Source organism: Candidatus Pantoea floridensis (assembly GCF_900215435.1).
GTDB classification, from domain to species: Bacteria; Pseudomonadota; Gammaproteobacteria; order Enterobacterales; family Enterobacteriaceae; genus Pantoea; species Pantoea floridensis.
Genome location: NZ_OCMY01000001.1, coordinates 1,610,983 through 1,668,653, shown reverse-complemented (window position 1 = coordinate 1,668,653; position 57,671 = coordinate 1,610,983). Strand labels below are relative to the sequence as shown.

Sequence of the window (57,671 nt, the reverse complement as noted above, 5' to 3'; positions counted from 1 at the left end):
CATCAACAGCTCCATGCTGAAGATGGGGCGCGAAAAGCTGCGTAATCTCGGCGTCTCGGGCAACGTCAGCTATGTGCAGGCTAACGCCGAAGCGCTGCCTTTCCCGGATAACTATTTCGATTGCATTACCATCTCGTTCGGTTTGCGTAACGTCACCGAAAAAGAGAAAGCGCTGGCGTCGATGTTCCGCGTGCTGAAGCCGGGCGGACGCCTGCTGGTGCTGGAATTCTCCAAGCCGCTACTGGAGCCGCTGAGCAAAGCTTACGACACCTATTCATTCCATATTCTGCCGCGTATTGGTCAGCTGGTGGCGCAAGATGCCGAGAGCTATCGTTATCTGGCGGAGTCAATACGTATGCATCCCGATCAGGAAACCCTGAAAGCGATGATGAACGATGCGGGGTTTGAAAATACCACCTACTTCAATATGACTGGCGGTATTGTCGCGCTGCATCGCGGATTTAAATTCTAATCCATCATGACTTTAACTCCTCTTATTACCGGCGGTCTTGAGACCGCCCTGAACCGTGTTCTCTACCGCGATCGCAGCCTTAAAGCCGCGCGTCAGCGTCTGGCAGGTAAAGTGTTGCTGCTGCGCCTGCAAGAGCTCGATTTTCCCTTAGTGCTGGTGTTTAGCGAATCACAGCTTGATGTGTTGAGTGATTGGCAGGACAGCGGCGACTGCGCGGTGAGCCTGCGTCTCAGCACCTTGCCGAAACTGCGCGACCGCCAGCAACTCACCGGTTTAATCCGTAGCGGTGAATTGGACGTGGAAGGTGATTTGCAGGTGGTGCAGCAGTTCTCTGCGCTGATGGATCTTGCCGAGCTTGACCCGGCAGAATATCTTGCGCCGTGGATGGGTGATATTGCTGCGCAGGGCATTAGCCAGGCCGCACGCCAGGCGTTGAAATTTGTGCAGCAGCAGGTGACCCGCCGTCAGGATTATCTTGGCCAGGCGCTAACCGAAGAGTGGCGCGTCGCGCCGGGTGCACTGGAGTTGGCATGGTTCTGCGAGGAAGTGGAAGCGATGGAACGTTCGCTCAATGCGTTTGAAACGCGTTTGGCACAGCTGGAGGCGAAATGACGCTGGGAGAAATTCGGCGCTTATACTTCATCATCAAGATCTTTCTTACTTACGGCCTTGATGAACTGATTCCCCGCATGCGCTTCACGCTGCTTTTACGCTTGTGGCGGCGCTGCATTTTCTGGATCCCTAATCAACACAAAGACGCTTCCGCTGGCGTGCGTATCCGTTTAGCGATGGAGCAGCTTGGTCCGGTGTGGATCAAATTTGGTCAGATGCTTTCCACGCGGCGCGATCTGTTCCCACCGGCGATTGCCGATGAGCTGGCAGTGTTGCAAGACCGTGTGGCGCCTTTTGATGGCGTTAAAGCGAAGCAGCAGATTGAAAAGTCGATTGGCGGACCGGTAGAAACCTGGTTTGACGATTTCGACATCAAACCGCTGGCGTCCGCCTCCATCGCGCAGGTACATACGGCAACGTTGAAATCCAATGGTCGTGACGTGGTGATCAAAGTGATTCGTCCCGATATCCTGCCGGTGATCCGAGCGGATATGCGCTTGATTTATCGTCTGGCGCGATGGGTACCGCGTTTACTGCCAGATGGGCGTCGTTTACGCCCGGTAGAAGTGGTGCGAGACTATGAAAAAACCTTGATTGATGAGCTGAATTTGCTACGTGAGGCGGCGAACGCCATCCAACTGCGGCGTAACTTCGATCAAAGCCGCATGCTGTATGTACCGGAAGTGTTTTCCGATTACTGCAGCGAATCGATGATGGTGATGGAGCGCATTTACGGTATTCCCATCTCAGATATCGCTACGCTGGAGCAGCACGGCGTCAATATGAAGCTGCTGGCAGAGCGCGGCGTGCAGGTGTTCTTCACCCAGGTATTCCGCGACAGTTTCTTCCATGCCGACATGCATCCTGGCAATATTTTCGTCAGCTATGACCACCCGGAAGATCCGCAGTACATCGGCATTGACTGTGGCATCGTTGGCTCGCTAAACAAGGAAGATAAGCGCTATCTGGCAGAGAATTTCATTGCCTTCTTTAATCGCGATTATCGCAAAGTGGCTGAGCTACACGTTGATTCCGGCTGGGTGCCGCCCGATACCAATGTGGAAGACTTCGAATTCGCCATTCGTACCGTATGTGAACCGATTTTCGAAAAGCCGCTGGCCGAGATCTCCTTCGGGCATGTGCTGCTAAACCTGTTTAATACGGCGCGTCGCTTTAATATGGAAGTGCAGCCGCAGCTGGTGCTACTGCAGAAAACGCTGCTTTATGTCGAAGGGATTGGCCGCCAGCTCTATCCTCAGCTCGATCTGTGGAAAACGGCCAAGCCGTTCCTCGAGGATTGGATCAAAGACCAGATTGGGATTCCGGCGATCCTGCGGGCGGTGAAAGAGAAGGCGCCGTACTGGGCGGAAAAATTGCCAGAACTGCCGGAACTTTTTTACGACAGCATGCGCCAGCACAAATTATTGAAGCACAGTGTCGATAAACTCGTCACCGATTTAAATGCACAGCGAACGCGCAATCATCAGGCGCGCTACCTCTTCGGTGTAGGCGCTACACTGTTATTAAGTGGCACCGCCGTGCTGTTAAGTCGACCGGACTGGGATTTCTTTCCCGCGCTATTAATGGCCGCAGGCATCGTCACCTGGCTTATCGGCTGGCGCAAGACAAACTGATTGTCTGCCTGGTGCAAATCGCGTAATGTCGCAAGCTTAAGCCCGAAATCATACGGGCTTTCTGTGCGTTACAATCAACAGTTTTTCACAGAATATTAGAGGCATATCTCATGGGCGGTATCAGTATTTGGCAATTGTTAATCATTGCCGTCATTGTTGTACTTCTGTTCGGTACCAATAAACTTCGCAACCTGGGTTCGGATTTGGGATCTTCCATTCGCGGCTTCAAAAAAGCCATGGGTGACGAAGACGATAAAAAGGATCAACCGAAAGAGCAGGACGCTGACTTCAACGCCAAAACTCTGGCAGACAAACAGCAAACCTCGGCGACTAAAGACGACGCCCGGAACGACAAGCAGGTATAACTGTGTTCGACATTGGTTTTAGTGAACTGGTATTGGTGTTCGTTATCGGGCTAATTGTGCTTGGCCCGCAGCGCTTACCGGTTGCGGTGAAAACTGTCGTTGGCTGGATCAGAGCCATTCGCTCGCTGGCGGCGAATGTACAAAATGAACTGGCGCAGGAGCTGAAACTGCAGGAGCTGCAGGACAGCCTGAAAAAGGTAGAAGAGGCGGGCCGCGGCACGCTGTCGCCGGAGCTGAAAGAGTCGATGGAAGAACTGCGGAAAACCGCTGACTCCATGAAGCGCTCCGTGCAACAGAGCATCGATCTCGAAAAAGAGGAAGATGAAGCGAACACCATTCATCAGACCCGGCCAGCAGCAGAGGCTGCCCAGCCAGTGACTTCACCGCCTGTCACGCCCGCTGCAGCGGAGCATCAAACCAGTGCACCTGCGCAGGCTCCGCAGCAGCCACATGACGTATCCCCTGTAGCGGAAACTCACTCCGTCGCCAGTGCCCCACAAAGCACCGCGAAGACTTCTCTCGTAAAAGATGAACCATAAACATGGCCGTTGAAGATACCCAACCGCTCATTAGCCATCTGATTGAGCTGCGCAAGCGTTTGTTGAACTGCATCATCGCTGTTTTAGTCATCTTTCTGTGTCTGGTCTACTTTGCGAATGATATTTACCATCTGGTAGCGTCACCGCTGATTAGCCAGATGCCTGCCGGGGCGAGCATGATCGCCACCGATGTTGCATCGCCGTTCTTTACCCCTATCAAGCTCACGATCATTGTCTCGGTATTTTTGGCCGTGCCGGTGATTCTGTATCAGGTATGGGCGTTTGTGGCGCCAGCGCTGTATCGTCACGAGCGTAAACTGGTGATGCCGCTGCTATTCTCCAGTACGCTGCTGTTCTATGTCGGCGTGGCGTTCGCTTACTTCATCGTGTTCCCGCTGGCGTTTGGCTTCTTTGCCAAAACCGCGCCGCAGGGCGTGACTATCGCGACGGATATTACTAACTACCTCGACTTCGTTATGACGATCTTCATGGCGTTTGGCGTGGCGTTTGAGGTGCCGATTGCAATTGTGCTGCTATGCTGGACGGGCATCACCTCGCCGGAAGATCTGAAAAAGAAACGTCCTTACATTTTGGTTGGCGCGTTCGTTGTTGGGATGTTGCTCACACCGCCAGACGTTTTCTCCCAAACTTTGCTCGCTATTCCGATGTACTGCCTGTTTGAAGTCGGCGTATTCTTCTCCCGTTATTATGTGGGGAAAGGGCGTCACGCTTCGGATGAGGAACACAATACCGAATCCTGATGTCCTTAATGCAGGGCACCCGCTAGCGAGCGGGAAGAGAAAGCATCTAAACCGCCCATTGGGCGGTTTTTTTATTGGGGAGAAAACATGTTTGATATCGGTGTAAACCTGACCAGCACGCAATTCGCAAAAGATCGCGAGCAGGTTGTGAAACGTGCGCGCGAAGCAGGCGTCACCGGCCTGTTAATTACTGGCACCAATGCGCTGGAGAGTCAGCAGGCACGCCAGCTAGCAGCATTACATGCTGGTTATTGCTGGTCGACAGCGGGCGTCCATCCGCATCACGCCAGCGAATGGTCGGCGGAGACGGCGAATACCTTGCGCCGCCTCGCGGAGAGCGAACAAGTCGTCGCCATCGGCGAATGTGGACTGGATTTCAATCGCAATTTCTCGGCACACGATCAGCAAGAGTATGCTTTTGATGCGCAGCTGGCGTTGGCCGCTGAGCTGCAGCTGCCCGTTTTTTTGCATTGCCGCGAAGCACACGAGCGTTTTGTTGCCGTGCTTGAGCCGTGGTTGCCAAAACTGGCGGGTGCGGTGGTGCACTGTTTTACCGGCACGCGCGATGAGCTGCAGTCTTGTCTGGCGCTGGGACTTTCTGTAGGCATTACCGGCTGGGTGTGCGACGAACGTCGCGGTATGGAACTGCGTGAACTGCTGCCGTTGATTCCGGCCGAGCGACTGTTGCTGGAAACGGATGCGCCCTATTTACTGCCGCGCGATATGCATCCAAGGCCGACTTCGCGTCGCAACGAGCCGTGCTTCCTGCCGCACATTGTGCAGCAAGTAGCAAACTGGCGCGGTGAAGAGGCAGTAGCGCTGGGCGCGCAGGTCAATCTCAACGCGCGCCAGCTGTTTAAATTGGCTTAAAGTTTACGGAACTGCTTGTTATCCACGCTGCGCATCACCTGTTTATTCAGCATGTTTAGCAGCAGCACCGAACGCGTTTCACCATCCGGCTCGGCAAAAATGGCGCGCAGCCCTTCGAAAGTGCCATCGGTGATGATCACTTCATCACCGCTCTGCGGCGTTTCTGGATCGAGTACGATCTGCGGCGTATCGGTTTGCAGCGCTTCGATCACATTATGCGATACGGTCGCCGGCATGGTGCCGAAGCGTACGAAATGGCTGACACCGCGCGTGCTGCTGATGGTGGTGGTGTGAATCGCTTCGGGATCAAACTCGATAAACAAATAGTTGGGGAACAGCGGTTCACTCACGGTAGTGCGTTTACCGCGCACAATCTTCTCCAGAGCGATCATCGGGCTAAGGCAATTCACCGCTTGCCGCTCAAGATGCTCTTTCGCGCGCAACAGTTGTCCACGTTTACAATAGAGTAAGTACCAGGATTCCATAACTGCTCCCAAATAATGGACGCTAAGAATATCAAAGCTGCTGTCAGAGTTATAGCGCATCGGCCGAGGGAAACGGCATGCTGAAAAAAATTTCACTGCGAATCTTCTGATTGATACGTCTTTGTCACTGTTTCTTGCAAGAAAATTGACGGCCGACAACCATCTGTATCAGACTCCTTCTCCATCTTACGATTGAAATGGAGTGGCTGATGGAACTGTTCCTGTTAAGTAATGGCAAAGTGGCTGACGATGCGCCGCTGTTGAGTTACGCCCACCCGCAACTGCACGCGATGATCGCCCAGCGTGGAATCACATCCGCGGTATTGGTGCCCTACGCGATTATTCGTGGCGATCATGCGCAGCGAGCCCAGGATTTATCAGATTCATTAGGTATTGAAGTGCGTACGGTGCACGAGTTTACCTCGCCCGTTGCGGCGATTGAGCAAGCTGAGCTGATTTTGGTGAGCGGTGGAAATACCTGGTTCCTCAATCAAATGCTGCATGAGCACGGCCTGATCGTCGCGATTCAACGCGCGGTGCGTGAGCGTGATGTGCCGTACATCGGCTGGAGCGCCGGATGCAACGTAGCAACGCCTTCAATCAGAACCACCAATGATATGCCAGTGCGCAGCAGTGTGGTGCTTCCGGCACTTGGTCTGTTCCCGGTGCAGATCAATCCGCATTATCTGGATGCGCACGTCAGCGGTCATATGGGCGAAACGCGCGATGAGCGCTTGGCTGAATTCTGCGCCGTTAACCCGCATGAATCGGTGATTGCGCTGCGCGAAGCCAGCTTCCTGCACGTGAGTGAAAATCGTCTGCGTTACTACAGCGCACGCGGTGAAGACTTCAAAGTGTTCCGCCACGGCGAACCGACTGCGGCATATCATGATGTGCTGGCGATACAGTCGCTGGTGCCGTTTTCCTGTCAGCCAGCCTGACGCACTTCTGACTCAGAAACCTCAACATGCTAGCGTGAAACACACCTATAATAGCGCTTCACTCTGGCCGGAAAGCTAAAGCCGCATGAAATATCAGGATTTACGAGACTTCCTCTCGCTGCTGGAACAGCGTGGCGAGTTAAAGCGCATCACTCAGGAGATCGATCCTGAACTGGAGATGACGGAAATTGCCGATCGCACCCTGCGTGCCGGCGGCCCGGCGTTACTGTTCGAGAACCCAAAAGGGTACGACATGCCAGTGCTGTGCAATCTGTTTGGTACCCCGAAGCGCGTGGCGATGGGCATGGGCCAGGAAGAGGTCAGTGCGCTGCGTGAGGTGGGTAAACTGCTGGCGTTCCTGAAAGAGCCGGAGCCGCCAAAAGGCTTCCGCGATCTCTTCGATAAAATGCCGCAGTTCAAGCAAGTATTGAATATGCCCACCAAGCGCCTGCGCAACGCGCCGTGTCAGGAAGAGATTTTTAGCGGTGATGAAGTCGATCTATCGCGTATTCCTGTGATGAAATGCTGGCCGGGCGATGCCGCGCCGCTGATCACCTGGGGATTGACCGTCACGCGCGGCCCGCACAAAGAGCGGCAAAACCTCGGTATCTATCGCCAGCAGGTGATCGGTAAGAATCGCGTGATTATGCGCTGGCTGTCGCATCGCGGCGGCGCGCTGGATTTCCAGGAGTGGTGCAAAGCGCATCCGGGTGAGCGTTTTCCGGTATCGGTAGCGCTTGGCGCCGATCCTGCCACCATTCTCGGCGCGGTCACGCCGGTGCCTGATACGCTCTCTGAATATGCCTTTGCCGGTTTGCTGCGTGGCAACAAAACAGAAGTGGTAAAGTGCATCTCGAACGAACTTGAAGTGCCTGCGAGCGCAGAAATCGTGCTGGAAGGCTATATCGAGCCAGGAGACATGGCGCCGGAAGGGCCGTACGGCGATCACACGGGATACTACAATGAAGTAGATAGTTTCCCGGTGTTTACCGTGACGCACGTAACGCAACGTCGCAACCCGATTTATCATTCAACCTACACCGGGCGTCCACCGGATGAACCGGCGGTGCTGGGCGTCGCGCTGAATGAAGTGCTGGTGCCGATTTTGATCAAACAGTTCCCGGAGATTGTGGATTTCTATCTCCCGCCAGAAGGGTGTTCTTATCGCCTTGCCGTGGTGACGATTAAAAAACAGTATGCCGGTCACGCCAAACGCGTGATGTTCGGCGTGTGGTCTTTCCTGCGCCAGTTCATGTACACCAAGTTTGTGATTGTATGTGATGACGACGTTAACGCACGTGACTGGAACGATGTGATTTGGGCGATTACCACGCGCATGGATCCGGCACGCGATACGGTGCTGGTTGAGAATACGCCGATCGACTATCTCGACTTTGCCTCACCGGTTTCCGGTTTGGGCTCGAAGATGGGACTCGATGCCACTAATAAGTGGCCGGGCGAAACCACACGCGAATGGGGCACGCCGATTGTCAAAGATCCGGCCGTTACGGCGCGTATTGACGCCATTTGGGATGAATTAGCAATCTTTGCCGAGCCGCCGCAGCGCTAAAAGCGGCAGACCAACCAGACCCGAAGAAAAAGGGAACGCATGACAACGTTAAGCTGCAAAGTAACTTCGGTTGAAGCGATTACGGATACGGTTTTCCGCGTCCGTTTGATTCCGGCCGCGGATTTTAGCTTCCGCGCCGGACAATATCTGATGGTAGTGATGGATGAGCGCGATAAGCGCCCGTTTTCTCTGGCGTCCACGCCGATGGAAAAAGACATCATTGAACTGCACATCGGCGCATCCGATCTCAACCTCTACGCGATGGCGGTGATGGATCGCATTAAAAACGATCGTCAGATTACGGTAGATATGCCGCATGGCGATGCCTGGCTGCGTGAAGAGAGCGATCGTCCAATCATTCTGATCGCCGGTGGCACTGGCTTCTCCTACGCGCGTTCTATTCTGCTGACCACGTTGGCACAAAAGCCCGATCGTGAGATTGCGATTTACTGGGGCGGTCGTGAGCTGATGCACCTGTACGATTTGGATGAGCTGAATGCGCTGGCGGTGAAGCATCCGAACCTGAAAGTGATTCCGGTGGTTGAGCAACCGGCGGACGATTGGGTAGGGCGCAGTGGTACGGTGCTGACGGCGGTGATGCAGGATTACGCTTCACTCAGCGAGCACGACATTTACATTGCCGGTCGTTTTGAGATGGCGAAGATTGCGCGGGAGCGTTTCTGCGCTGAGCGCGGCGCGCTGGAAGCACAGATGTTCGGCGATGCGTTTGCGTTTATCTGACAGACAAAAAAGCCCGCCCGAGAGGGCGGGAACACGTGCAATGGTTAACGTATTAAACCCGTTCGAATACCGTTGCGATGCCCTGGCCTAAGCCAATGCACATGGTCGCCAGACCAAATTGTGCATCGCGACGTTCCATCAGATTCAGCAGCGTGGTACTGATACGCGCACCGGAGCATCCCAGTGGATGACCGAGCGCAATCGCGCCGCCATTTAAATTCACCTTCTCATCCAACTGTTCCAGCAAGCCCATGTCCTTGATGCACGGCAGCGCCTGGGCGGCAAAGGCCTCGTTGAACTCGAACAAGTCGATATCCTGCACGCTTAAACCCGCACGCTTCAGCGCCAGCTTACTGGCGGGAACCGGTCCGTAGCCCATAATCGACGGATCGCAGCCGACGACCGCCATGCTGCGAATACGTGCGCGCTGCGTTAAGCCGAGTTCGCGCGCGCGGCTTTCGCTCATCATCAACATGGCGGCGGCGCCATCGGAGAGCGCCGATGAGCTACCTGCGGTGACGGTGCCATTCACCGGATCGAATGCCGGACGCAACGAGGCTAATCCCTCCAGGCTGGTCTCTTCGCGAATCACTTCATCGGTTTCATAACGCTTCAACACGCCATCGGCATCGTGGCCGTAGGTTGGCACGATTTCGCGCTTAAAGTCACCGCGCTGAGTGGCTGCCCATGCGCGCTGGTGTGAACGCAGGGCAAATGCGTCTTGCTGTTCGCGCGTGATGTGATGCATGCGCGCCAGCATTTCAGCAGTTAAACCCATCATGCCTGCCGCTTTTGCCACCGTGCGACCAAGGCCTGGATGGAAATCCACGCCGTGGCTCATTGGCACGTGGCCCATATGTTCTACACCACCAATCAAGCAAGCGTGCGCATCGCCCACCATGATCGCTCGGGCCGCATCGTGCAGCGCCTGCATCGACGAACCACACAGGCGGTTGACGGTGCTGGCAGGTACACGATGGGGGATCTCCGCCAGCAGCGCAGCGTTACGTGCAATGTTGAAACCTTGTTCCAGCGTCTGCTGTACGCAGCCCCAGATAATATCGTCCAGCGCGGCGGGATCGACCGACGGATTACGGCTTAGCAGCTCGCGCATTAAATGCGCCGAAAGATCTTCCGCGCGAACCTGGCGAAATGCACCGCCTTTGGAGCGGCCCATCGGCGTGCGTACCGCATCAACAATCACCACTTTTTCCATTTTTATTACCTCAGGCACTTTGCAGCGCCGCTTCGTCAATTGGTTGCACCGCGGGATACCAGCTCTGATGCTGATGGGCTTTTTGCAACAGCAGCTCCGGCAGCGCATACAGCGGGCCTAGAGCGGCATAACGCTTAGCCTGATCGACGACGTTGCTGTTGCCGAGCGTATCCATGTAGCGGAATGCGCCGCCGCGGAAAGGTGGGAAGCCGAGGCCATAAACCAGCGCCATGTCGGCTTCCGCCGGCGAGGCGATGATCTTCTCTTCAAGGCAGCGCACGACTTCATTGAGCATTGGTAGCATCATGCGGTTAGCAATCTCTTCATCGCTAAACACGCGGGTTGGCTGGCTGATGGGTGCCAACAGCGCATCCACTGCCGCATCGGCTTTCTTCTGTGCTTTGCCTTTTTTGTCCTGCTCCCAGCGGTAAAAACCCTGGCCGTTTTTCTGACCATAGCGTTTGGCTTCGAACAGCACATCAATGGCGTCGCGATAATCTTTCTGCATACGTGACGGGAAACCTTGCGCCATCACTTGCTGGGCATGGTGCGCGGTATCAATACCGACCACATCCAATAACCAGGCCGGGCCCATCGGCCAGCCGAACTGTTTTTCCATCACTTTGTCGATCTGGCGGAAATCCGCTCCGTCGCGCAGTAGCAGACTGAAAGCCGCGAAGTAGGGGAACAGCACACGGTTCACAAAGAAACCCGGGCAGTCGTTGACCACAATCGGCGTTTTGCCCATCTTGCTGGCCCAGGCCACCACTTTGCTGATGGTCGCTTCCGAGGTTTGCTCGCCGCGAATCACTTCTACCAGCGGCATCCGTGGTACCGGATTGAAGAAGTGCATGCCGCAGAAGTTTTCCGGGCGTTGCAGAGCTTTTGCCAGCTGGCTAATTGGAATGGTGGAAGTGTTAGAGGCCAGAATGGCATCTTCGCGCAGGTGCTGCTCAGTTTCCGCCAGCACTTTGGCTTTGATCTGCGGATTCTCAACAACGGCTTCCACTACCACATCGGTGCGTTCAAAACCGGCGTAATCCAGCGTCGGCTGAATGGTGGTGAGCACGCTGGCCAGTTTGGCCCCGTCAATTTTGCCGCGTTCCAACTGTTTGTTAAGCAGCTTGCTGGCTTCTGTCATGCCCAGCGTCAACGCCTGTGGATTGATATCTTTCATCATCACCGGCACGCCTTTCCATGCCGATTGATAGGCGATGCCGCCGCCCATGATGCCTGCGCCTAATACTGCTGCTTGCTGAGGAGCTCCTGCCGCGCTGCTGTGTTTCTTCGCCAAACCTTTGACGTACTGATCGTTAAGGAAAATACCAACCAGTGCGCGGGCGACATCGCTTTGCGCCAGCGGCACAAAAGCAGCGGTTTCCAGTTTCAGAGCATCGTCACGACCAAGACTGGCGGCGGCTTCAATGGTTTTCACGGCGGTAACCGGCGCCGGATAGTGTTTGCCAGCCGTTTGCATCACCATACTTTTGGCGATCGTGAAGCTCATTGCGGCTTCAATCGGACTGAGTTTCAGCGGCGCTAGCTTGGGTGCGCGACGCGCCTGCCAGTTGCCCTGCGTGATCGCGTCTTGCAATACGGTTAGCGCAGCCGCACGTAATTTGTCGCTACTGACGACTGCATCAACCAGGCCGAGCTTCAGGGCGCTGTTGCCATCCACATCTTTGCCCGCGGCGATGATTTCCATCGCGCTGTCAGCACCCAGCAGGCGCGGTAAGCGCACGCTGCCGCCAAAACCCGGCATAATGCCCAGTTTGGTTTCTGGCAGGCCGATGCGCGCAGTTGGCGTGGCAACACGGAAGTCCACCGCCAGCACGCATTCGCAGCCGCCGCCTAACGCATAGCCGTCGATAGCCGCCACGGTGGGTACGGGTAAATCTTCCAGCCGATTGAAGATGCTGTTGGCGAAAGCCAGCCACTGGCTCAGGCTCTCTTCCGGCGCATCAAACAACGACAGGAACTCTGTGATGTCGGCTCCGACGATAAACGCCGGTTTGGCTGATGACAGCAGCAGGCCGCGCAGCGCGGGTTGTTGTTCCAATACGCTCAGCGCCTCGCCTAATGAGGCGACAGTTTTGGTATCGAGTTTGTTCACCGAACCGGGCGCATCGAATACCAGCTCGGCGATGCCGTCGTCAAGCCAGTGCACTGAAAGGGTATCGCCTTGGTAGAGCATGTTCGTCTCCTGAAACCGCGAATGATGATCTGGTCATACCAGATGGATCGGAGTGTGAGTGTGATGTTAATTATTTGCAAACGAGAGTTTGATTATTTGATACGGCGATCACAGCGCGTGCAAGACGGCATCCGCAACACGGCTGTGCTACACTGCGGCCACTTTCGCGACATCGGAGACAAGTCCATGGATTCACTGAAAACCCTGTATCACGCGCACATCGATACGCTGCAGAAGCGGGCGCAACAGGTGCTGGCTCGCTTTAAGCTTGATGCCATGCTGATTCATTCCGGCGAGCTGCTGACCGTTTTTCTCGACGATCATGACTATCCGTTTAAGGTGAATCCCCAGTTTAAAGCATGGGTGCCGGTGACGCAGGTGCCAAACTGCTGGTTATGGATTGATGGCGTGAATAAACCGAAACTGTGGTTTTATTCACCGGTGGATTACTGGCACAACGTTGAGCCGCTGCCGAATAGCTTTTGGACCAACGATGTTGACGTAATCGGCTTGAAGAACGCTGATGACATTGCGCAGCTGTTGCCTGCTCAGCGCGATAACGTGGCGTATATCGGTCCGGTACCGTCTCGCGCTGCGCAGCTCGGCATTAATAGCGAGCAGGTGAATCCTAAAGGTGTGATCGACTTCCTGCATTACCATCGCAGCATCAAAACAGATTACGAACTGGCGTGTATGCGAGAGGCGCAGAAGCTGGCGGTGGCGGGCCATCGCGCAGCCAAAGAGGCATTCGAATCGGGTATGAGCGAGTTCGATATCAACATCGCCTATCTGACGGCTACCGGTCATCGCGATACCGATGTGCCTTACGGCAATATCGTCGCGCTCAATGAACATGCTGCTGTGCTGCATTACACCAAACTGGATCACCAGCCGCCCGCGAAACGCCATAGCTTTCTGATTGACGCCGGTGCGGAATATCTCGGTTATGCCGCCGATCTGACGCGCAGCTATGCGGCGCAGAGTAAATCGCGTTATGCCGATATGATCGCCGCGATGAACAAGGAAGAACTGGCGCTGATCGCCACGTTGAAAGCAGGTGTGCGCTATACCGATTATCATCTACAAATGCATCAGCGCATTGCGCGTCTGCTGCTGAAGTTTGAGCTGGTGAAAGGCCTGACCGAAGAGACGCTGGTGGCAGAAGATTTAACCGGTCCGTTTATGCCGCACGGTCTGGGACATCCGCTGGGCCTGCAGGTGCACGATGTTGCTGGCTTTATGCAGGACGACAGCGGCACGCATCTCGCTGCACCCTCACACTATCCTTACCTGCGCTGCACGCGCGTGCTGGAACCTGGCATGGTGCTGACTATTGAACCCGGCTTCTATATTATCGATTCGCTGCTGGCGAAGCTGCGCGGCGGCAAGTTCAGCCAATACTTTGACTGGGCAGCAATCGATGCATTGAAACCGTACGGCGGTATTCGTATCGAGGATAACGTGGTGGTTCACGCCAATCGTATTGAAAATATGACGCGCGATCTGCACCTTGCCTGATGGATGCTTATGACATTCCCGCTGAGGCCGTGAGTCTCAGCGAGGAAACCATTAAGAAAAGTCGCTTCATCACTTTGCTGGCGCATACTGCGGGCGTGGAAGCGGCGCGCGCGTTTGTGCAGCAGGTGAAGCAGGAACATCCCACCGCGCGGCATCACTGCTGGGCGTGGGTGGCCGGTGCGCCAGATGATTCGCAACAGTTGGGGTTCTCCGATGACGGTGAGCCGTCTGGCACCGCAGGGAAACCGATGCTGGCACAGCTGATGGGCAGCGGTGTGGGCGAGATTACCGCAGTGGTGGTGCGCTATTACGGCGGCATTATGCTTGGTACCGGTGGCCTGGTAAAAGCCTATGGCGGCGGAGTGCAGCAAGGGCTGAAGCAGCTAGTACGCCAGCGTAAAGTGCCGATGGAGTCCTTTACCCTGCACTGTGATTATGCCCAACTCAGCGACATCGAGCGCTTGCTGCAGCGTTTTGACGGCATTATCGAAGAGAGCCATTATCAGGATCGTATTGCGCTACGTTTGGCACTGCCGCATGGGCAGATTGATGGCTTTCGCCAAAACCTCTCTGATTACAGCCGGGGCGCGCTGACGCTCATCCCGCTGACAAACTAAAAGCATCTGTTTAAAGGAAACGGCTGAATGCATTTTCGTGCCATTACCCGCATTGTGGGCCTGCTGGTGATTCTGTTCTCGGTGACCATGATCTTACCGGGCCTCGTTGCTTTAATTTATCGTGACGGTGCAGGGCGCGCGTTCAGCCAAACCTTTATGATGGCGATTGTGATTGGTTCGCTGCTGTGGTGGCCGAATCGCAAACAAAAAACTGAACTCAAGCCGCGTGAAGGCTTCCTTATCGTGGTGCTGTTCTGGACCGTGCTGGGTAGCGTGGGTGCCATGCCCTTTATCTTCGCCGAACAACCGCATCTTTCGATTACCGATGCATTCTTTGAATCCTTCTCTGGACTCACGACCACCGGTGCCACCACGCTGGTGGGCCTCGATACGCTGCCAAAAGCAATTCTGTTTTATCGTCAGATGCTGCAGTGGCTCGGCGGGATGGGAATCATTGTGCTGGCGGTGGCGATTTTGCCGATTCTGGGCGTGGGGGGCATGCAGCTTTACCGGGCCGAGATGCCGGGTCCGCTAAAAGATAACAAGATGCGCCCGCGTATTGCGGAAACGGCTAAAACCCTTTGGTTAATCTATGTGTTGCTCACCGTGGCGTGCGCGGTGGCGCTGTGGCTGGCAGGCATGCCGCTGTTTGATGCCATCGGCCATAGTTTCTCAACTATCGCCATTGGTGGCTTCTCCACGCATGATGCCAGCATCGGCTACTTTAATAGCCCAACCATTAACACTATCGTCGCGGTGTTTTTGCTGATATCGGGCTGTAATTACGGCCTGCATTTCTCGCTATTAAGTGGCCGTAATCTCAAAGTTTACTGGCGCGATCCCGAATTCCGTATGTTTATTGGCGTTCAGCTGACGTTGGTGCTGATCTGTACGGTGGTGCTGTGGTTCCACAATGTCTATTCCAGCGGTTGGCAAACGCTTAATCAGGCGTTTTTCCAGGTGGTATCAATGGCGACGACCGCTGGCTTTACAACTGACAGCATCGCACGCTGGCCGCTGTTCCTGCCTGTGCTGCTACTGTGCTCGGCGTTTATCGGCGGCATGGCGGGGTCTACCGGCGGTGGTTTGAAGGTGATTCGTATACTGTTGCTGTTTAAGCAGGGGTCGCGTGAGCTGAAACGGCTGGTGCACCCGAATGCGGTTTACACCATTAAGCTGGGTAATCGTGCGCTGCCAGAACGTATCCTCGAAGCCGTTTGGGGATTCTTCTCGGCATATGCTCTGGTGTTCCTGGTGAGCATGCTGGCTATTATCGCGACTGGCGTGGATGATTTCTCTGCGTTTGCTGCGGTGGCTGCAACCTTGAATAATCTTGGGCCGGGGTTGGGTGTTGTGGCTGATAACTTCACTTCGATGAATGATGTTGCGAAGTGGATTTTGATTTTGACCATGCTGTTTGGACGCCTCGAAGTGTTCACGTTGCTGGTGCTGTTTACGCCGACTTTCTGGCGTGAATGAAAAAATAGGATTGAGTAATGAAAGCGTTGATTCTTTATTCCAGCCGAGATGGGCAAACCCGTGAGATTGCCGCGCGTATTGCACAGACGTTAGCGCCGCAGCAGCTGTGCGACGTCATCGATTTGCTGCAGGCGCAGAGGGTTGATTGGACGCAGTACGATCGCGTGCTGATTGGTGCATCGATTCGCTATGGCCATTTTAATCCTGCACTGATGAAATTTGTCACACAACATCAGTTGCAGTTGCAGCAGCGCGTGAATGGTTTCTTTAGCGTCAACCTGACAGCGCGAAAAGCAGATAAGTGCACGCCAGAAACCAATGCCTATACGCGCAAGTTCCTGGAAAAGTCGCCGTGGCAACCAGAATGCTGTGCGGTATTTGCTGGCGCGCTACGTTATCCGCGTTACCGCTGGTTTGATCGTATTATGATCCAATTGATTATGCGCATGACCGGCGGCGAAACTGATACGTCAAAAGAAGTGGACTATACCGATTGGAACAAAGTGACGCTTTTTGCCCAGGATTTTGCGCACTTACCAGGCAAATCGTTGTGAAATAGCGCGTTGTGGCGAAATTTAGGCCGGAAGATCATTTTTTTGCAATAAACCCTTGTCAGCTCCGAATAACTCCCTATAATGCGCCACCACTGAGACGGCAAAGCGGCAACGCAGGCGGCTCAGCAGGGAGTGAAGAAATTCATCCCGCCGGATGAAAGCGCTGAAAAAAGTGTTTGACTCTGAAGAGGGAAAGCGTAATATACGCCACCTCGCGACAGGCGGTTAACCCGCTGTTCGCAACGCTCTTTAACAATTTATCAGACAATCTGTGTGGGCACTCGCAGGATTGATATCAGCGTCTTTGGACGCAAAAAAATATCAAAGCCTCACGAGTGAACACATAATGAAATTCATTATGACGTTTTACAGATGAGCATCGCTGCACGTGTTGCAGCAAATCAAACTTAAATTGAAGAGTTTGATCATGGCTCAGATTGAACGCTGGCGGCAGGCCTAACACATGCAAGTCGAACGGTCGCACAGAGAGCTTGCTCTCGGGTGACGAGTGGCGGACGGGTGAGTAATGTCTGGGAAACTGCCCGATGGAGGGGGATAACTACTGGAAACGGTAGCTAATACCGCATAACGTCGCAAGACCAAAGTGGGGGACCTTCGGGCCTCACACCATCGGATGTGCCCAGATGGGATTAGCTAGTAGGTGGGGTAATGGCTCACCTAGGCGACGATCCCTAGCTGGTCTGAGAGGATGACCAGCCACACTGGAACTGAGACACGGTCCAGACTCCTACGGGAGGCAGCAGTGGGGAATATTGCACAATGGGCGCAAGCCTGATGCAGCCATGCCGCGTGTATGAAGAAGGCCTTCGGGTTGTAAAGTACTTTCAGCGGGGAGGAAGGCGGTGAGGTTAATAACCTTACCGATTGACGTTACCCGCAGAAGAAGCACCGGCTAACTCCGTGCCAGCAGCCGCGGTAATACGGAGGGTGCAAGCGTTAATCGGAATTACTGGGCGTAAAGCGCACGCAGGCGGTCTGTCAAGTCGGATGTGAAATCCCCGGGCTTAACCTGGGAACTGCATTCGAAACTGGCAGGCTAGAGTCTTGTAGAGGGGGGTAGAATTCCAGGTGTAGCGGTGAAATGCGTAGAGATCTGGAGGAATACCGGTGGCGAAGGCGGCCCCCTGGACAAAGACTGACGCTCAGGTGCGAAAGCGTGGGGAGCAAACAGGATTAGATACCCTGGTAGTCCACGCCGTAAACGATGTCGACTTGGAGGTTGTTCCCTTGAGGAGTGGCTTCCGGAGCTAACGCGTTAAGTCGACCGCCTGGGGAGTACGGCCGCAAGGTTAAAACTCAAATGAATTGACGGGGGCCCGCACAAGCGGTGGAGCATGTGGTTTAATTCGATGCAACGCGAAGAACCTTACCTACTCTTGACATCCAGCGAACTTAGCAGAGATGCTTTGGTGCCTTCGGGAACGCTGAGACAGGTGCTGCATGGCTGTCGTCAGCTCGTGTTGTGAAATGTTGGGTTAAGTCCCGCAACGAGCGCAACCCTTATCCTTTGTTGCCAGCGGGTAATGCCGGGAACTCAAAGGAGACTGCCAGTGATAAACTGGAGGAAGGTGGGGATGACGTCAAGTCATCATGGCCCTTACGAGTAGGGCTACACACGTGCTACAATGGCGCATACAAAGAGAAGCGACCTCGCGAGAGCAAGCGGACCTCATAAAGTGCGTCGTAGTCCGGATCGGAGTCTGCAACTCGACTCCGTGAAGTCGGAATCGCTAGTAATCGTAGATCAGAATGCTACGGTGAATACGTTCCCGGGCCTTGTACACACCGCCCGTCACACCATGGGAGTGGGTTGCAAAAGAAGTAGGTAGCTTAACCTTCGGGAGGGCGCTTACCACTTTGTGATTCATGACTGGGGTGAAGTCGTAACAAGGTAACCGTAGGGGAACCTGCGGTTGGATCACCTCCTTACCTGAAGATACCTTCCCGCGCAGTGCTCACACAGATTGTCTGATAGAAAAGTAATGAGCAAGACGGCTGCGAAGTCGTGACACTACCGTGTCCCCTTCGTCTAGCGGTTAGGACTCCGCCCTTTCACGGCGGCAACAGGGGTTCGAATCCCCTAGGGGACGCCACTTGCTTGGTGACAGGTGAAAGGTGTCTCCACGACGTATCTCAAAACTGACGTAACCGTCATGTTTGAGATACTGCTCTTTAACAATCCGGAACAAGCTGAAAATTGAAACGACGTGTTGGTTCATTTCTCCGTAATAAGAAATGAATAACAACATGTTCGAGTCTCTCAAATGCTTGCAGTCTGCAGCGTTGCAAAACGCCTGTGGGTTGTGAGGTTAAGCGACTAAGCGTACACGGTGGATGCCCTGGCAGTCAGAGGCGATGAAGGACGTGCTAATCTGCGTAAAGCGTCGGTAAGGTGATATGAACCGCTACAGCCGACGATGTCCGAATGGGGAAACCCGGTGCACTCAGTGCATCATCGCAACATGAATACATAGTGTTGCGAGGCGAACCCGGGGAACTGAAACATCTAAGTACCCGGAGGAAAAGAAATCAACCGAGATTCCCCCAGTAGCGGCGAGCGAACGGGGAGCAGCCCAGAACCTGAATCAGTTTGTGTATTAGTGGAAGCGTCTGGAAAGTCGCACGACACCGGGTGATAGTCCCGTACACGAAAGTGCACATTCTGTGAGTTCGAAGAGTAGGGCGGGACACGTGGTATCCTGTCTGAATATGGGGGGACCATCCTCCAAGGCTAAATACTCCTGACTGACCGATAGTGAACCAGTACCGTGAGGGAAAGGCGAAAAGAACCCCGGCGAGGGGAGTGAAACAGAACCTGAAACCGTGTACGTACAAGCAGTGGGAGCCTCATTTATGGGGTGACTGCGTACCTTTTGTATAATGGGTCAGCGACTTATATTCTGTAGCAAGGTTAACCGTATAGGGGAGCCGCAGGGAAACCGAGTCTTAACTGGGCGTTAAGTTGCAGGGTATAGACCCGAAACCCGGTGATCTAGCCATGGGCAGGTTGAAGGTTGGGTAACACTAACTGGAGGACCGAACCGACTAATGTTGAAAAATTAGCGGATGACTTGTGGCTGGGGGTGAAAGGCCAATCAAACCGGGAGATAGCTGGTTCTCCCCGAAAGCTATTTAGGTAGCGCCTCGTGAACTCATCTCCGGGGGTAGAGCACTGTTTCGGCTAGGGGGCCATCCCGGCTTACCAACCCGATGCAAACTGCGAATACCGGAGAATGTTATCACGGGAGACACACGGCGGGTGCTAACGTCCGTCGTGAAGAGGGAAACAACCCAGACCGCCAGCTAAGGTCCCAAAGTCATGGTTAAGTGGGAAACGATGTGGGAAGGCACAGACAGCCAGGATGTTGGCTTAGAAGCAGCCATCATTTAAAGAAAGCGTAATAGCTCACTGGTCGAGTCGGCCTGCGCGGAAGATGTAACGGGGCTAAACCATGCACCGAAGCTGCGGCAGCGACGCGTATACGTTGTTGGGTAGGGGAGCGTTCTGTAAGCCGTTGAAGGTGGCCTGTGAGGGTTGCTGGAGGTATCAGAAGTGCGAATGCTGACATAAGTAACGATAAAGCGGGTGAAAAGCCCGCTCGCCGGAAGACCAAGGGTTCCTGTTCAACGTTAATCGGAGCAGGGTGAGTCGACCCCTAAGGCGAGGCTGAAAAGCGTAGTCGATGGGAAGCAGGTTAATATTCCTGCACTTGGTGTTACTGCGAAGGGGGGACGGAGAAGGCTAGGTTATCCGGGCGACGGTTGTCCCGGTTTAAGCGTGTAGGCTGACACCTTTGGTAAATCCGGGGTGTCTTAAGGCTGAGGCGTGACGACGAGCCACCACGGTGGTGAAGTAACTGATGCCCTGCTTCCAGGAAAAGCCTCTAAGCTCCAGGTAACACGAAATCGTACCCCAAACCGACACAGGTGGTCAGGTAGAGAATACCAAGGCGCTTGAGAGAACTCGGGTGAAGGAACTAGGCAAAATGGTGCCGTAACTTCGGGAGAAGGCACGCTGGCGCGTAGGTGAAGGGACTTGCTCCCGGAGCTGAAGCCAGTCGAAGATACCAGCTGGCTGCAACTGTTTATTAAAAACACAGCACTGTGCAAACACGAAAGTGGACGTATACGGTGTGACGCCTGCCCGGTGCCGGAAGGTTAATTGATGGGGTTATCCGTAAGGAGAAGCTCTTGATCGAAGCCCCGGTAAACGGCGGCCGTAACTATAACGGTCCTAAGGTAGCGAAATTCCTTGTCGGGTAAGTTCCGACCTGCACGAATGGCGTAATGATGGCCAGGCTGTCTCCACCCGAGACTCAGTGAAATTGAAATCGCTGTGAAGATGCAGTGTACCCGCGGCAAGACGGAAAGACCCCGTGAACCTTTACTATAGCTTGACACTGAACATTGAGCCTTGATGTGTAGGATAGGTGGGAGGCTTTGAAGCGTGGACGCCAGTCTGCGTGGAGCCAACCTTGAAATACCACCCTTTAATGTTTGATGTTCTAACGTAGGCCCGTAATCCGGGCTGCGGACAGTGTCTGGTGGGTAGTTTGACTGGGGCGGTCTCCTCCCAAAGAGTAACGGAGGAGCACGAAGGTTGGCTAATCCTGGTCGGACATCAGGAGGTTAGTGCAATGACATAAGCCAGCTTGACTGCGAGAGTGACGGCTCGAGCAGGTGCGAAAGCAGGTCATAGTGATCCGGTGGTTCTGAATGGAAGGGCCATCGCTCAACGGATAAAAGGTACTCCGGGGATAACAGGCTGATACCGCCCAAGAGTTCATATCGACGGCGGTGTTTGGCACCTCGATGTCGGCTCATCACATCCTGGGGCTGAAGTAGGTCCCAAGGGTACGGCTGTTCGCCGTTTAAAGTGGTACGCGAGCTGGGTTTAGAACGTCGTGAGACAGTTCGGTCCCTATCTGCCGTGGGCGCTGGAGAATTGAGGGGGGTTGCTCCTAGTACGAGAGGACCGGAGTGAACGCACCACTGGTGTTCGGGTTGTCATGCCAATGGCACTGCCCGGTAGCTAAGTGCGGAAAAGATAAGTGCTGAAAGCATCTAAGCACGAAACTTGCCCCGAGATGAGTTCTCCCTGACTCCTTGAGAGTCCTGAAGGGACGTTGAAGACTACGACGTTGATAGGCCGGGTGTGTAAGCGCAGCGATGCGTTGAGCTAACCGGTACTAATGACCCGTGAGGCTTAACCTTACAACGCCAGAGGCGTTTTGGTGAGAGAGACCAGAGATTTTCAGCTTGTTTATGGATTGGTTTGCGGTGCCTGACAGGGCTTCGTGAACGAAACAGAATTTGCCTGGCGGCTTTAGCGCGGTGGTCCCACCTGACCCCATGCCGAACTCAGAAGTGAAACGCCGTAGCGCCGATGGTAGTGTGGGGCCTCCCCATGCGAGAGTAGGGAACTGCCAGGCATCAATTAGGTGAAGAAGCCCCGAACGGAAGTTCGGGGCTTTTTTACGTCTGTAGATGTTACTTTCCCAACGGAAACTAAGAAAACATCAACCTCGGAACATATCGATCAGGTAAACTACGGCCAGATAAACCAGTTAAGGCCGTGAAATGTCCAGCCCCTATACATCCCTACAAGCTTTCAACACCCTAGATCTTGCAATCAGCGCACAAACGCTGATCGTCGCCGATAATTCTGATGCCATAAGCTTAGCCTGGAAAAATAGCCAGCATTCCAACTTGCCCTTTATTGTATTGGGTGAAGGAAGCAACGTACTCTTTCTAGAGGATTTTAGCGGTACTGTTGTGATTAACGCTATCAAAGGTATTGCTATTGAAGAGCAGGATGAAGCATGGCATTTGCATGTCGGCGCCGGTGAAAACTGGCATAGTTTAGTTGAGCAGACGTTAAAGAAAGGGATTACCGGTTTAGAAAACCTGGCGCTGATCCCTGGTATGGCGGGGTCAGCACCCATTCAAAATATTGGCGCTTATGGCGTCGAATTTAAGGATATCTGCCACTATGTAGAAGCCTTGCATTTACCGACGCAGAAAATTATCCGTTTGTACCGTGAGGAGTGCCAGTTTGGTTACCGTGACAGCATTTTCAAGCATGAGATGAAGAGTGACTATGTCATTGTTGCAGTTGGATTACGACTGCTAAAACAGTGGCAGCCAGTTCTGAGCTATGGCGATCTGGTAAAGCTGAATCCAGCAACCGCCTGTGCCTGGGATGTATTTAATGCTGTTTGCCATATGCGACAAAGCAAACTGCCTGACCCACATATCACAGGCAATGTCGGTAGTTTCTTCAAGAACCCCCTCATTTCGGACGAGCAGGCGGCGGCATTAATTAAAGAGTGGCCAACTATCCCATATTATCCACAAGCCAGTGGTGACGTAAAATTAGCCGCTGGCTGGCTAATCGATCAATGTGGCCTTAAAGGGTATCGGGTCGGCGGTGCGGCAGTTCATCGTCAGCAGGCATTAGTGCTGATTAATGAAAATCACGCCACGCCGCAAGATATTGTAAGCTTGGCGCATCAGGTCCGAAATAGAGTCGGTGAAAAATTCGATGTTTGGCTGGAGCCAGAGGTGCGCTTTATCGGTGCTCGAGGCGAACGTAACGCCGTTGAGGTAATCTCATGAAAGATAATAGCGTGCCGTTAAAGTTAGTGGCACTTTTGGCTGATGGTGAATTTCACTCTGGTGAACAACTCGGTGAAGCGCTTGGGATGAGCCGGGCTGCTATTAATAAGCATATTCAAACCCTGAAAAGCTGGGGTTTAGATGTGTATACGGTGACGGGAAAAGGTTATAGCCTGCCAGCAGCTATGCAGTTATTAGATGAAGAAGTCATTTTGTCACATTTGCATCAACCCGATCTGGCAGTTATTCCTGTTATTGATTCTACCAACCAATATTTGCTGGAACGCATGAACCAGCTCCCTTCAGGCTATGCATGCATTGCCGAATATCAACAAGCAGGACGAGGACGCCGCGGCCGGAAATGGTTCTCTCCATTTGGTACCAACCTCTATATGTCAATGTATTGGCGCCTTGAGCAGGGGCCAGCAGCGGCAATGGGGTTGAGTTTAGTTATTGGTATTGTCATGGCTGAAGTCATTCAGTCGTTAGGTGCGCCTGATATACGCGTTAAATGGCCAAATGATCTTTATCTTAATGATCGTAAACTCGCGGGTATTTTGGTTGAGTTAACGGGTAAAACCGGTGATGCTGCGCAGATCGTTATAGGTGCCGGTATTAATTTGCTAATGCGCTCAGAAGGGGCAGCGGAAATTAATCAGGGCTGGATCAATTTGCAGGAAGCGGGAATCGAGATTGATCGCAATGAACTGGCCGCGAAATTACTCAACAGCCTGCGCGAAGCGCTACCAATTTTTGAGCGTGATGGTTTAGCACCTTTTGTTACGCGCTGGGAAGCCCTTGATAACTTTATTAATCGTTCTGTGAAGCTACTGATTGGCGAGCGTGAGGTACATGGTATTGCACGTGGAATCGATAACCAGGGGGGCTTATTACTAGAGCAGGGTGGTGAAATTAAATCGTGGGTGGGAGGAGAGATTTCTCTTAGGCCTGGTAATTAATTTCACCAGTTAAGGCTAAAACGCCCATTACTTTTTGGGCGTTTTAGCAAAAATCTCTATTTTCTTAACCGAAGACTTTGTACTGCGTGATCTGCTGATTTAGTCATAATAAGACTAGCGCGTTCACGAGTCGGGAGGATATTTTCCTTAAGATTAAGCCAGTTAATCTCTTTCCAGAGCCCGCGTGCGATATTGAGCGCATCCTCTTCTGGCAATTGAGAATAGTGATGGAAATAAGAGTCAGGATCGCTAAACGCTCCCTCACGGAATTTCAAAAATCGGTTTACATACCAACTTTCGAGTAACGACTCAGGTGCGTCAACATAAATAGAAAAATCCACGAAATCTGAGACAAATACATGGTGAGGATCGTGAGGATAATCCATGCCGCTTTGTAAAACATTCAATCCTTCAAGAATAAGGATATCGGGCTGTTGTACGACTTTGTCTCCGTCCGGGATAACATCATAAATAAGATGTGAATAAACCGGTGCTGTCACCTGGCTTGCGCCGGATTTTAAGTCGGAAACGAAATTTACCAGACGATGCATATCATAGGATTGCGGGAATCCTTTTTTCTTCATCAAACCGCGCTCTTTAAGCACGGCATTAGGATGCAAGAAACCATCGGTAGTGATCAGCTCAACCTTGCGGTGTTCTGGCCAGCGGCTAAGTAATGCTTGTAGCACACGAGCCGTGGTGCTTTTACCAACGGCAACACTGCCAGCAATACTGATGATATAGGGAATTTTTTGACCATTGGTACCAAGAAACTGCTCAAGCACCGCCTGGCGTCTCAAATTTGAGCTGATATAGAAATTAAGCAGGCGTGAGAGTGGAAGATAGATCTCGGCTACTTCTTCTAATGAAAGATCTTCGTTTATGCCACGTAAACGTTCAATTTCACCTTCGGCCAGCGTCATTGGCACCGAGTCGCGTAGCGCTGCCCATTGCTGACGATTGAACTGTAAATAGGGCGTAGTTAGAGGTGTCGTTTTTTTACTCATAAGCATGCGTTTGAGTGCAAATTTTGATGTATCAACATCTTGTAGCATCGAGCATACAACGATGTATCAAACTCAATTGCACGTCACAGGGGTAATTAACGAGAACAATGGGCAGGAGGGTAACACCAGTGTGAGTTTAAAAAGAAGTAAAATGACAAACATAAGCACGCTTTCGCAACCGTGTCCGCATTTTTCTTGTCGCTCAGTAGCTTGCCACTACATTTTCTGCTGAGGTGTTGTGCAAACGCTATGAGTAACTTACAGGGACATTGTAAATCATTAGCGCAAAACGAATGGGTTGCTCTCTTTCGCATAATAGAGCCGTACAACCACAGCGATAACCTCAACATATAGCAAGCGGGATGGACAGCTCTACGCCTCACGCTCCAGCCTTTGCATTAATCCTGGCCCTATACGATATGCCTGGCAGTGAAATCCCTCAGCTCCTCTTCCTCTCATTTTACTGGTTAATGTAGATAAATAAAAAAATGGTCCACTGACAAAAGATTTTTTGCGGCTTTTTTATAAAAAAAATCACCATTTGTACGATATCGGGCAGGGAGGAACCCAGAAGTCTGCATAAGAAAAGAAGAGGCTAAGCAAAAAGCGATTCATTAATGCGATGCAAAAATGCACGCACATTGAATGTTTTTTCTGCATATGATGACTGAATTGAGATGATTTGCACAAATAGTAAGCGATAGAACGAATTTGGCAATTTTTTTGTTGCATCCTTCTTCGGGTCTTCCTAGAATGCGCTCCACTTGATGCCGGCTTAGCTCAGTTGGTAGAGCAACTGACTTGTAATCAGTAGGTCACCAGTTCGATTCCGGTAGCCGGCACCATCAAGTAGGTGGGATTCCCGAGCGGCCAAAGGGAGCAGACTGTAAATCTGCCGTCACAGACTTCGAAGGTTCGAATCCTTCTCCCACCACCATCTCAACCTCTTGGTTGGGCATCAGATAAGGCCCTTATCTGATGGGTGAGTTTTTCATCTCTCACCTTCGAATTTCAGATTGTGCATTAGCGCAATCAAAGTCGGTCAGAAATGCTGACTGGCCGAATAATAGAAGGTCTTCTTTTATTATTCATAAGCTACAGAAAGAACAGGTAGCCGAGTTCCAGGATGCGGGCATCGTATAATGGCTATTACCTCAGCCTTCCAAGCTGATGATGCGGGTTCGATTCCCGCTGCCCGCTCCAGATGTGCTGATATGGCTCAGTTGGTAGAGCGCACCCTTGGTAAGGGTGAGGTCCCCAGTTCGACTCTGGGTATCAGCACCACTTCCTTTATCTCTCTCCTGATTCTCTCTCTGTAAACCAAACAGTCAGGCATTGCCTGGTTGATATGACGATATCTTCGATATATCCGTGTCTTAGAGGGACTAGCGATGGCTAAAGAGCAATTTCAACGCAACAAACTGCACGTAAACGTGGGCACCATCGGTCACGTCGACCACGGTAAAACCACCCTGACTGCTGCAATCACTACCGTTCTGGCTAAAACCAACGGCGGCCAGGCGCGTGCGTTCGACCAGATCGACAGCACTCCTGAAGAAAAAGCACGTGGTATCACCATCAACACGGCACACGTTGAGTATGAAACCCCGTCTCGCCACTATGCACACGTTGACTGCCCAGGCCACGCCGACTATGTGAAAAACATGATCACCGGCGCTGCGCAGATGGACGGCGCAATCCTGGTTGTTGCTGCGACTGACGGCCCAATGCCGCAGACTCGTGAGCACATCCTGCTGGGTCGTCAGGTTGGCGTTCCTTACATCATCGTGTTCCTGAACAAGTGCGACATGGTTGATGACGAAGAGCTGCTGGAACTGGTTGAAATGGAAGTCCGTGACCTGCTGTCACAGTACGATTTCCCAGGCGACGACACTCCAATCGTTCGCGGTTCAGCACTGAAAGCGCTGGAAGGCAACGCTGAGTGGGAAGCTAAGATCACTGAGCTGGCTGGTCACCTGGATACTTACATCCCGGATCCAGTTCGTGCTATCGACATGCCATTCCTGCTGCCAATCGAAGACGTATTCTCAATCTCTGGCCGTGGTACCGTTGTTACCGGTCGTGTAGAGCGCGGTATCGTTAAAGTGGGCGATGAAGTTGAAATCGTTGGTATCAAGCCGACTGTTAAGTCGACCTGTACCGGCGTTGAAATGTTCCGCAAACTGCTGGACCAGGGTCAAGCAGGCGAGAACTGTGGTGTTCTGCTGCGCGGTATCAAGCGTGAAGACATCCAGCGTGGCCAGGTTCTGGCTAAGCCGGGTTCAATCAAGCCACATACCAAGTTCGTATCAGAAGTATACGTACTGTCTAAAGACGAAGGCGGCCGTCATACTCCGTTCTTCAAAGGCTACCGTCCACAGTTCTACTTCCGTACTACTGACGTGACCGGTAACGTTGAGCTGCCAGAAGGCGTTGAGATGGTAATGCCTGGCGACAACGTGAAAATGACCGTTGAGCTGATCCACCCAATCGCGATGGACCAGGGTCTGCGTTTCGCAATCCGCGAAGGCGGCCGTACCGTAGGCGCGGGCGTTGTTGCTGAAGTTATCGCTTAATTACGATAACATTTGACGCAATGCACAAGGAAAGGGCATCATTTGATGCCCTTTTTGCACGCTGTAATATAGAACCTGGCTCATCAGTGATTTTCAATCATAATCATTGCTGAGACAGGCTCTGTTTCACGGCGTTGGATACCGAGTAACGCTCAAAAGCTCATTCGGTTTGGATGCCTCGCTCTGCGGGGCAGAATAGTTTCTGAATTATTGTGGCAGGTTGGTTTATGAGTGCGAATACCGAAGCTCAAGGAAGCGGGCGCGGCCTTGAAGCGATAAAATGGGTAGTTGTGATCGCATTGCTCCTGGTAGCAATCGTCGGCAACTATATTTATCGCGATGTAACACTGCCGCTGCGCGCGCTGGCTGTGGTTGTGCTGATCGCTGCCGCTGGCGGCATTGCATTGTTGACAATCAAAGGCAAGGCGACAGTGGCATTTGCTCGTGAAGCAAAAACCGAAATGCGTAAGGTCATTTGGCCGACTCGCCAGGAAACATTGCACACCACGTTAATCGTTGCCGCGGTAACTGCCGTGATGTCACTGATTTTGTGGGGGCTGGATGGTATTCTGGTCCGTCTGGTATCGTTTATCACTGGCCTGAGGTTCTGAGATGTCTGAAGCTCCAAAAAAACGCTGGTACGTCGTTCAGGCGTTCTCCGGTTTTGAAGCTCGCGTAGCGAAGTCGCTGCACGAGCATATCAAACTGCACAACATGGAAGAGCTTTTTGGCGAAGTCATGGTGCCGACTGAAGAAGTCGTTGAAATCCGTGGTGGCCAGCGTCGTAAAAGCGAACGCAAATTCTTCCCTGGCTATGTACTGGTTCAGATGGTGATGAATGATGCCAGCTGGCACTTAGTACGCAGTGTGCCGCGTGTAATGGGCTTTATTGGTGGTACTTCTGACCGTCCAGCGCCAATCAGTGATAAAGAAGTAGATGCGATCATGAACCGCCTGCAGCAGGTTGGTGATAAGCCGCGTCCAAAAACACTGTTCGAGCCAGGCGAAATGGTACGTGTCAGCGATGGTCCATTTGCCGACTTCAACGGTGTGGTCGAAGAAGTGGACTACGAGAAGAGTCGCTTGAAAGTGTCTGTTTCCATCTTTGGCCGTGCAACGCCAGTAGAACTCGATTTTGCTCAGGTGGAGAAAGGTTAACCCTTTTGTTCACTTTTTAGCTCTTGCGGAAGGCGCGAAATTTACCTATAATTTCGCGCCTTTTGTTTTTATGTGCCAGCAATGGCGTATAAATCGTTATCACGGGGAGCCTGTTTTCCAGGCGCTATAACCCAATTGAGGAAATATCATGGCCAAGAAAGTACAAGCCTACGTTAAGCTGCAAGTTGCAGCTGGTATGGCTAACCCAAGTCCACCTGTTGGTCCAGCTCTGGGTCAGCAGGGTGTTAACATTATGGAATTCTGCAAAGCGTTCAACGCGAAAACTGAATCCCTGGAGAAAGGTCTGCCTACTCCAGTTGTTATCACCGTATACAGTGACCGTTCTTTCACCTTCGTTACCAAAACGCCTCCGGCTGCCGTACTGCTGAAAAAAGCAGCGGGCATCAAGTCTGGTTCTGGTAAGCCGAACAAAGACAAAGTCGGTAAAGTTTCTCGTGCTCAGGTACGTGAAATCGCAGAAACTAAAGCTGCGGACATGACTGGTTCTGACGTAGAAGCGATGACTCGCTCTATCGAAGGTACTGCTCGTTCCATGGGCCTGGTAGTAGAGGATTAAGAAATGGCTAAGCTGACCAAGCGCATGAGCGTAATCCGTGACAAAGTTGATGCTACTAAGCAGTACGACATCAACGAAGCTGTTGCTCTGCTGAAAGAACTGGCTACCGCTAAGTTCGTAGAAAGCGTTGACGTTGCTGTCAACCTCGGCATCGATGCACGTAAATCTGATCAGAACGTACGCGGTGCGACCGTTCTGCCACACGGTACTGGTCGTTCAGTACGTGTTGCTGTCTTCACCCAAGGTGCAAACGCTGAAGCTGCTAAAGCAGCCGGCGCAGAACTGGTAGGTATGGAAGACCTGGCTGAGCAGATCAAAAAAGGCGAAATGAACTTTGACGTTGTTATCGCATCTCCAGATGCAATGCGCGTTGTTGGCCAGTTGGGCCAGGTTCTGGGTCCACGCGGCCTGATGCCAAACCCGAAAGTGGGTACTGTAACCCCTAACGTTGCTGAAGCAGTGAAAAACGCTAAAGCAGGTCAGGTTCGTTATCGTAACGACAAAAACGGCATCATCCACACTACCATTGGTAAAGTGGATTTTGACGCTGACAAACTGAAAGAAAACCTGGAATCTCTGCTGGTCGCGCTGAAAAAAGCAAAACCATCACAGGCGAAAGGCGTGTACATCAAGAAAGTCAGCATCTCTACCACCATGGGCGCCGGCGTTGCCGTTGACCAGGCTGGTCTGAGCGCATCAGCAAACTAATTGCTGCTTGTAACGGGCGAAAAATTCATCTAGAATCTTACGCCCGTTGTTCTGGTTGTTCGCGCAACTCAGAACCCAGATTCAAAGCGATTGAATAGCTATGCCTTAAAACTTAGTCATTCAGCTGCTTAGGTTGGAGCCAGGCCTTATCCTGGCCTCCGTCCAAGACCGCAGGAGCGAAATATTCTCGAATATTTTGCTTAATACCCTGCGTAGACGGTGACAGAACCAAAAAGAATTTTTTCTTCACTGGATTCTGCTCACCGTGTAATAGCGCTTAGTGCCTTCGGGTAATTAAGTGAAGTGAGTTCCGGGAAATCTTTCCCGGTCAATCCAGGAGCAAAGCTAATGGCATTAAATCTTCAAGGCAAACAAGCGATTGTTGCTGAAGTTAGCGAAGTAGCCAAAGGTGCGCTTTCAGCGGTGGTTGCGGATTCCCGCGGTGTAACCGTTGATAAAATGACCGAACTGCGTAAAGCAGGTCGTGAAGCTGGCGTTTACATGCGTGTTGTTCGTAACACCCTGCTGCGCCGCGTCGTTGAAGGTACTCCTTTTGAGTGCCTGAAAGACACGTTTGTTGGTCCGACCCTGATTGCATATTCTATGGAACACCCGGGCGCTGCTGCTCGTCTGTTCAAAGATTTCGCTAAAGCGAATGCAAAATTCGAGGTCAAAGCTGCAGCCTTTGAAGGTGAGCTGATCACGGCGGCCAATATTGACCGTCTGGCAACTCTGCCGACTTACGAAGAAGCACTGGCACGTCTGATGTCGACCATGAAAGAAGCCGCTGCTGGCAAACTGGTCCGTACTCTGGCTGCTGTGCGCGATGCAAAAGAAGCGGCTTAAGGCTAATTTCTTTTCCTTCGTGCTTGCTAACGTATAAACTTTTTCTGATTTTTAGGAACAATCGATATGTCTATCACTAAAGACCAAATTCTGGAAGCGGTTGCCGCTATGTCCGTAATGGAAGTAGTTGAGCTGGTTTCTGCTATGGAAGAAAAATTCGGCGTTTCTGCTGCTGCCGCTGTAGCTGTTGCTGCTGGCCCAGCTGAAGCTGTTGAAGAAAAAACTGAGTTCGACGTAGTTCTGAAGTCTGTTGGCGCTAACAAAGTCGCAGTAATCAAAGCAGTACGTACTGCAACTGGCCTGGGCTTGAAAGAAGCTAAAGACCTGGTTGAAGCTACTGGTACTATCAAAGAAGGCATCAGCAAAGATGACGCAGCCGCTCTTGAAGCTGCTCTGAAAGAAGCTGGCGCTGAAGTTGAAGTTAAGTAAGACAACCCTTGGGTTGCAGCCTGAGTAACATTAGGCTGATGGCTGGTGACTTTTCAGGTCACCAGCCTTTTTGCGCTACAGGGGAATGATGGCGTTTCGCACTGTTTGTCCGTCATTCCTCTTCAATATCTTTTTCTATCGACGCCTTAATATATCGCTTTCCTGCAAAGGTTCCCTGCCTGAACAACGGCGATGAAATGATTTAAGAGTGATAGAAAGATGTATTGCATGGGGTGCTACGCATCGCATGAAAAACAAAAAATAGTGTTGCATGAACTGTCCTTTTCAGGACGGACAGCGTGGTTCGACATGTCAGCTAGCTGAGGAACCCCATGGTTTACTCCTATACCGAGAAAAAACGTATTCGTAAGGATTTTGGTAAACGTCCACAAGTTTTGGACATACCTTATCTCCTTTCTATCCAGCTTGACTCGTTCCAGAAGTTTATCGAGCAAGATCCAGAAGGCCAGTACGGTCTGGAAGCAGCCTTCCGCTCCGTATTCCCGATCTCTAGCTACAGCGGCAACTCTGAGTTGCAGTATGTCAGCTACCGTTTGGGTGAGCCGGTCTTTGACGTAACTGAATGTCAGATCCGTGGCGTGACCTATTCGGCACCGCTGCGCGTGAAACTGCGTCTGGTGATCTACGAGCGCGAAGCGCCGGAAGGCACCGTAAAAGACATCAAAGAACAAGAAGTCTACATGGGTGAAATTCCACTCATGACCGACAACGGTACCTTTGTAATCAATGGTACTGAGCGTGTTATCGTTTCTCAGCTGCATCGTAGTCCTGGCGTGTTCTTTGACAGCGATAAGGGTAAAACGCACTCTTCCGGTAAAGTGCTGTATAACGCACGTATCATCCCTTACCGCGGTTCATGGCTCGACTTCGAGTTTGACCCGAAAGATAACCTCTTTGTCCGTATTGACCGTCGTCGTAAGCTGCCGGCCAGTATCATTCTGCGCGCGTTAAACTTCACCTCAGAACAAATCCTCGATCTGTTCTTTGATAAAGTCGTTTATGAAATCCGCGATAACAAACTGCAGATGGAACTGGTGCCTGAGCGCCTGCGTGGTGAAACCGCCTCCTTCGATATCGAAGCCAACGGCACGGTCTACGTTGAGAAAGGTCGTCGCATTACTGCGCGCCACATCCGTCAGCTGGAAAAAGACAGCATTCAGCATATCGAAGTGCCGGTTGAATACATTGCTGGCAAAGTAGTCGCTAAAGACTACGTCGACCTGAACACCGGCGAGCTGATTGTTCCTGCGAACATGGAATTATCACTGGATCTGCTGGCGAAGCTGAGCCAATCAGGCCACAAGCGCATCGAAACGCTGTTTACCAACGACCTGGATCACGGTGCATATATCTCCGAGACCCTGCGTGTTGACCCAACCAGCGATCGCTTAAGCGCACTGGTTGAGATCTACCGCATGATGCGTCCTGGTGAGCCACCAACGCGTGAAGCCGCTGAAAACCTGTTTGAGAACCTGTTCTTCTCTGAAGATCGTTACGATCTTTCTGCGGTTGGCCGCATGAAGTTCAACCGTTCTCTGCTGCGTGATGAGATCGAAGGTTCAGGTATCCTGAGCAAAGACGACATCATCGAAGTGATGAAGAAACTTATCGGTATCCGTAACGGTATCGGTGAAGTGGATGATATCGATCACCTCGGTAACCGTCGTATTCGTTCTGTTGGCGAGATGGCAGAAAACCAGTTCCGCGTAGGTCTGGTTCGTGTTGAGCGTGCAGTTAAAGAGCGTCTGTCTCTTGGCGACCTCGATACGCTGATGCCACAGGACATGATCAACGCTAAGCCGATTTCGGCAGCGGTGAAAGAGTTCTTCGGTTCAAGCCAGCTTTCCCAGTTTATGGATCAGAACAACCCGTTGTCTGAGATTACGCACAAACGTCGTATCTCTGCTCTGGGCCCAGGTGGTCTGACTCGTGAACGTGCCGGCTTCGAAGTACGTGACGTACACCCAACCCACTACGGTCGTGTATGTCCTATCGAAACCCCGGAAGGCCCGAACATCGGTCTGATCAACTCACTCTCTGTTTATGCGCAGACTAACGAATATGGTTTCCTTGAAACCCCATATCGTCGCGTTGTAGATGGCAAAGTGAGTGACGAAATTCATTACCTCTCTGCAATTGAAGAGGGTAACTACGTTATCGCTCAGGCGAACACCAACCTTGCAGACGATGGCAGCTTTGTTGACGATCTCGTCACCTGCCGTAGTAAGGGTGAATCAAGCCTGTTCAGCCGCGATCAGGTTGACTACATGGACGTTTCCACCCAGCAGGTGGTTTCTGTCGGTGCGTCACTGATCCCGTTCCTGGAGCACGATGATGCTAACCGCGCCTTGATGGGTGCGAACATGCAACGTCAGGCGGTTCCAACTCTGCGTGCTGATAAGCCGCTGGTTGGTACCGGTATGGAACGTGCAGTAGCGGTTGATTCCGGTGTAACTGCCGTAGCGAAACGTGGCGGTACCGTTCAGTATGTTGATGCTTCTCGTATCGTTATCAAAGTTAACGAAGAAGAGATGTATCCGGGCGAAGCGGGTATCGACATCTACAACCTGACCAAGTACACCCGTTCTAACCAGAACACCTGCATCAACCAGATGCCGTGTGTGAATCTGGGTGAGCCGATTGAGCGTGGCGATGTACTTGCTGATGGCCCGTCTACCGATCTCGGTGAGCTGGCGTTGGGTCAGAACATGCGCGTGGCGTTCATGCCATGGAACGGTTACAACTTCGAAGACTCCATCCTCGTATCCGAGCGTGTGGTTCAGGAAGATCGTTTCACCACTATTCACATCCAGGAACTGGCATGTGTGTCTCGTGACACCAAGCTGGGGCCAGAAGAGATCACCGCTGATATCCCGAATGTGGGTGAGGCTGCGCTTTCTAAACTGGATGAATCCGGCATCGTGTATATCGGTGCGGAAGTGACCGGTGGCGACATTCTGGTTGGTAAGGTTACGCCGAAAGGTGAAACCCAGCTGACGCCAGAAGAAAAACTGCTGCGTGCGATCTTCGGTGAAAAAGCCTCTGACGTGAAAGATTCGTCACTGCGCGTGCCGAACGGCGTATCCGGTACGGTTATCGATGTGCAGGTCTTCACCCGTGATGGCGTGGAAAAAGACAAGCGCGCGCTGGAAATCGAAGAGATGCAGCTGAAGCAGGCGAAGAAAGACCTGTCTGAAGAATTGCAGATCCTTGAAGCGGGCCTGTTCGGTCGTATCCAGGCGGTACTGATTTCGGGTGGTGTTGAAGCTGATAAGCTGGACAAACTGCCACGTGAGCGCTGGTTGGAGCTGGGCCTGACTGATGAAGAGAAGCAGAATTCTCTGGAGCAGTTGGCTGAGCAGTACGACGAGCTGAAGCACGAGTTTGAGAAGAAACTTGAAGCTAAGCGTCGCAAGATCACTCAAGGCGATGATTTGGCACCAGGCGTGCTGAAAATCGTTAAGGTGTATCTGGCTGTTAAGCGTCAGATCCAGCCTGGTGACAAGATGGCAGGTCGTCACGGTAACAAGGGTGTTATCTCGAAGATCAACCCTATCGAAGACATGCCTTACGATGAGAACGGTACGCCGGTCGACATCGTACTGAACCCGCTGGGCGTACCATCGCGTATGAACATCGGTCAGATTCTGGAAACTCACCTTGGTATGGCGGCGAAAGGCATTGGTGAAAAGATCAATGCGATGCTGAAGAAGCAGGAAGAAGTCTCCAAACTGCGTGAGTTCATCCAGCGTGCTTACGATCTGGGCACCGATGTGCGTCAGAAAGTTGACCTGAACACCTTCACCGACGACGAAGTGCTGCGTTTGGCAGAAAACCTGAAGAAGGGTATGCCAATCGCGACTCCGGTGTTTGATGGTGCGAAAGAGAGCGAAATCAAAGAGCTGCTGCAGCTCGGCGGTTTGCCTTCTTCCGGTCAGATCACCCTGTTCGACGGCCGTACCGGTGAGCAGTTTGAGCGTCAGGTAACCGTAGGTTACATGTACATGCTGAAACTGAACCACCTGGTCGACGATAAGATGCACGCACGTTCTACCGGTTCTTACAGCTTGGTTACTCAGCAGCCGCTGGGTGGTAAAGCGCAGTTCGGTGGACAGCGCTTCGGTGAGATGGAAGTGTGGGCACTGGAAGCATATGGTGCCGCGTATACCCTGCAGGAAATGCTTACCGTTAAATCTGATGACGTTAACGGCCGTACGAAGATGTATAAAAACATCGTCGACGGTAACCATCAGATGGAACCGGGCATGCCGGAATCCTTCAACGTACTGTTGAAAGAGATTCGCTCGCTGGGTATCAACATCGAGCTGGAAGACGAGTAAGTACTCGCAAGTACTGGTTACGGGACGTGCACTTCGGGTGCGCGTCCCTGAGAGTTCCACTCCGACGGGAGCTAATCCGTGAAAGACTTACTTAAGTTTCTGAAAGCGCAAACTAAGACCGAAGAGTTTGATGCGATCAAAATTGCTCTGGCCTCGCCAGACATGATCCGTTCATGGTCTTTTGGTGAAGTTAAAAAGCCGGAAACCATTAACTACCGTACCTTCAAGCCAGAGCGTGACGGTCTTTTCTGTGCCCGTATTTTCGGACCGGTAAAAGATTACGAATGCCTGTGCGGTAAGTACAAGCGTTTAAAACATCGCGGCGTGATCTGTGAGAAGTGTGGCGTTGAAGTTACACAGACCAAAGTACGTCGTGAGCGCATGGGCCACATTGAGCTGGCTTCACCTACTGCGCACATTTGGTTCCTGAAATCACTGCCTTCGCGTATCGGCTTGCTGCTGGATATGCCACTGCGTGATATCGAGCGCGTGCTGTACTTCGAATCTTATGTGGTGATCGAAGGCGGCATGACCAACCTGGAAAAACGTCAGATTCTGACGGAAGAGCAGTATCTTGACGCGCTGGAAGAGTTCGGTGACGAATTCGACGCGAAGATGGGTGCGGAAGCTATCCAGGCGCTGCTGAAAAATATGGATCTGGAGCAAGAGTGCGAGCAGCTGCGTGAAGAGCTGAACGAAACCAACTCCGAAACCAAACGTAAAAAGCTGACCAAGCGTATCAAACTGCTGGAAGCGTTCGTTCAATCTGGCAACAAGCCAGAGTGGATGATCCTGACCGTTCTGCCGGTACTGCCGCCAGATCTGCGTCCGCTGGTACCGCTGGATGGTGGTCGTTTCGCTACCTCAGATCTGAACGATCTGTATCGTCGCGTGATCAACCGTAACAACCGTCTGAAACGCCTGCTGGATCTGGCTGCGCCAGACATCATCGTACGTAACGAAAAACGTATGCTGCAGGAAGCGGTTGATGCACTGCTGGATAACGGCCGTCGCGGTCGCGCCATCACTGGCTCGAACAAGCGTCCGTTGAAATCTCTGGCAGACATGATCAAAGGTAAGCAGGGTCGTTTCCGTCAGAACCTGTTGGGTAAACGTGTTGACTACTCTGGCCGTTCAGTTATCACCGTTGGTCCATACCTGCGTCTGCATCAGTGCGGTCTGCCGAAGAAAATGGCTCTTGAGCTGTTCAAACCGTTCATTTACGGCAAGCTGGAACTGCGTGGCCTCGCCACCACCATCAAAGCCGCGAAGAAAATGGTTGAGCGCGAAGAAGCTGTCGTTTGGGATATCCTGGACGAAGTGATCCGCGAACACCCGGTACTGCTGAACCGTGCACCAACGCTGCACCGTTTGGGTATCCAGGCGTTTGAACCGGTTCTGATCGAAGGTAAAGCAATTCAGCTGCACCCGCTGGTTTGTGCGGCTTATAACGCCGACTTCGATGGTGACCAGATGGCTGTTCACGTACCGCTGACGCTGGAAGCCCAGCTGGAAGCACGTGCGCTGATGATGTCGACCAACAACATTCTGTCACCAGCGAACGGCGAGCCAATCATCGTTCCTTCACAGGACGTTGTTCTGGGTCTGTACTACATGACCCGCGACAAAGTGAACGCCAAAGGCGAAGGCATGGTGCTGACTGGCCCGAAAGAAGCTGAGCGTGTTTATCGCGCTGGTCTGGCCGAGCTGCATGCACGCGTTAAAGTGCGTATTACTGAATACACCAAGAACGAGCAGGAAGAGTTCGTTGCGAAAACCAGCATTATCGACACCACCATTGGTCGCGCGATTCTGTGGATGATCGTACCGAAAGGCCTGCCTTACTCCATCGTCAACCAGGCGTTGGGTAAGAAAGCGATTTCCAAGATGCTGAACACCTGTTACCGCATCCTGGGCCTGAAGCCGACCGTTATCTTTGCTGACCAAACCATGTACACCGGTTTTGCTTACGCAGCCCGTTCAGGTGCCTCTGTCGGTATCGACGACATGGTGATCCCAGCGAAGAAAGCGGAAATCGTAGCGGAAGCGGAAGCGGAAGTTGCTGAAATTCAGGAACAGTTCCAGTCTGGTCTGGTCACTGCTGGCGAACGTTACAACAAAGTTATCGATATTTGGGCCGCTGCTAACGAACGCGTTTCCAAAGCGATGATGGATAACCTGCAAACTGAAACTGTGATCAACCGTCACGGCGAAGAAGAGCAGCAGGTATCGTTCAACAGCATCTACATGATGGCCGACTCCGGTGCGCGTGGTTCTGCTGCACAGATTCGTCAGCTGGCCGGTATGCGTGGTCTGATGGCTAAGCCAGATGGCTCAATCATCGAAACGCCGATCACCGCGAACTTCCGTGAAGGTCTGAACGTACTCCAGTACTTCATCTCCACGCACGGTGCGCGTAAAGGTCTGGCGGATACCGCACTGAAAACCGCTAACTCCGGTTATCTGACGCGTCGTCTGGTAGACGTAGCGCAGGATCTGGTGGTTACCGAAGATGACTGCGGCACGTTCGAAGGCATCATGATGACTCCGGTCATCGAAGGTGGCGACGTTAAAGAGCCACTGCGTGAGCGTGTACTGGGTCGTGTAACGGCTGAAGACGTTCTGAAGCCGGGCACTGCAGATATCCTGATTCCGCGTAACACCCTGATCGATGAGCACTGGTGTGATGTGATCGAACTGAATTCAGTCGATGCGATCAAAGTGCGTTCGGTTGTTGGTTGTGAAACCGACTTCGGTGTGTGCGCACACTGCTATGGTCGCGATCTGGCACGAGGTCACATCATCAACAAAGGTGAGGCCATCGGCGTTATCGCAGCACAGTCCATCGGTGAGCCGGGTACTCAGCTGACGATGCGTACGTTCCACATCGGTGGTGCGGCATCTCGTGCGGCTGCTGAATCCAGCATCCAGGTGAAGAACAAAGGTACTATCAAGCTGACCAACGCGAAGTCTGTAACCAACTCCTCAGGGAAACTGGTTATCGTTTCACGTAACGTTGAGCTGAAAATGATCGACGAGTTCGGTCGTACCAAAGAGAGCTATAAAGTGCCTTACGGTGCGGTCATGGCGAAAGGTGACGGTGAGCAGGTTGCCGCGGGCGAGACCGTAGCAAACTGGGATCCACATACCATGCCGGTCATCACCGAAGTGGGCGGTTTCATTCGCTTCACTGACATGATCGACGGTCAGACCATTACCCGTCAGACTGACGACTTAACCGGTCTGTCATCGCTGGTGGTTCTGGACTCTGCAGAACGTACTGCGGGTGGTAAAGATCTGCGTCCTGCGCTGAAAATTATTGATGCCAACGGAAATGATGTGCTGATTCCAGGTACCGATATGCCAGCTCAGTACTTCCTGCCGGGCAAAGCAATTGTTCAGCTGGAAGATGGCGTTAAGATCAGTGCCGGTGACACGCTGTCGCGTGTTCCGCAGGAATCTGGCGGTACCAAGGATATTACCGGTGGTCTGCCGCGCGTTGCTGACTTGTTCGAAGCGCGTCGTCCGAAAGAGCCAGCCATCCTGGCGGAGATCAGCGGTATCATCTCCTTCGGTAAAGAGACCAAAGGTAAGCGTCGTCTGGTAATTACGCCGGTTGATGGTAGCGATCCGTACGAAGAGATGATTCCAAAATGGCGTCAGCTTAACGTATTCGAAGGTGAGCGCGTAGAACGTGGTGACGTCGTATCTGACGGCCCAGAGTCTCCGCACGACATCCTGCGTCTGCGTGGCGTCCATGCTGTGACCCGTTACATCACGAACGAAGTGCAGGAAGTTTACCGTCTGCAAGGCGTTAAGATTAACGATAAACACATCGAAGTCATCGTTCGTCAGATGCTGCGTAAAGCAACCATCTCGAGCGTGGGAAGCACCGACTTCCTGGAAGGTGAGCAGGCTGAATACTCTCGCATCAAGATCTCTAACCGTGAACTTGAAGCGAATGGCAAAATCGGCGCGACGTTCATGCGCGATCTGCTGGGTATCACCAAAGCGTCACTGGCAACTGAATCGTTCATCTCTGCAGCATCGTTCCAGGAGACCACACGTGTCCTGACCGAAGCCGCAGTAGCAGGCAAGCGCGACGAACTGCGCGGCCTGAAAGAGAACGTGATCGTGGGTCGTCTGATTCCAGCCGGTACCGGTTATGCTTATCATCAGGATCGTATGCGTCGCCGCTCTGCGGGTGAAGCTCCGGTTGCACCGCAGGTTACTGCGGATGAAGCCTCTGCTAGCCTGGCGGAATTGCTGAACGCCGGTCTGGGCGGAAGCGACGACGAGTAAGTCGTCTGCTTAAGCTGACCAATAAAAAACCCTGCCTCGGCAGGGTTTTTTTTCGTCTCAATGCAGTTAAAACTTGCGGCAGACTTCGTCGCGTGTCAGCCCGATGTCGCGAAGCTGGTTGTCACTCAGCTGTGAAAGGATGCGATGCGTTTCACGCCGAGCTTTCCAGTTTTTCACCATGCGCACTGCACCGCGAAAGATATCCAATAACGTCACATTAAAAGGTTTAGCTGCGCGATTTTGGTCGAATTCCATAGTCCTTGCCCTCAGTAGGTTGCCTGAGATGCATTGTCCAATTCCTGCACAAAATGATACAGATGCAAAAATCACTTATCTTTAACATACAGATTGCAATTGAGACGATCTGAATGGTAATAATACAGGGTATCTGTACCGGTTTGCTGTAATTAACGGCGGGATGAGGCATACGATGACGCGCTACCAACATTTAGCATGTTTGCTGTCGGATAGGATTGAACAAGGGCTGTTCCGCAGCGGCGAGAGATTACCATCGGTACGCACGCTTAGTCTGGAGCACGGCGTAAGTATCAGTACCGTGCAGCAGGCTTATCATTTGCTTGAAGAGAAGCAGCTGATTGTGCCGCAGCCACGTTCCGGATATTTCGTCGCAACGCGCAAAGCCACGCCGCCCGTACCTGCACTCACCCGACCAGCACAGCGACCGGTTGAAATCACTCAGTGGGAATCGGTGCTGGAGTTGCTAAGTAGCCGCACTAACAGCGATGTGTTGCAGCTCGGTAGCGGCATGCCCGATTTGACCCAGCCAACGTTGAAACCGCTGTGGAAAATACAGAGCCGTATGGCGCAAAAGCAGGATGTTGATCAACTCAACTACGACAGCTTGCTGGGCGTGGCGGCATTGCGCGAACAGGTCGCACGGCTGACGATCGACAGTGGTTGTCAGCTCACGGCGGACGATATTGTTATCACCACTGGCTGCCACGAAGCACTGTCGATTTCCATTCGCGCGATATGTCAGCCGGGCGACATCATTGCCGTCGAATCGCCCACTTTTCACGGCACCATGCAGACGTTGCGCGGCTTTGGCATTCGCGCCATTGAGATCCCCACGGATTCGGTGACGGGCATTAGCCTGGAAGCACTGGAACTCGCCTTTGAGCAGTGGCCGATTAAAGCGGTGGTTGTCGTGCCGAACTGCAATAATCCACTGGGATTTATTATGCCTGAGCCCCGCAAGCGCGCGCTGCTGACGCTGGCGCAGCGTTTCGATGCGGCGATTATTGAAGACGATGTCTATGGTGAGCTGGCATGGGAATATCCGCGCCCGGTTACGATTAAATCGCTGGATAGTGATGGGCGCGTGTTGCTGTGCAGTTCTTTCTCTAAAACACTGGCTCCGGGGCTGCGCGTCGGCTGGGTCGCTCCTGGACGCTATCGCGATCGCGTACTGCATATGAAATACATCAGTACCGGTTCCACGGCGACGCAGCCGCAGCATGCGGTGGCAGAGTTTATTCGCCTTGGCCATTATCTGCCGCATCTGCGTCGTATGCGTCAGGTTTATCAGCGCAACTACGAAACCTTTAACTGCTGGGTACGCCACTATTTCCCGTGCGGTATTTGTGTGTCGCGGCCACAGGGCAGTTTCCTGATGTGGATCGAGCTGCCAGAAGCGTTTGACGCGGTCAGGTTGAATACCGAATTGCGGGAGCTGAATATCCAGGTTGCGGTAGGATCGCTGTTTTCGGCCTCGGGAAAATATCGCAATTGCCTGCGCCTGAATTACGGATTGCCAATGAATGAGCATACAGAGCAGGCGATAGCCCAGCTCGGTGCAGCAGTGGAGCGTGCCATGTTGGCCTGTAATATAGAAACTGTGCATACCTCCTCCCTGACTGTTTAAAAGAAAGGCAGGGCTGGGAGAGGTTAGGACCAGCCCTGGCCCGCTGCAAGCGACAGCGGGCAGGCACACTTTAACGTGGTTGCGAAATGGCACCAGATGCGACATCCAGCGAATGCATAACGCATTCCAGCTTATTACTCTTACTCACAACGCCTTACATCTCTTCTGCGGGCTGGATTCCAGATTCCACCAATGCCAGCAGTTCCTGCGTTGCCGCACGCCAGTCTGGCGCTTGGGTAATTGCGCTCACTACGGCAATACTTCCGACGCCCGTTGCCAGCACTTCAGGTACGCGCGCCAGTGAAATACCGCCGATTGCCACGGTTGGCATGTCCTGCAAACGTGCCAGATGGCGTTTCAATTCCACCACGCCCTGCGGGGCTGATGGCATGTCTTTGGTTTGCGTGGGATAGATATGTCCGAGCGCAATGTAAGAAGGGCGCAGCGCGAGTGCGCGATCCAGCTCGTTATCATCATGCGTCGATAAACCTAAGCGCAATCCAGCCTGACGAATGGCCGCCAGATCGGCAACATCGAGGTCTTCCTGACCAAGATGTACGCCATAAGCATGATATTTGATGGCTAAGCGCCAGTAATCATTGATGAACAGGCGTGCGCGATACTGCTTGCCAAGTGCAATCGCCTCGCGCACTGCATCTTCAACTTCATGATCCTCGCAATCTTTAATGCGTAGCTGGATAGTGCGCACACCGGCTTCCAGCAGGCGCGCGATCCACTCCACGCTATCAACTACTGGATACAGCCCCAGTTTTGGGGCGGTGGCAGGAAAGGCGTCAGTCATACTTTTTCCTCTTTTAGGGTATCGGCAGCGTGATACAACTCGCCGCCACGATTGCGGAAGGCATCCGACATTTGCGCCATGCCCACCTCGATGGTCTGAGCTTCAACCTGTTGACGGGCGGCAAATTCGCGGACTTCCTGGGTAATTTTCATCGAGCAGAATTTGGGGCCGCACATCGAGCAGAAGTGCGCCACTTTTCCCGATTCTTGCGGCAAGGTTTCGTCGTGGTAGGCGCGAGCGGTATGCGGATCAAGTGCCAGGTTGAACTGATCTTCCCAGCGGAATTCAAAACGTGCTTTGGACATCGCATTATCGCGAATCTGGGCGCCCGGATGGCCTTTCGCCAGATCCGCAGCGTGCGCGGCGATCTTGTAGGTGATCAGCCCCTGCTTCACATCCTCTTTATGCGGTAAACCAAGGTGCTCTTTGGGCGTCACGTAACACAGCATGGCGCAGCCAAACCAGCCAATCATTGCCGCGCCGATGCCGGAAGTGAAGTGGTCGTAGCCGGGTGCGATATCGGTAGTGAGTGGACCGAGCGTATAAAAAGGGGCTTCGTGGCAGTGCTCCAACTGCTCGGTCATATTGCGGCGAATCATCTGCATCGGCACATGGCCCGGACCTTCAATCATCACCTGCACATCATATTCCCAGGCAATTTTCGTCAGTTCGCCCAGCGTATGCAGCTCGGCAAATTGCGCCTCGTCGTTGGCATCCTGAATTGAGCCCGGACGCAGGCCGTCGCCCAAAGACAATGCCACATCGTAGGCAGCACAGATCTCACAAATCTCGCGGAAGTGCAGATACAGGAAGCTTTCGGTGTGGTGCGATAGGCACCATTTCGCCATGATTGATCCGCCGCGTGACACAATGCCGGTGAGTCGTTTAGCCGTCATGGGTACATAGCGCAACAGCACGCCAGCGTGGATAGTGAAGTAATCGACGCCTTGCTCCGCCTGTTCCAGTAGCGTGTCGCGGAATATTTCCCAGTTGAGGTCTTCGGCAATACCGTTCACCTTTTCCAGCGCCTGATAAATCGGCACCGTACCAATCGGCACCGGGCTGTTACGCAGAATCCATTCGCGCGTTTCATGGATATATCGTCCGGTAGAGAGATCCATCACGGTATCTGCCCCCCAGCGCGTTGACCACACCAGTTTCTCCACTTCTTCTTCAATCGAAGAACTGACCGCCGAGTTGCCGATATTGGCATTCACCTTCACCAGAAAGTTGCGACCAATGATCATCGGTTCGGATTCGGGATGGTTGATGTTAGCAGGGATGATGGCGCGGCCGCTGGCCACTTCCTGACGGACAAACTCCGCGGTGATATTTTCCGGCAGGTTGGCGCCAAAGCTGTGACCGGGATGCTGCTGCAGCAGCACTTCACCACGAATACGCTCGCGGCCCATGTTTTCACGCAGCGCAATAAACTCCATCTCCGGCGTGATGATGCCCTGACGTGCATAGTGTAGTTGGGTAACGCAGCGACCCACTTTGGCGCGGCGCGGCTGTGGCAGATGCTCAAAACGCAAATGATCCAGGCCTTCATCTGCCAGACGCTGTTGGGTGTAACTGGAACTCAGCTGGTGAATGGTTTCGCTGTCGCCGCGCGCTTCGATCCAGTTGGTGCGCAGCCTGGTGAGCCCCTGATGCACATTGATCGTGGCTTCAGGATCGCCATAAGCACCGGCCGTGTCGTATACCGGCACCGGTTCATTCGGCTCATACTGCGGATCGTCTTTACTGCCGCCGGTGTGCGTTGGGCTCAGTTGAATCTCACGCATGGGCACGCGAATATCCGTGCGGCTGCCAGTGATCCAGATGCGTTTTGAGTTCGGAAAAGCGGCTCCCTGGAGGGAATCGATAAATTCCTGCGCCTGAGCACGTTGTTCACGACGAGAGGTTTTAGCAGACATAGCAAATTTCCTATAAAAGTTGGAAGTTGCTTGTCCAGAGTTCGGAAGGAGTAACAGATACGATAACGGCGTAAGCCGACATCGTGCTGATGATATCTACTCTTGTTCCCTTCGCAGGTACTAACCTGATCAGGTTCCGCGGATCCCGAATTAACGGTCTCAGCCCCGAAGGGCACTCCGACAAGTGTGTGTTTTGTGGTTTAAGCTACTTTGCTTGCCATTTTGCACCTGGGCAGTGCTCGTGACCGTCACGTACTTCGTGTACGCTCCGGTCCCTGCGCGCTGTCCGAGTGCAAACTGGCTGCGCACGCTACGCTTATATCGCAAAACCTGACTCTTCATTTTTCTGGAAGAGGCTCATAAAAAAAGCCCATTTAGCATAAGAGGGCTTTTCTCGAATAACAAGTTTTTTACAACTGCGGGCATTCAGGCCGGGCGGGCGATGACGCTGTCATTGGCAACCGGTAGATGCGCCAGCTGGTTATCCCAGGCGAGTTGTACCAGCTTATCTTCCAGCGTGAAGCGCGATTCCAGCACTTCGCCGACTTCGGACAGCGCCTGCTGAAAATCGACACAGTTATCGTCGTTAATCGCTTGCTGCAAATGACTGTCGTAGAGCTGCATGATGCGGTCAGTGTTCGCCTCAAGTGCCGGATAAATTTGCGCGGCAGCCATTAAGGGGTTATCACCCTGCATCTCACTAATAATGTGTTCATACACGCTAAAATGACCGGTAGAAAGGTAATCCACCAGATTGTGGCAAAATGCATCCAGCGCTTGTTCATCCAGCGCGGTTAACGCATCTTTTTGTGGCTTCAGGCCAATAAGCTCGTAGTACGTGACAAGCAGCTGTCGACGGGCGCGCAACCATGAATCAACCAATTCATTTCCGCCGCCGACACGCTTTGTCAGGTCATCTAACTGGTTAAGCATATGGGGCTCCAGGTAGGTTATAGTTGTTTATTACACACTTAATATTAGAGTTTCAGCGTGCGGTTTAACGCTAAGGACAACGATTAAGATGCAACGTGAGATCTCAAGCTTAGACGCTGGATGGTGGATTGTCAGCCATGAGCAAAAACTTTGGTTACCGCAGGGCGAACTGCCGCATGGCTTATCCACCGAGTTTGGACTCAGTGGCAGCCACGGCATTTTGATTGGCGAATGGCAGGGCGAAAACGTCTGGCTCGTGCGGGAAGCGCGTCCAGACAGCATGGGCTCGGTCCGCCAACTGATTGATGAAGATGTCGGTCTATTCCAGATCGCCGGGCGCGGCGTGCAGCTGGCGGAGTTCTATCGATCGCATCGCTGGTGCGGCTATTGCGGCCATGAGATGCATATCAGCAAGCGCGAGTTCGCTTGTCTGTGTCATCACTGCCGCGAGCGCTATTACCCGCAAATTGCGCCGTGCATTATCGTGGCCATTCGCCGTGGCGATGAGATTCTGCTTGCCAATCATGCCCGTCATCGCAACAACATTTACACCGTGCTGGCGGGCTTCGTCGAAGTGGGCGAAACCTTAGAACAAGCGGTGGCGCGTGAAGTGATGGAAGAGAGCAACGTGCGGGTGAAAAACGTGCGCTACGTTACTTCGCAGCCGTGGCCGTTCCCGCATTCACTGATGATGGCGTATATGGCCGAATACGATGGCGGTGACTTGCAGCACGACGGCAAAGAGTTGCTCGATGCCGGTTGGTATCGCTATGACGATTTGCCACTGTTGCCGCCGCCAGGCACGGTTGCGCGTCGCCTGATCGAAGATACCGTTGCCCTGTGTCGCGCCAGCGCGGCGTGAAAATGCTACACTGCCGGCCTTAGCATGAGAGAGCCTATTATGAGTGAACTGAAGAACGATCGTTATCTGCGCGCCCTGTTACGTCAACCGGTAGATGTCACGCCGGTATGGATGATGCGACAAGCCGGGCGTTATTTACCGGAGTACAAAGCCACGCGCGCTGAAGCCGGTGATTTTATGTCACTGTGTAAGAACGCTGAGCTGGCATGTGAAGTTACGCTGCAGCCGCTGCGTCGCTATGCGCTGGACGCGGCGATCCTCTTCAGCGATATCCTCACCATTCCCGATGCGATGGGACTTGGGCTTTACTTTGAAACTGGCGAAGGCCCCCGTTTCTCCCATCCGATCACCTGCCGCGCCGATGTCGACAAGCTGCCGGTACCGGATCCTGAGCAAGAGCTCGGCTATGTGATGAACGCGGTGCGTACGATTCGTCACAATCTGAAAGGCGAAGTGCCGCTGATTGGCTTCTCAGGTAGCCCATGGACGCTGGCAACCTATATGGTGGAAGGCGGCAGCAGCAAAGCCTTCACGAAAATCAAAAAGATGATGTACGCCGATCCACAAACGCTGCACAAGCTGCTGGATAAGCTGGCGGACAGCGTCATTCTTTATCTGAATGCGCAGATCAAAGCCGGCGCGCAGTCAATCATGGTGTTCGATACCTGGGGCGGTGTACTGACTGGTCGCGACTATCGCGAATTCTCGCTGTACTACATGCACAAAATCGTCGATAGCGTGCTGCACGAGAACGAAGGTCGTCGCGTACCGATTACGCTATTTACCAAAGGTGGCGGCCAGTGGCTGGAGGCGATTGCTGCGACCGGTTGTGATGCGCTGGGACTCGACTGGACTACCGATATCGCTGATGCGCGTCGTCGTGTTGGTGACAAAGTGGCGCTTCAGGGCAACATGGATCCTTCCATGCTGTATGCACCGCCAGCGCGTATCGAGCAGGAAGTGGCAGGGATCCTTGAAGGATTTGGCACGGGTGAAGGCCATGTGTTTAACCTGGGGCACGGCATCCATCCCGACGTGCCGCCAGAGCATGCCGGGGCATTTGTGGAAGCAGTGCATCGCTTGTCTCGTCCGTACCATCAAGGTTAATCATGGATTTAGCCGCACTACGCCAGGAACAGTTACAACGCGCTGCTGATGTGGTGCGGCAAGATGATTTCGACGTGCTGCCGCCGCGCTTCATTGGTGGCGCCGACGTCGGTTTTGAGCAGGGCGGCGAGGTCACGCGCGCTGCCCTGGTGATTCTCGAGTATCCTTCTTTAACGCTGGTGGAACATCGCATTGCGCGCGTGGCGACCACCATGCCCTACATCCCGGGTTTCTTATCTTTCCGCGAAATGCCCGCGCTGCTGGAAGCCTGGCAGCAGCTTTCCCAGCAGCCCGATCTGCTGTTTGTGGATGGCCATGGTATTTCTCATCCACGTCGGCTTGGCGTGGCGGCGCATTTCGGTTCGCTGGTGGATGTACCGACCATTGGTGTGGCGAAGAAGCGTCTGTGCGGACGTTTTGCTGATCTGGCTGCCGAGCCGGGCAGTCGACAGCCGTTGATCGATAAGGGTGAACAAATTGGCTGGGTATGGCGCAGTAAAGCGCGCTGTAATCCGCTATTTATCTCCACGGGTCATCGCGTCAGCCTCGATAGCGCATTGCATTGGGTAGAAGCCTGTACGGCGGGTTACCGCCTGCCTGAACCCACGCGCTGGGCTGATGCTGTCGCTTCAGGCCGCCCGGCTTTTCTGCGCTGGCAAAATTCGCGTTAACGCTGTTTGCGCCCGGCTTTTGCGGTACACTGCCGCCAGCTAACCTATTGAGAGTAAGTTTGATGTTACAAAACCCCGTCCATTTGCGTCTGGCGAAGCTGGAAAGCTGGCAGCATATGACCTTCATGGCCTGCCTCTGCGAGCGTATGTTCCCCAACTATTGGGCTTTCTGTCAGCAGACTGAATTCGCCGATCCGCAACTCTATCGCCGTATCCTCGATCTGATCTGGGAAAGCCTGACGGTGAAAGATGCCAAAATCAATTTCGATGGTCAGCTGGAGAAATTTGAGGCTGCCATCCCTGACGGTGACGATTTCGAGGTTTACGGCGTGCATCCGGCGATCGATGCCTGTGTGGCATTAAGTGAACTGCTGCATGCCCAGCTCAGCGGTGAAACGCTGGAGCACGCGGTGGAAGTGAGCCGCACCTCGATTACCACCGTGGCGATTCTGGAAATGACCCAGGCCGGTCGTGAAATGACCGACGAAGAGCTGCGTGAAAATCAGGCGGTCATCGATGAATGGGACCTGCAGTGGGAGATTTTCCGCCTGCTGTCAGAGTGCGAGGAGCGCGACCTGGAATTGATTAAAGGACTGCGTGCAGACCTGCGTGAAGCGGGAATCAGTAACATCGGTATACTTTTTCAGCAATAAGGCAAGAAAACGTGACTTCAGGCCCGAATTACCGCGCCTGGAGGCTTCACATGGGCCCCCTGTCTGGTCTACATTTGGGGGGCTGAAAATTGTGGCTATCGGTGCGTGCTGGCTGAACAAGGCCTGAGAATGGCTTTTCCCTCGCACTCGTTGCTTAGCAAGCGATAAATACACTTTAAGGATAACTTATGAACAAGACTCAACTGATTGATGTGATCGCAGAGAAAGCTGACCTGTCTAAAACCCAGGCTAAAACTGCGCTGGAATCTACCCTGGCTGCGATCACTGAGTCTCTGAAAGAAGGTGATGCTGTACAACTGGTTGGTTTTGGTACTTTTAAAGTGAACCACCGCAATGAGCGTACTGGTCGCAACCCGCAGACTGGCAAAGAGATCAAAATCGCTGCAGCTAACGTGCCAGCATTCGTTTCAGGCAAAGCTCTGAAAGACGCTGTTAAGTAAGTTTCCGCATTGCGGTTTAGCTTTAAAAGAGGGGGCGTTATCGCCCCTTTTTGTTGCCGGGAGCGGCCATGCTGAATCAGATTAGTCAGCGCGTTTGTGCCCTGTTATGGGGTGCGCTTCTTACGGGTTGTAGCTCCACCCCCGATCTTCCTGCCTTTACGGCGAGCGGCTATCTGGCCGACCGCGGCACCGTACGCATCTGGCGCAAGAATAGCGACCATCAAGCCGTTCATCTTCGCACCGTCTTCACGCCATTTAATGGCGACGCGATGGAGACAACCGATTACAGCTGGCAGCAGCAACAGCTGGTTAGCGTGGAAAGGCATCTTGCTGGCGCGCAGCCGGATGATGTCACTTTACGCTTCGATCATCAGGGTAACCTCAATTTTATGCAGCGCCAGCTGGCGGGACGACGTGAAGCGGTTAGCGCCGATAGTGTAGAGTTGTATCGTTTTGATGCGCAGCGCATGTTGGATCAGAGCAATGCGTTACTTGAAGGCCGTGTATTGCTGCGTCAGGGCCATTGGCTGGGTGGCAATCAGGTGCGTGAGTGCGATGACAAGCTGGTGAATGCGCCCTTTGATCGCGACACGCTGTATACGCTAGGTCGCCAGCAGCAGAGCCAGGCTGCGCCATTGATGGTGTCATGGCTGGAAGCGCCGGAAGGCGTGCAGCTGCTGCGCGTAACGTCGGACGACGAATGCAGCTGGCAGCCGAAAGAGAGTGACTTCTGACGAGTCGAACAGAGAAGGGGCACAAGCAGCGCCCCTATGAATGCTTACTTACGGTTAATCGCGCGGTAGCCGATATCGCGGCGGCAGAAGCTGCCATCCCATGAGATGTGCTGCGCTAGCGCATAAGCGTTCTTCTGCGCGGCAGCAACATCTTCACCCAGCGCGGTGACGCATAAGACGCGACCGCCGTTGGTGACTACCAGATCGTCTTTCATCGTGGTTCCTGCATGGAAGACTTTGCCATCCGGTACTTCTTCCAGCGGCAAACCGTGAATCTGATCGCCAGTCGTATAATCTCCCGGATAACCGCCCGCCGCTAATACCACGCCCAGCGCAGGACGCGGATCCCACTTCGAGGTTTGCTGATCCAGTTTGCCGTCGGTAGCCGCCAGGCACAGCGCAACCAGATCCGACTGCAGGCGCAGCATGATCGGTTGGGTTTCTGGATCGCCGAAGCGGCAGTTGAACTCGATCACTTTGGGCTGACCGGCTTTATCGATCATCAAACCGGCATACAGAAAGCCGGTATAGATGTTACCTTCGGCTTTCATGCCGTTAACGGTTGGCCAGATGATCTGATCCATCACGCGCTGGTGGATCTCATCGGTCACCACAGGTGCCGGGGAATAAGCTCCCATGCCACCGGTGTTAGGGCCGGTATCACCATCGCCGACGCGCTTGTGATCCTGACTGGTAGCCATCGGCAGCACATTGTTGCCGTCAACCATCACGATAAAGCTGGCTTCTTCGCCATCCAGGAACTCTTCAATTACGATGCGGTGACCGGCATCGCCGAACGCATTGCCGGCCAGCATATCTTGCACAGCCGCTTCTGCTTCAGCCAACTCCATCGCGACGATAACGCCTTTACCGGCGGCCAATCCGTCAGCTTTGATCACGATCGGTGCGCCTTTCTCACGCAGATAGGCCAGCGCAGGTTCCACTTCGGTGAAGTTTTGGTATTCAGCGGTTGGAATCTGCTGACGTGCCAGGAAATCTTTAGTGAAGGCTTTTGAGCCTTCCAGCTGCGCAGCGGCCTGCGTTGGGCCAAAGATCTTCAGGCCTGCAGCACGGAACGCATCAACTACGCCAATCACCAGCGGCGCTTCTGGGCCAACGATAGTGAGGTCGATCTTTTCCTGCTGTGCAAAGGCCAGCAGTGCGGGAACATCGGTGGCGCTGATGGCCACGTTTTGCAGAGCGGGTTCAAGTGCGGTGCCAGCATTGCCTGGTGCGACAAACACGGTTTCCGCCAGCGGCGACTGCGCTGCTTTCCACGCCAATGCGTGTTCACGTCCGCCATTACCAATCACTAAAATTTTCATCTGTACTGCTCCCAACAATTAATGGCGGAAATGACGCATATCGGTGAAGATCATCGCGATGCCGTGCTCATCAGCGGCGGCAATCACTTCATCATCACGGATTGAACCACCCGGCTGAATCACGCAGCTAATGCCGACAGCCGCTGCGGCGTCGATACCGTCGCGGAACGGGAAGAAAGCGTCAGACGCCATCGCCGAACCTTTCACTTCCAGGCCTTCGTCACCCGCTTTAATACCGGCGATTTTAGCGGAGTAAACACGGCTCATCTGACCGGCGCCAATGCCGATAGTCATATTGTCGCGCGCATAGACGATGGCGTTGGATTTTACGAACTTCGCCACTTTCCAGCAGAACAGCGCATCACGCAGTTCCTGCTCAGTTGGCTGGCGCTTGCTGACCACGCGCAGCTGGCTGGCATCAACCATGCCCAGATCGCGATCCTGCACCAGCACGCCGCCATTAACGCGTTTGAAATCCAGCGCCGCAACGCGGCCTTGCCACTGACCACATACCAGAACGCGCACGTTCTGTTTGACGGCGGTGACTTTCAATGCGGCCTCGCTGGCGGAGGGGGCGATGATCACTTCCACAAACTGACGGCTGATGATGGCCTGCGCGGTGGCTTCGTCCAGCTCGCGGTTAAAGGCGATGATGCCGCCGAAAGCGGAAGTCGGGTCAGTTTTGTAGGCACGCTCGTAAGCTTCAAGAATCGACCCGCCCACCGCGACACCGCATGGGTTAGCGTGCTTGACGATGACACAAGCGGCTTCCTCGAACTCTTTCACGCATTCAAGTGCGGCATCGGTATCGGCGATATTGTTGTAAGAGAGCGCTTTGCCCTGAACCTGTTGCGCGGTGGCAACAGATGCTTCAGCCACATTCTCTTCTATATAGAAGGCAGCATCCTGATGGCTGTTCTCGCCGTAACGCATATCCTGTTTCTTAATGAAGTTGAGGTTCAGCGTGCGCGGGAAACGGCCGGCCGGTTCTTTGCTGTTGCTGTGATAAGCCGGCACCAGGCTGCCGAAGTAGTTGGCAATCATGCTGTCGTAGGCGGCAGTGTGTTCGAAGGCTTTAATGGCCAGATCGAAGCGCGTTTCCAGCGTGAGTGAGTTTTCGTTGGCATCCAGCTCGGCAATAATCGCCTCGTAATCGCCGCTCTTCACTACAATCGCCACGTCTTTGTGGTTCTTGGCTGCGGATCGAACCATGGTTGGGCCACCGATATCGATGTTCTCAACCGCCTCAGCCAGCGAGCAATCAGGTTTGGCAACGGTTTGTGCGAAGGGATAAAGGTTCACCACCACCATGTCGATCGGGTTAATGGCGTGCTCGGCCATGATCGCATCATCCTGACCGCGACGACCCAAAATGCCGCCGTGCACTTTTGGGTGCAGCGTTTTGACGCGTCCATCCATCATTTCCGGAAAACCGGTGTAGTCAGAAACTTCGGTGACGGGCAGGCCCGCATCTGCCAGCAGACGTGCAGTGCCGCCTGTGGAGAGCAGCTCAACACCACGACTGGAGAGTGCCTGAGCAAATTCGAGGATACCGGCTTTATCAGAGACACTGAGCAGAGCGCGGCGTACAGGACGACGTTGTTGCATGGTGGTTTTATCCCTTGGCTTTGTTTCGCGTAAAAAAGAGCGTTACATCAAGCTTAGTGTCTCTCTTCTATATAGAAGGCAACACTTGCCTCATGTAACGCCCCAAAAGGGGCATCCTTGACGTCGCCCGGCATTGTAGCGAAAACGTTTGCGTGATGCTCGCTTAAATTCATTTGTACGACGGAGTGTGGATAACTGTGTGTGTAACTGCGTATAAGGCGGGGTTTTGCTGTGGAATGCAGCGAACGGTTGTTTTTGTTGAATTTAGCGGTTGCGCACTGAGAACAACTCCCTATAATGCGCATCCATCAACACGGCACAACGGTTTACGAAATGTGGTGTTGGTGAGGAAGATTCGATAAGAACTTCCGCCGGATGAAAACGCTGAAAAAAGTGTTTGACTCTGAAGAGGGAAAGCGTAATATACGCCACCTCGCGACAGGCGGTTAACCCGCTGCTCGCAACGCTCTTTAACAATTTATCAGACAATCTGTGTGGGCACTCGCAGGATTGATATCAGCGTCTTTGGACGCAACAAAATATCAAAGCCTCACGAGTGAACACATAATGAAATTCATTATGACGTTTTACAGATGAGCATCGCTGCACGTGTTGCAGCAAATCAAACTTAAATTGAAGAGTTTGATCATGGCTCAGATTGAACGCTGGCGGCAGGCCTAACACATGCAAGTCGGACGGTAGCACAGAGAGCTTGCTCTCGGGTGACGAGTGGCGGACGGGTGAGTAATGTCTGGGAAACTGCCCGATGGAGGGGGATAACTACTGGAAACGGTAGCTAATACCGCATAACGTCGCAAGACCAAAGTGGGGGACCTTCGGGCCTCACACCATCGGATGTGCCCAGATGGGATTAGCTAGTAGGTGGGGTAATGGCTCACCTAGGCGACGATCCCTAGCTGGTCTGAGAGGATGACCAGCCACACTGGAACTGAGACACGGTCCAGACTCCTACGGGAGGCAGCAGTGGGGAATATTGCACAATGGGCGCAAGCCTGATGCAGCCATGCCGCGTGTATGAAGAAGGCCTTCGGGTTGTAAAGTACTTTCAGCGGGGAGGAAGGCGGTGAGGTTAATAACCTCACCGATTGACGTTACCCGCAGAAGAAGCACCGGCTAACTCCGTGCCAGCAGCCGCGGTAATACGGAGGGTGCAAGCGTTAATCGGAATTACTGGGCGTAAAGCGCACGCAGGCGGTCTGTCAAGTCGGATGTGAAATCCCCGGGCTTAACCTGGGAACTGCATTCGAAACTGGCAGGCTAGAGTCTTGTAGAGGGGGGTAGAATTCCAGGTGTAGCGGTGAAATGCGTAGAGATCTGGAGGAATACCGGTGGCGAAGGCGGCCCCCTGGACAAAGACTGACGCTCAGGTGCGAAAGCGTGGGGAGCAAACAGGATTAGATACCCTGGTAGTCCACGCCGTAAACGATGTCGACTTGGAGGTTGTTCCCTTGAGGAGTGGCTTCCGGAGCTAACGCGTTAAGTCGACCGCCTGGGGAGTACGGCCGCAAGGTTAAAACTCAAATGAATTGACGGGGGCCCGCACAAGCGGTGGAGCATGTGGTTTAATTCGATGCAACGCGAAGAACCTTACCTACTCTTGACATCCACGGAACTTGGCAGAGATGCTTTGGTGCCTTCGGGAACCGTGAGACAGGTGCTGCATGGCTGTCGTCAGCTCGTGTTGTGAAATGTTGGGTTAAGTCCCGCAACGAGCGCAACCCTTATCCTTTGTTGCCAGCGGGTAATGCCGGGAACTCAAAGGAGACTGCCAGTGATAAACTGGAGGAAGGTGGGGATGACGTCAAGTCATCATGGCCCTTACGAGTAGGGCTACACACGTGCTACAATGGCGCATACAAAGAGAAGCGACCTCGCGAGAGCAAGCGGACCTCATAAAGTGCGTCGTAGTCCGGATCGGAGTCTGCAACTCGACTCCGTGAAGTCGGAATCGCTAGTAATCGTAGATCAGAATGCTACGGTGAATACGTTCCCGGGCCTTGTACACACCGCCCGTCACACCATGGGAGTGGGTTGCAAAAGAAGTAGGTAGCTTAACCTTCGGGAGGGCGCTTACCACTTTGTGATTCATGACTGGGGTGAAGTCGTAACAAGGTAACCGTAGGGGAACCTGCGGTTGGATCACCTCCTTACCTGAAGATACCTTCCCGCGCAGTGCTCACACAGATTGTCTGATAGAAAAGTAATGAGCAAGACGGCTGCGAAGTCGTGACACTATCGTGTCCCCTTCGTCTAGAGGCCTAGGACACCGCCCTTTCACGGCGGTAACAGGGGTTCGAATCCCCTAGGGGACGCCACTTGCTTGGTGACAGGTGAAAGGTGTCTCCACGACGTATCTCAAAACTGACGTAACCGTCATGTTTGAGATACTGCTCTTTAACAATCCGGAACAAGCTGAAAATTGAAACGACGTGTTGGTTCATTTCTCCGTAATAAGGAATGAATAACAACATGTTCGAGTCTCTCAATGCTTACAGTCTGCAGCGTTGCAAAACGCCTGTGGGTTGTGAGGTTAAGCGACTAAGCGTACACGGTGGATGCCCTGGCAGTCAGAGGCGATGAAGGACGTGCTAATCTGCGTAAAGCGTCGGTAAGGTGATATGAACCGCTACAGCCGACGATGTCCGAATGGGGAAACCCGGTGCACTCAGTGCATCATCGCAACATGAATACATAGTGTTGCGAGGCGAACCCGGGGAACTGAAACATCTAAGTACCCGGAGGAAAAGAAATCAACCGAGATTCCCCCAGTAGCGGCGAGCGAACGGGGAGCAGCCCAGAACCTGAATCAGTTTGTGCATTAGTGGAAGCGTCTGGAAAGTCGCACGACACCGGGTGATAGTCCCGTACACGAAAGTGCACATTCTGTGAGTTCGAAGAGTAGGGCGGGACACGTGGTATCCTGTCTGAATATGGGGGGACCATCCTCCAAGGCTAAATACTCCTGACTGACCGATAGTGAACCAGTACCGTGAGGGAAAGGCGAAAAGAACCCCGGCGAGGGGAGTGAAACAGAACCTGAAACCGTGTACGTACAAGCAGTGGGAGCCTCTTTATGGGGTGACTGCGTACCTTTTGTATAATGGGTCAGCGACTTATATTCTGTAGCAAGGTTAACCGTATAGGGGAGCCGCAGGGAAACCGAGTCTTAACTGGGCGTTAAGTTGCAGGGTATAGACCCGAAACCCGGTGATCTAGCCATGGGCAGGTTGAAGGTTGGGTAACACTAACTGGAGGACCGAACCGACTAATGTTGAAAAATTAGCGGATGACTTGTGGCTGGGGGTGAAAGGCCAATCAAACCGGGAGATAGCTGGTTCTCCCCGAAAGCTATTTAGGTAGCGCCTCGTGAACTCATCCTCGGGGGTAGAGCACTGTTTCGGCTAGGGGGCCATCCCGGCTTACCAACCCGATGCAAACTGCGAATACCGAGGAATGTTATCACGGGAGACACACGGCGGGTGCTAACGTCCGTCGTGAAGAGGGAAACAACCCAGACCGCCAGCTAAGGTCCCAAAGTCATGGTTAAGTGGGAAACGATGTGGGAAGGCACAGACAGCCAGGATGTTGGCTTAGAAGCAGCCATCATTTAAAGAAAGCGTAATAGCTCACTGGTCGAGTCGGCCTGCGCGGAAGATGTAACGGGGCTAAACCATGCACCGAAGCTGCGGCAGCGACGCGTATGCGTTGTTGGGTAGGGGAGCGTTCTGTAAGCCGTTGAAGGTGGCCTGTGAGGGTTGCTGGAGGTATCAGAAGTGCGAATGCTGACATAAGTAACGATAAAGCGGGTGAAAAGCCCGCTCGCCGGAAGACCAAGGGTTCCTGTTCAACGTTAATCGGAGCAGGGTGAGTCGACCCCTAAGGCGAGGCTGAAAAGCGTAGTCGATGGGAAGCAGGTTAATATTCCTGCACTTGGTGTTACTGCGAAGGGGGGACGGAGAAGGCTAGGTTATCCGGGCGACGGTTGTCCCGGTTTAAGCGTGTAGGCTGACACCTTTGGTAAATCCGGGGTGTCTTAAGGCTGAGGCGTGACGACGAGCCACCACGGTGGTGAAGTAACTGATGCCCTGCTTCCAGGAAAAGCCTCTAAGCTCCAGGTAACACGAAATCGTACCCCAAACCGACACAGGTGGTCAGGTAGAGAATACCAAGGCGCTTGAGAGAACTCGGGTGAAGGAACTAGGCAAAATGGTGCCGTAACTTCGGGAGAAGGCACGCTGGCGCGTAGGTGAAGGGACTTGCTCCCGGAGCTGAAGCCAGTCGAAGATACCAGCTGGCTGCAACTGTTTATTAAAAACACAGCACTGTGCAAACACGAAAGTGGACGTATACGGTGTGACGCCTGCCCGGTGCCGGAAGGTTAATTGATGGGGTTATCCGTAAGGAGAAGCTCTTGATCGAAGCCCCGGTAAACGGCGGCCGTAACTATAACGGTCCTAAGGTAGCGAAATTCCTTGTCGGGTAAGTTCCGACCTGCACGAATGGCGTAATGATGGCCAGGCTGTCTCCACCCGAGACTCAGTGAAATTGAAATCGCTGTGA

Annotated in this window: 41 protein-coding genes, 6 tRNA genes, 5 rRNA genes, 1 pseudogene and 1 riboswitch (2 of these 54 only partly in view); of the genes and pseudogenes, 43 read left to right on the top strand and 10 right to left on the bottom strand. The window is 53.1% G+C overall.

Translation table 11 applies throughout. From position 1 onward, the window contains the following. The 7 genes and pseudogenes from ubiE to tatD form a co-directional block, all read left to right on the top strand. Positions 1-472: the 3' portion of a bifunctional demethylmenaquinone methyltransferase/2-methoxy-6-polyprenyl-1,4-benzoquinol methylase UbiE gene (gene ubiE / locus CRO19_RS07780; protein WP_008105805.1), read on the top strand. 287 nt of this gene lie to the left of the window's left edge; only the last 472 of its 759 coding nucleotides appear in the window; its start codon lies off the left edge, out of view; its stop codon occupies positions 470-472. 6 nt (positions 473-478) lie between these two features. Beyond that, complete coding sequence (ubiJ, locus tag CRO19_RS07775; RefSeq protein WP_097095326.1) at positions 479-1,084, top strand: ubiquinone biosynthesis protein UbiJ; 606 nt, start codon at positions 479-481, stop codon at positions 1,082-1,084. Continuing rightward, a complete protein-coding gene (ubiB, locus tag CRO19_RS07770) occupies positions 1,081-2,718 on the top strand; it encodes a ubiquinone biosynthesis regulatory protein kinase UbiB (RefSeq protein WP_097095325.1) in 1,638 nt (545 codons plus the stop codon). Before ubiJ ends, ubiB begins: the two co-directional genes overlap by 4 nt. A gap of 110 nt (positions 2,719-2,828) precedes the next feature. After that, positions 2,829-3,083: a Sec-independent protein translocase subunit TatA gene (gene tatA / locus CRO19_RS07765; protein ID WP_009127893.1), complete on the top strand. Its 255-nt coding sequence runs from the start codon at positions 2,829-2,831 to the stop codon at positions 3,081-3,083. 2 nt (positions 3,084-3,085) lie between these two features. Next, positions 3,086-3,619 (top strand): annotated as a pseudogene (gene tatB / locus CRO19_RS07760) (Sec-independent protein translocase protein TatB); the annotation flags it as partial. A 5-nt stretch (positions 3,620-3,624) separates the two neighbouring features. Beyond that, positions 3,625-4,383 (top strand): Sec-independent protein translocase subunit TatC, encoded by a 759-nt coding sequence (gene tatC, locus CRO19_RS07755; protein ID WP_097095323.1) that lies wholly within the window; start codon positions 3,625-3,627, stop codon positions 4,381-4,383. A gap of 87 nt (positions 4,384-4,470) precedes the next feature. After that, positions 4,471-5,253, top strand: coding sequence for a 3'-5' ssDNA/RNA exonuclease TatD (gene tatD / locus CRO19_RS07750; RefSeq protein ID WP_097095322.1), 783 nt, complete (start codon positions 4,471-4,473; stop codon positions 5,251-5,253). On the opposite strand, the gene rfaH is transcribed toward tatD, so the two are convergent. Further along, complete coding sequence (gene rfaH, locus CRO19_RS07745; protein ID WP_097097608.1) at positions 5,250-5,738, bottom strand: transcription/translation regulatory transformer protein RfaH; 489 nt, start codon at positions 5,736-5,738, stop codon at positions 5,250-5,252. The two genes, tatD and rfaH, sit on opposite strands and share 4 nt — an antisense overlap. Before the next feature lie 209 nt (positions 5,739-5,947). Between rfaH and pepE the strand changes: the two genes are divergently transcribed. From pepE to fre, 3 genes are all read left to right on the top strand, one after another. Further along, entirely contained in the window at positions 5,948-6,679 is a 732-nt protein-coding gene (gene pepE, locus CRO19_RS07740; RefSeq protein ID WP_097095321.1) for a dipeptidase PepE, read from the top strand. A gap of 85 nt (positions 6,680-6,764) precedes the next feature. Continuing rightward, positions 6,765-8,249 carry a 4-hydroxy-3-polyprenylbenzoate decarboxylase gene (gene ubiD, locus CRO19_RS07735; RefSeq protein WP_097095320.1) on the top strand — a complete coding sequence of 495 codons (1,485 nt, stop codon included), beginning with the start codon at positions 6,765-6,767 and terminating at the stop codon, positions 8,247-8,249. 39 nt (positions 8,250-8,288) lie between these two features. Then, positions 8,289-8,990, top strand: coding sequence for an NAD(P)H-flavin reductase (fre, locus tag CRO19_RS07730; RefSeq protein ID WP_097095319.1), 702 nt, complete (start codon positions 8,289-8,291; stop codon positions 8,988-8,990). A 52-nt stretch (positions 8,991-9,042) separates the two neighbouring features. Here fre and fadA read toward each other — a convergent pair whose 3' ends face one another. Both fadA and fadB read right to left on the bottom strand, forming a co-directional pair. Further along, positions 9,043-10,206 (bottom strand): acetyl-CoA C-acyltransferase FadA, encoded by a 1,164-nt coding sequence (fadA, locus tag CRO19_RS07725; RefSeq protein ID WP_097095318.1) that lies wholly within the window; start codon positions 10,204-10,206, stop codon positions 9,043-9,045. Between the two features lie 10 nt (positions 10,207-10,216). Beyond that, complete coding sequence (fadB, locus tag CRO19_RS07720) at positions 10,217-12,400, bottom strand: fatty acid oxidation complex subunit alpha FadB (protein WP_097095317.1); 2,184 nt, start codon at positions 12,398-12,400, stop codon at positions 10,217-10,219. 186 nt (positions 12,401-12,586) lie between these two features. Here fadB and pepQ point away from each other — a divergent pair, with 186 nt between their 5' ends. The 10 genes from pepQ (at position 12,587) to birA (ending at position 24,166) form a co-directional block, all read left to right on the top strand. Beyond that, positions 12,587-13,918, top strand: a complete 1,332-nt coding sequence (gene pepQ, locus CRO19_RS07715) for a Xaa-Pro dipeptidase (RefSeq protein ID WP_097095316.1) — start codon at positions 12,587-12,589, stop codon at positions 13,916-13,918. Next, positions 13,918-14,535 (top strand): IMPACT family protein, encoded by a 618-nt coding sequence (locus CRO19_RS07710; protein WP_097095315.1) that lies wholly within the window; start codon positions 13,918-13,920, stop codon positions 14,533-14,535. The genes pepQ and CRO19_RS07710 overlap by 1 nt, the downstream gene beginning before the upstream one ends. Before the next feature lie 27 nt (positions 14,536-14,562). Next, positions 14,563-16,014 carry a Trk system potassium transporter TrkH gene (gene trkH / locus CRO19_RS07705; RefSeq protein WP_097095314.1) on the top strand — a complete coding sequence of 484 codons (1,452 nt, stop codon included), beginning with the start codon at positions 14,563-14,565 and terminating at the stop codon, positions 16,012-16,014. Between the two features lie 17 nt (positions 16,015-16,031). Next, positions 16,032-16,568 carry a menaquinone-dependent protoporphyrinogen IX dehydrogenase gene (hemG, locus tag CRO19_RS07700; protein WP_097095313.1) on the top strand — a complete coding sequence of 179 codons (537 nt, stop codon included), beginning with the start codon at positions 16,032-16,034 and terminating at the stop codon, positions 16,566-16,568. Between the two features lie 409 nt (positions 16,569-16,977). Continuing rightward, positions 16,978-18,518, top strand: a 16S ribosomal RNA gene (locus CRO19_RS07695). Between the two features lie 89 nt (positions 18,519-18,607). Next, positions 18,608-18,682: transfer RNA gene (locus CRO19_RS07690), tRNA-Glu, on the top strand. A gap of 214 nt (positions 18,683-18,896) precedes the next feature. After that, a 23S ribosomal RNA gene (locus CRO19_RS07685) occupies positions 18,897-21,803 on the top strand. Positions 21,804-21,905: 102 nt separating this feature from the next. After that, positions 21,906-22,021 (top strand): 5S ribosomal RNA (rrf, locus tag CRO19_RS07680). The 16S, 23S and 5S rRNA genes sit together here with 1 tRNA gene alongside, the layout of an rRNA operon. A gap of 148 nt (positions 22,022-22,169) precedes the next feature. Next, positions 22,170-23,207: a UDP-N-acetylmuramate dehydrogenase gene (gene murB / locus CRO19_RS07675; protein WP_097095312.1), complete on the top strand. Its 1,038-nt coding sequence runs from the start codon at positions 22,170-22,172 to the stop codon at positions 23,205-23,207. Further along, the gene (gene birA, locus CRO19_RS07670; RefSeq protein WP_097095311.1) at positions 23,204-24,166 is read left to right on the top strand and encodes a bifunctional biotin--[acetyl-CoA-carboxylase] ligase/biotin operon repressor BirA; all 963 of its coding nucleotides are present in this window, start codon (positions 23,204-23,206) and stop codon (positions 24,164-24,166) included. Before murB ends, birA begins: the two co-directional genes overlap by 4 nt. A gap of 56 nt (positions 24,167-24,222) precedes the next feature. Here the strand turns inward: birA and coaA are convergent, their stop codons facing one another. Further along, a complete protein-coding gene (coaA, locus tag CRO19_RS07665; protein WP_097097607.1) occupies positions 24,223-25,173 on the bottom strand; it encodes a type I pantothenate kinase in 951 nt (316 codons plus the stop codon). A gap of 769 nt (positions 25,174-25,942) precedes the next feature. Here coaA and CRO19_RS07660 point away from each other — a divergent pair. The 13 genes from CRO19_RS07660 to rpoC all read left to right on the top strand — a co-directional run bounded on the left by CRO19_RS07660 (position 25,943) and on the right by rpoC (position 40,130). Beyond that, positions 25,943-26,018 (top strand) — tRNA-Thr (locus tag CRO19_RS07660). Positions 26,019-26,025: 7 nt separating this feature from the next. Then, a tRNA-Tyr gene (locus tag CRO19_RS07655) sits at positions 26,026-26,110 on the top strand. A 191-nt stretch (positions 26,111-26,301) separates the two neighbouring features. Continuing rightward, a tRNA-Gly gene (locus CRO19_RS07650) sits at positions 26,302-26,376 on the top strand. A 5-nt stretch (positions 26,377-26,381) separates the two neighbouring features. Beyond that, positions 26,382-26,457, top strand: a tRNA-Thr gene (locus tag CRO19_RS07645). 107 nt (positions 26,458-26,564) lie between these two features. Next, complete coding sequence (tuf, locus tag CRO19_RS07640) at positions 26,565-27,749, top strand: elongation factor Tu (RefSeq protein WP_097095310.1); 1,185 nt, start codon at positions 26,565-26,567, stop codon at positions 27,747-27,749. Positions 27,750-27,976: 227 nt separating this feature from the next. Next, positions 27,977-28,360: a preprotein translocase subunit SecE gene (secE, locus tag CRO19_RS07635; protein WP_097095309.1), complete on the top strand. Its 384-nt coding sequence runs from the start codon at positions 27,977-27,979 to the stop codon at positions 28,358-28,360. Between the two features lies 1 nt (position 28,361). Further along, a complete protein-coding gene (gene nusG / locus CRO19_RS07630; RefSeq protein ID WP_007886300.1) occupies positions 28,362-28,907 on the top strand; it encodes a transcription termination/antitermination protein NusG in 546 nt (181 codons plus the stop codon). 148 nt (positions 28,908-29,055) lie between these two features. Next, on the top strand, positions 29,056-29,484 hold the full coding sequence (rplK, locus tag CRO19_RS07625) for a 50S ribosomal protein L11 (RefSeq protein ID WP_007886298.1): 429 nt from the start codon (positions 29,056-29,058) through the stop codon (positions 29,482-29,484). Between the two features lie 3 nt (positions 29,485-29,487). Beyond that, positions 29,488-30,192, top strand: coding sequence for a 50S ribosomal protein L1 (rplA, locus tag CRO19_RS07620; RefSeq protein ID WP_097095308.1), 705 nt, complete (start codon positions 29,488-29,490; stop codon positions 30,190-30,192). 348 nt (positions 30,193-30,540) lie between these two features. Further along, positions 30,541-31,038 (top strand): 50S ribosomal protein L10, encoded by a 498-nt coding sequence (gene rplJ / locus CRO19_RS07615; protein ID WP_058973440.1) that lies wholly within the window; start codon positions 30,541-30,543, stop codon positions 31,036-31,038. A 66-nt stretch (positions 31,039-31,104) separates the two neighbouring features. After that, entirely contained in the window at positions 31,105-31,467 is a 363-nt protein-coding gene (gene rplL, locus CRO19_RS07610) for a 50S ribosomal protein L7/L12 (RefSeq protein ID WP_097095307.1), read from the top strand. A 332-nt stretch (positions 31,468-31,799) separates the two neighbouring features. Then, positions 31,800-35,828 carry a DNA-directed RNA polymerase subunit beta gene (gene rpoB, locus CRO19_RS07605; RefSeq protein ID WP_097095306.1) on the top strand — a complete coding sequence of 1,343 codons (4,029 nt, stop codon included), beginning with the start codon at positions 31,800-31,802 and terminating at the stop codon, positions 35,826-35,828. A gap of 78 nt (positions 35,829-35,906) precedes the next feature. After that, on the top strand, positions 35,907-40,130 hold the full coding sequence (gene rpoC, locus CRO19_RS07600) for a DNA-directed RNA polymerase subunit beta' (protein ID WP_007886289.1): 4,224 nt from the start codon (positions 35,907-35,909) through the stop codon (positions 40,128-40,130). 66 nt (positions 40,131-40,196) lie between these two features. Here rpoC and CRO19_RS07595 read toward each other — a convergent pair whose 3' ends face one another. Beyond that, positions 40,197-40,385 carry a DUF1127 domain-containing protein gene (locus CRO19_RS07595; protein ID WP_097095305.1) on the bottom strand — a complete coding sequence of 63 codons (189 nt, stop codon included), beginning with the start codon at positions 40,383-40,385 and terminating at the stop codon, positions 40,197-40,199. 175 nt (positions 40,386-40,560) lie between these two features. Here CRO19_RS07595 and CRO19_RS07590 point away from each other — a divergent pair, with 175 nt between their 5' ends. After that, positions 40,561-42,015, top strand: coding sequence for an aminotransferase-like domain-containing protein (locus CRO19_RS07590; protein ID WP_097095304.1), 1,455 nt, complete (start codon positions 40,561-40,563; stop codon positions 42,013-42,015). Positions 42,016-42,169: 154 nt separating this feature from the next. Here the strand turns inward: CRO19_RS07590 and thiE are convergent, their stop codons facing one another. The 3 genes from thiE to rsd form a co-directional block, all read right to left on the bottom strand. After that, positions 42,170-42,817: a thiamine phosphate synthase gene (gene thiE / locus CRO19_RS07585; protein WP_097095303.1), complete on the bottom strand. Its 648-nt coding sequence runs from the start codon at positions 42,815-42,817 to the stop codon at positions 42,170-42,172. Next, positions 42,814-44,736 carry a phosphomethylpyrimidine synthase ThiC gene (gene thiC, locus CRO19_RS07580; RefSeq protein ID WP_097095302.1) on the bottom strand — a complete coding sequence of 641 codons (1,923 nt, stop codon included), beginning with the start codon at positions 44,734-44,736 and terminating at the stop codon, positions 42,814-42,816. Before thiC ends, thiE begins: the two co-directional genes overlap by 4 nt. Positions 44,737-44,825: 89 nt before the next feature. After that, positions 44,826-44,926, bottom strand: a riboswitch (TPP riboswitch). A gap of 236 nt (positions 44,927-45,162) precedes the next feature. Next, positions 45,163-45,669 carry a sigma D regulator gene (gene rsd, locus CRO19_RS07575; RefSeq protein WP_097095301.1) on the bottom strand — a complete coding sequence of 169 codons (507 nt, stop codon included), beginning with the start codon at positions 45,667-45,669 and terminating at the stop codon, positions 45,163-45,165. An 88-nt stretch (positions 45,670-45,757) separates the two neighbouring features. Between rsd and nudC the strand changes: the two genes are divergently transcribed. The 6 genes from nudC to CRO19_RS07545 all read left to right on the top strand — a co-directional run bounded on the left by nudC (position 45,758) and on the right by CRO19_RS07545 (position 50,157). Continuing rightward, positions 45,758-46,531 (top strand): NAD(+) diphosphatase, encoded by a 774-nt coding sequence (nudC, locus tag CRO19_RS07570; RefSeq protein ID WP_097095300.1) that lies wholly within the window; start codon positions 45,758-45,760, stop codon positions 46,529-46,531. 39 nt (positions 46,532-46,570) lie between these two features. Beyond that, positions 46,571-47,638: a uroporphyrinogen decarboxylase gene (gene hemE / locus CRO19_RS07565; protein WP_097095299.1), complete on the top strand. Its 1,068-nt coding sequence runs from the start codon at positions 46,571-46,573 to the stop codon at positions 47,636-47,638. A gap of 2 nt (positions 47,639-47,640) precedes the next feature. Then, the gene (gene nfi / locus CRO19_RS07560; RefSeq protein ID WP_097095298.1) at positions 47,641-48,309 is read left to right on the top strand and encodes a deoxyribonuclease V; all 669 of its coding nucleotides are present in this window, start codon (positions 47,641-47,643) and stop codon (positions 48,307-48,309) included. A 62-nt stretch (positions 48,310-48,371) separates the two neighbouring features. Next, complete coding sequence (locus tag CRO19_RS07555) at positions 48,372-48,962, top strand: YjaG family protein (protein ID WP_008108422.1); 591 nt, start codon at positions 48,372-48,374, stop codon at positions 48,960-48,962. 188 nt (positions 48,963-49,150) lie between these two features. Beyond that, entirely contained in the window at positions 49,151-49,423 is a 273-nt protein-coding gene (gene hupA / locus CRO19_RS07550) for a nucleoid-associated protein HU-alpha (protein WP_097095297.1), read from the top strand. Positions 49,424-49,491: 68 nt separating this feature from the next. Further along, the gene (locus CRO19_RS07545) at positions 49,492-50,157 is read left to right on the top strand and encodes a DUF1481 domain-containing protein (RefSeq protein WP_097095296.1); all 666 of its coding nucleotides are present in this window, start codon (positions 49,492-49,494) and stop codon (positions 50,155-50,157) included. Between the two features lie 44 nt (positions 50,158-50,201). Here the strand turns inward: CRO19_RS07545 and purD are convergent, their stop codons facing one another. Further along, a complete protein-coding gene (gene purD, locus CRO19_RS07540; protein WP_097095295.1) occupies positions 50,202-51,482 on the bottom strand; it encodes a phosphoribosylamine--glycine ligase in 1,281 nt (426 codons plus the stop codon). 18 nt (positions 51,483-51,500) lie between these two features. Next, a complete protein-coding gene (gene purH, locus CRO19_RS07535; protein WP_097095294.1) occupies positions 51,501-53,090 on the bottom strand; it encodes a bifunctional phosphoribosylaminoimidazolecarboxamide formyltransferase/IMP cyclohydrolase in 1,590 nt (529 codons plus the stop codon). 630 nt (positions 53,091-53,720) lie between these two features. On the opposite strand from purH, the gene CRO19_RS07525 reads away from it, so the two are divergent. From CRO19_RS07525 to CRO19_RS07515, 3 genes are all read left to right on the top strand, one after another. Beyond that, positions 53,721-55,261 (top strand): 16S ribosomal RNA (locus tag CRO19_RS07525). A gap of 89 nt (positions 55,262-55,350) precedes the next feature. Next, a tRNA-Glu gene (locus tag CRO19_RS07520) sits at positions 55,351-55,426 on the top strand. Between the two features lie 213 nt (positions 55,427-55,639). Continuing rightward, a 23S ribosomal RNA gene (locus CRO19_RS07515) occupies positions 55,640-57,671 on the top strand (it continues 874 nt past the right edge of the window).

Coding starts and splice junctions, on each gene's coding strand:
- ubiJ (WP_097095326.1), top strand. CDS start 479: ATGACTTTAACTCCTCTTATTACCGGCGGTCTTGAGACCGCCCTGAAC.
- ubiB (WP_097095325.1), top strand. CDS start 1,081: ATGACGCTGGGAGAAATTCGGCGCTTATACTTCATCATCAAGATCTTT.
- tatA (WP_009127893.1), top strand. CDS start 2,829: ATGGGCGGTATCAGTATTTGGCAATTGTTAATCATTGCCGTCATTGTT.
- tatC (WP_097095323.1), top strand. CDS start 3,625: ATGGCCGTTGAAGATACCCAACCGCTCATTAGCCATCTGATTGAGCTG.
- tatD (WP_097095322.1), top strand. CDS start 4,471: ATGTTTGATATCGGTGTAAACCTGACCAGCACGCAATTCGCAAAAGAT.
- rfaH (WP_097097608.1), bottom strand. CDS start 5,738: ATGGAATCCTGGTACTTACTCTATTGTAAACGTGGACAACTGTTGCGC.
- pepE (WP_097095321.1), top strand. CDS start 5,948: ATGGAACTGTTCCTGTTAAGTAATGGCAAAGTGGCTGACGATGCGCCG.
- ubiD (WP_097095320.1), top strand. CDS start 6,765: ATGAAATATCAGGATTTACGAGACTTCCTCTCGCTGCTGGAACAGCGT.
- fre (WP_097095319.1), top strand. CDS start 8,289: ATGACAACGTTAAGCTGCAAAGTAACTTCGGTTGAAGCGATTACGGAT.
- fadA (WP_097095318.1), bottom strand. CDS start 10,206: ATGGAAAAAGTGGTGATTGTTGATGCGGTACGCACGCCGATGGGCCGC.
- fadB (WP_097095317.1), bottom strand. CDS start 12,400: ATGCTCTACCAAGGCGATACCCTTTCAGTGCACTGGCTTGACGACGGC.
- pepQ (WP_097095316.1), top strand. CDS start 12,587: ATGGATTCACTGAAAACCCTGTATCACGCGCACATCGATACGCTGCAG.
- CRO19_RS07710 (WP_097095315.1), top strand. CDS start 13,918: ATGGATGCTTATGACATTCCCGCTGAGGCCGTGAGTCTCAGCGAGGAA.
- trkH (WP_097095314.1), top strand. CDS start 14,563: ATGCATTTTCGTGCCATTACCCGCATTGTGGGCCTGCTGGTGATTCTG.
- hemG (WP_097095313.1), top strand. CDS start 16,032: ATGAAAGCGTTGATTCTTTATTCCAGCCGAGATGGGCAAACCCGTGAG.
- murB (WP_097095312.1), top strand. CDS start 22,170: ATGTCCAGCCCCTATACATCCCTACAAGCTTTCAACACCCTAGATCTT.
- birA (WP_097095311.1), top strand. CDS start 23,204: ATGAAAGATAATAGCGTGCCGTTAAAGTTAGTGGCACTTTTGGCTGAT.
- coaA (WP_097097607.1), bottom strand. CDS start 25,173: ATGAGTAAAAAAACGACACCTCTAACTACGCCCTATTTACAGTTCAAT.
- tuf (WP_097095310.1), top strand. CDS start 26,565: ATGGCTAAAGAGCAATTTCAACGCAACAAACTGCACGTAAACGTGGGC.
- secE (WP_097095309.1), top strand. CDS start 27,977: ATGAGTGCGAATACCGAAGCTCAAGGAAGCGGGCGCGGCCTTGAAGCG.
- nusG (WP_007886300.1), top strand. CDS start 28,362: ATGTCTGAAGCTCCAAAAAAACGCTGGTACGTCGTTCAGGCGTTCTCC.
- rplK (WP_007886298.1), top strand. CDS start 29,056: ATGGCCAAGAAAGTACAAGCCTACGTTAAGCTGCAAGTTGCAGCTGGT.
- rplA (WP_097095308.1), top strand. CDS start 29,488: ATGGCTAAGCTGACCAAGCGCATGAGCGTAATCCGTGACAAAGTTGAT.
- rplJ (WP_058973440.1), top strand. CDS start 30,541: ATGGCATTAAATCTTCAAGGCAAACAAGCGATTGTTGCTGAAGTTAGC.
- rplL (WP_097095307.1), top strand. CDS start 31,105: ATGTCTATCACTAAAGACCAAATTCTGGAAGCGGTTGCCGCTATGTCC.
- rpoB (WP_097095306.1), top strand. CDS start 31,800: ATGGTTTACTCCTATACCGAGAAAAAACGTATTCGTAAGGATTTTGGT.
- CRO19_RS07595 (WP_097095305.1), bottom strand. CDS start 40,385: ATGGAATTCGACCAAAATCGCGCAGCTAAACCTTTTAATGTGACGTTA.
- CRO19_RS07590 (WP_097095304.1), top strand. CDS start 40,561: ATGACGCGCTACCAACATTTAGCATGTTTGCTGTCGGATAGGATTGAA.
- thiE (WP_097095303.1), bottom strand. CDS start 42,817: ATGACTGACGCCTTTCCTGCCACCGCCCCAAAACTGGGGCTGTATCCA.
- thiC (WP_097095302.1), bottom strand. CDS start 44,736: ATGTCTGCTAAAACCTCTCGTCGTGAACAACGTGCTCAGGCGCAGGAA.
- rsd (WP_097095301.1), bottom strand. CDS start 45,669: ATGCTTAACCAGTTAGATGACCTGACAAAGCGTGTCGGCGGCGGAAAT.
- nudC (WP_097095300.1), top strand. CDS start 45,758: ATGCAACGTGAGATCTCAAGCTTAGACGCTGGATGGTGGATTGTCAGC.
- hemE (WP_097095299.1), top strand. CDS start 46,571: ATGAGTGAACTGAAGAACGATCGTTATCTGCGCGCCCTGTTACGTCAA.
- nfi (WP_097095298.1), top strand. CDS start 47,641: ATGGATTTAGCCGCACTACGCCAGGAACAGTTACAACGCGCTGCTGAT.
- CRO19_RS07555 (WP_008108422.1), top strand. CDS start 48,372: ATGTTACAAAACCCCGTCCATTTGCGTCTGGCGAAGCTGGAAAGCTGG.
- hupA (WP_097095297.1), top strand. CDS start 49,151: ATGAACAAGACTCAACTGATTGATGTGATCGCAGAGAAAGCTGACCTG.
- CRO19_RS07545 (WP_097095296.1), top strand. CDS start 49,492: ATGCTGAATCAGATTAGTCAGCGCGTTTGTGCCCTGTTATGGGGTGCG.
- purD (WP_097095295.1), bottom strand. CDS start 51,482: ATGAAAATTTTAGTGATTGGTAATGGCGGACGTGAACACGCATTGGCG.
- purH (WP_097095294.1), bottom strand. CDS start 53,090: ATGCAACAACGTCGTCCTGTACGCCGCGCTCTGCTCAGTGTCTCTGAT.